A 46,560-nucleotide genomic window follows, 5' to 3' on the forward strand; every position below is an offset into this window, starting at 1 on the left:
GCGCAGCCGGCGCAGCGGTACGAGCGTGAAGGCGCCCCACCACAGTCCGGCCGAGGCGAGGCAGATGCGGACGGCGGCCGTCTCCGTCAGCCCGAAGGAGGCGTGCGCCGAGTACAGGACCAGGTTCGCGACGAGCATCAGGGACCCGGCGGCGTAGCCGAAGGCCCAGCCGCGGGAGGAGACCGCGTCGCGCTCCCCGGGCGGCGCGATCTGCGGCAGGTAGGAGTTGTAGAGCATCATCGCCACGGACTGCGCCGCGTTGGCCGCGACGAGGAGGGCTCCGCCGAGCAGGTAGCGGTCGCCGTCCAGGAAGAACATGCCGGTCGTGGCGGCGGCCCCGGTGTACGCCGCCACTCCGAGCAGCGGCTTCTTGCGGCCCGTGCGGTCCGCCGCGCTGCCCACCAGGGGCATCACCACGACCGCGAGGATCACCGACAGGGACACCGAGTAGGCGAAGAAGGAGCCCGCCCGGACCGGGATGCCCAGGGGGTGCACATAGCCGTCGGCGTCGGCCGCGTTCCGGGCGACCGAGGTGAGGTACGGGCCGAGGAACACGGTCAGGACGCTGGTCGAATAGACCGAGCACGCCCAGTCGTAGAAGTACCAGCCGCGTTGTTCGCGCCGCCGGCCCGCGGCTTCGCCGGCCGTCCCCGCCCGCACGGTGTCGGTGCCCACCCGTGCCCTCGCTTCCCCGCCGCAGTGCCGTGCGAAGGCCGGGGCCCGGGTGCCGGGTCGCTCAGACCCAGACGCCGCGGTCCTCCATGACCTTGCGCAACGTGTCGATGTGATCGGTCATGATGCCATCGACACCGAGGTCCAGCAGCCGGTGCATCCGCTCCGGCTCGTTGACCGTCCACACGTGCACCTGCAGCCCGCGCGCGTGGGCGGCGCGCACGAAGCGGCTGTCCACCACGGGGACGCCCGACTGGGCCTCGGGCACCTGGGCGGCCACCGCGGACCGGCGCACCGCGGCCGGCAGCCCCCAGGAGCGCAGTCGCAGGCTGAGCACTCCGCGCGTGCCGAACGAGGTGGCCAGGCGCGGCCCGGCCAGCCGCTGCGCCCGCAGCACCCGGGCCTCGGAGAACGAGCCCACGCACACCCGGTCCCAGGCCTGTGTGCGCTCGATCAGCTCCAGCAGGGGCCGCAGCGCCGGTTCCGCCTTGACGTCCACGTTCCAGCGTGCCTCGGGAAAGGTCTCCAGCAGCTCCTCGAAGAGCGGCACCGGCTCCCGCCCCGCGACGCGCGCGTGCCGGACGTCCTGCCACGGCAGGTCGGCGATGCGGCCCGCGCCGTCGGTGACCCGGTCCAGCGTCGCGTCGTGGAAGGCGACGAGCCTGCCGTCCGCCGTCGCGTGCACATCGGTCTCGATGTACCGGTAGCCCAGCTCGACGGCGCGCCGGAACTGGACCAGGGTGTTCTCCAGCCCGTCGGCCGCCCCGCCGCGGTGGGCGAAGGCGATCGGGCCCGGATGATCCAGGTACGGGTGGCGCAGGGGCGGCGTCGTGAGGGTCACGGACGCAGTATCGCCCCATCGGGTGTCACCGCGGCAACGACGGTGCTGCCGCCCGGTGCCGGCGGGGCGGCGAACACCTTCAGGAACAGTTGCGCCAGCGGGCCGATGGACACCGCGTAGAGCACGGTCCCGATACCGATGGTGCCGCCCAGGGCGAAGCCGGTGACCACCACGGTGACCTCGACCAGCGTCCGCATCAGCCGGATCGAGCGGCCGGTGCGCCGGTGCAGCCCCGTCATCAGCCCGTCGCGCGGGCCCGGGCCGAAGCTCGCCGCGATGTACAGCCCGGTCGCCGCGCCGTTGAGCACGATGCCCGCCACCAGCAGCGGGACGCGTACGGCGAGAGCGTGCACGTCCGGCAGGAGAGCGAGGGTGCCGTCCATGGCGAGGCCGACCACGAAGACGTTGGAGACCGTGCCGAGGCCGGGCCGCTGGCGCAGCGGGATCCACAGCAGCAGCACCACCGCCCCCACGGCGATCGACACCACGCCGATGGTCAGCCCGGTGAGCTCCGAGAGCCCCTGGTGCAGCACGTTCCAGGGCTCGAGGCCCAGGCCGGCCGCCACGAGCAGCGCCGAACTCGCGCCGTACAGCGCGAGGCCCGCGTACAACTGGATCAGCCGTCGTCCGAGACGGCCGGAGGTGGACACGAGATTCCCCCTGGGTGGTGGCGGTGGACTGATGCATGACACTCTGTTGCCTGGGAGGACATCCCATCCATGGCCAATCCGGGGAAGGTGGACTGATCGGCATGGCGCATTGGACCTCTGCGGTGGGCGCCGCACAGCTCGCCCGGCTGCTGACGTCACAGCAGGACCGCCCGGCGGGCCCCGGCAGCCGCCGCCCGCCCGCCTACCGCGCCCTGGCCGACGGCATCCGGCTGCTGGTCCTCGAGGGCCGGGTCCCCGTGGCCGCCCGCCTCCCCGCCGAGCGTGAACTGGCCGTCGCCCTCACCGTCAGCCGCACCACGGTCGCCGCCGCCTACGAGGCGCTGCGCGCGGAGGGCTTCCTCGAGTCCCGGCGCGGAGCCGGCAGCTGGACCGCCGTACCGGCCGGCAACCCGCTTCCCGCGCGGGGCCTGGAGCCCCTGCCGCCCGAGGCCCTCGGCTCCGTCATCGACCTGGGCTGTGCCTCACTCCCGGCCCCGGAGCCCTGGCTCACCCGTGCCGTCCAGGGTGCCCTGGAGGAACTGCCGCCCTACGCCCACACGCACGGCGACTACCCGGCCGGGCTGCCCGCCCTGCGCGCGATGATCGCCGAGCGCTACACCGCGCGCGGGATCCCCACCATGCCCGAGCAGATCATGGTGACGACCGGCGCGATGGGCGCCATGGACGCGATCTGCCATCTCTTCGCGGGCCGCGGCGAGCGCATCGCCGTCGAGTCGCCGTCGTACGCCAACATCCTCCAGCTCATGCGGGAGGCGGGTGCGCGGCTCGTGCCCGTCGCCATGGCCGAAGGACTGGCCGGATGGGACCTGGACCGCTGGCGGCAGGTCCTGCGAGAGGCCGCGCCCCGGCTCGCCTACGTCGTCGCCGACTTCCACAACCCGACCGGCGCGCTCGCCGACGAGGACCAGCGGCGCCGCCTGGTGGACGCGGCCCGCTCGGCGGGCACCGTCCTCGTCGCCGACGAGACGATGACCGAGCTGTGGCTCGACGAGGAGTACGACGCCGGGATGCCGCGCCCGGTCTGCGGCTTCGACCCGGCCGGCTCCACCGTCATCACGGTCGGCTCGGCCAGCAAGGCCTTCTGGGCGGGCATGCGCATCGGCTGGGTGCGCGCGGCGCCGGACGTCATCCGCAGCCTGGTCGCCGCGCGCGCGTACGCCGATCTGGGCACCCCCGTGCTGGAACAGCTGGCGGTGAACTGGCTGTTCAGCACCGGCGGCTGGGAACAGGCCGTCGCGCTGCGCCGTGCCCAGGCCCGCGAGAACCGCGACGCCCTGGTGGCCGCGCTGCGCCGGGAGCTTCCCGACTGGGAGTTCGAGGTCCCGAAGGGAGGCCTGACCCTGTGGGTCCGCGCCGGCGGCCTCTCCGGTTCGAGGCTGGCCGAGGCGGGGGAGCGGGTCGGAGTCCGGGTCCCCTCGGGCCCCCGCTTCGGCGTCGACGGCGCCTTCGAAGGCTACGTACGCCTGCCGTTCACGGTGGGCGGAGCCGTGGCGGACGAGGCGGCGACCCGCCTGGCGGCCGCTTCCCGCCTGGTGAAGACAGGCGCAACGGGCGAAGCGGAGTCCCCCCGGACCTTCGTGGCATAGGGAAGCGCGCACCCGGAACGCCCCGCACCCAGCCCCAGCTGGCAGCCCCTCACGAACTCTCGGCAGCCGCGATCGCCGGCTCCGCGGCCACCGCCTCGACGGCCTCCGCGTCGGCAGGGGCGGTACGAGGCGGCAACAGCCCCAGCACGGCCTGGCGATCCGCGTCGCTCGTCGCGTCGTCATAGGGGTCCGGTGTGGCCGGCACCTGAAGCCGGTGCACCGGCCCCGTCCCCAGCCGCGCGTACCCGCGCCCCGGCGGCACCTGAGCCGGCGGACTCGTGTGCGGCGGCATCCCCAGCACCGCCTCCACCTGCTGCGGCGCCGCGGGCCCAAGCACGACACGCGCGCGCGTGTGCTGCCGTACCGCCTCGCTCAGCGACTCCGCGCTGTCGAACTGCTCGGCCACCACCACGGTCACGTTCGCCGCGCGCCCGTGACGCAGCGGCACCTGCAGGAACGTCTGCGGATCCCTGCGGTGGTCCGCCTCCGCGAGGTGGGTGAAGACGGTCGGCCGGTCCAGCAGGATCCACAGCGGTCGCCGGGTGTCCTCGGGCGGCGGATCGCCCGCCTGCCGGGCGCGGTTGACGGCGGTGAGCCGCCGCTCGGTCTCCTGCGCGGCCCACTCCAGGCTGGCCAGCGCACCGGCCGGCGCACACTCCACGGCCAGCACGCCGTCGCGGCCGATCAGGCACGCGTACTCACCGGTGCCGCCGCCGTCGACCACGACCACGTCGCCGTACTGGAGGGCCTGCAGGGCGATCGAGCGCAGCAGGGTCGAGGTACCGCTGCCGGGGTGGCCCATGGCCAGCAGATGCGGCTCGGTGGAGCGGATGCCGGTGCGCCACACGACCGGCGGCACGTCGCGCTGCTCCTCTTCGAAGGAGAGCGGCAGCGTGCGCTGGACCTCGCTCGGGTCGGTGAACCCGAGGACCGTCTCGCCGGGTGCGGTGACGAACCGCTGGGCGGCGATACCGGCGGGCAGCGGCGCGAGGACGGTCACGGTGAGCCGGTTGCCCTCCTCGTCCCAGCCGAAGTGGTACTCGCGGCCCCGTCCGGCCTTCGCGGCGAGCAGGTGCTCGATCCGGGCACGAGCCGTGGTCTCGCCGTCCGGGAAGTAAGCGGGGTAGCGGATCACGAGGTGGGCGACGCGCCCGCCCTCGTCGAACTCGTGTACCTCGAAGGCCTTCGCCCACTCCCCGCCGTGCGCGTACAGCGGCGCCGGGTCCTCGGCGGTGGCGAAGTACGGCACGAGGGCCTCGTAGAGCGACTGGAGCCGCTCGGCCTGGGTCTCGTCGGGCCCTTCGGGCGCCGGTGGTGTACGGTCGCGGCCCTGCCAGGCCGCCGCCGCCATCACGGTGATGACGGCGAGCAGTGGTCCGTACGGCATGAGCGCCACGACAAGGACCACGGAGGCCGCCAGGAAGAGCAGTGGCCCGCGCCTGTCCTTGGGTGTCTCGGCCCACCTGCGCCGCCCGGCCGAGGCCAGCCGGCGCAGCCCGCGCGAGATCGTGATCAGCGGGTGGAGGACATCGGTGGCGCTGTCGGCCGCCGTCCGGGCCAGCTCCCGGCTCCGGGCGATCTGCGTCCGGGCGATCTGCGCGCTGTCTTTGCTCAGAATGCGGGGAAGAGGGCGCCGGGCCACTGCTGTCTCCTGTTGGTGCGTACGGGCGGGGTGTTCGGGCGTCAGAACTTGATGCCGCCTAGCAGGCTCGCCAGGCTCTCGCCGCCCGCCTTGATGCTGGGGGCGATGGCCGTGCTGGACAGGTAGAAGCCGAACAGGGCCGAGACGCAGGCGTGCGAGCCCTTGAGCCCGTCCTTGCGGAAGAAGAGGAAGACGACGATGCCGAGCAGGACGACGCCGGACATGGAGAGGATCATTTGAGACCTCCTGGTGTCGAGGGGGACAGTCACCGTGAGTACTTCCAGGATCACAGGATGTATCTATACTACAAAAGGTGCAACTGGGTGAATTCCGGTGCTTTTCCCTCGACTGGAGGAGCCGTCGACGGCCCCCTTGAACAGGGCGCTTGCGTTCGCCCGGGTCTGGGGTGATCTTTACCTCGGGCAGTTCGGGTCATGTGAGGCGCGAGCCAGTACCCTTGCGATTCACCTGAACGGTTGTAACGAGAGGCGGTCACGCCGATGAGTGACGTTCCCGACCCCGAGGTCGTGGAGCTGGCGACCAAGATCTTCGATCTGGCCCGGCAGGGGCGGACGGACGAGCTCGTCGCGTACGTCGACGCCGGCGTGCCGGCCAATCTCACGAACGACCGTGGCGACTCCCTGGTCATGCTCGCCGCGTACCACGGTCACGCCGACGCGGTGCGCGCCCTGCTCGCCCGGGGTGCCGAGGCCGACCGGATCAACGACCGGGGCCAGACCCCGCTCGCGGGAGCCGTGTTCAAGGGTGAGACGGAAGTGATCAGAGCCCTCCTGGAGGGCGGCGCCGACCCGGCCGCGGGGACCCCCTCGGCCGTCGACACGGCGCGCATGTTCGGCAAGGCGGAACTCCTGGAGCTGTTCGGCGCCCACTGACGCGCCGTTCTGACCAGGCACGACACGAACAACGGGGGAGGCGGTACAAGGCCGCCGGAAATACGGTCGCGGCAGCTCACAGGGCGGGTCATCATGACGACGTGGTTCACGGACGCGATGGCTGGGCAGGTGTTGCCGCACCGCGCGGACCGTGACGCGGTCCGCATGGGCCACCGACGAGAGGCAGAGAGAGATGGTCTACAGCAAGCAAGAGACGGCGGGCGCTCCGACGTTGTGTCACGCGGCCAGGTAATGCGTGTTTCCCGGTTGCGTCGACGCTTGATGTGAGGCTGTTTCCCATGTTCGATCCGGTCATAGCGCCCAGCGGTACGCTGCTCGGCCTGCTCCAGCGGGGCCGCGGCGACGGCACGCTGCACGCGCTCACCGCCCCGCGCGCCGAGGCGCTCGCGGCCCTGAACCACTGCGTGCTGCGCGACCCCCGCCACGACTGGCAGGTGGAGAACCGCTCCCTCTACTACGCCCGGCTCTATCTCGACCTGAACGGCGAACTGGACGCCGTCGAGGCGCACCTCTTCGGCGGCGAGGACGTCCTCGACACCGAGGAGTCGCGTACCGGCCTCGCCCTGGCCGTGCTCGGGCACCTCGCCTCCTACGGCAGGCGCGACGCGCTCGACCTGCTGCGCAGGTATGCCGCCCACGGCTCCAACTGGGCCTGGGCCCTGGACGAGCTGGCCCTGCGGGACGACGACGCGGGCCTGCGCGCCCTCGCCGCCCCGGTCCTGGCCCGCTTCGCCACCGATGCGGAGGGTGAGGCCGAGCTGGCCGCCGCCGTCCGCGACGCCTTCGAGCCCAGGCCCTGGCGGCTGTGGGCCGAGGATCCGCGCGCGTCGGTCGCCACGCGCGTGCGTGCCGCCCAGGAGACCGGCTGCTTCGACCGCTGGCAGCGCCAGATGCGGCCCACCGGGCCACGTCCCGGCTGGAGCGTGCGAGCCGTCTTCGAGTGGGCCCAGCAGGGCATCGAACGCGGCGCCGCCCTTCATGTGCCGGCCGCCCGCTGCCTGGTCGCCGTCGCCGGTCCGGACGACCGGCCGGAGATTTTGCGGGCCGCCCGGACCGGTACCGACGGAGCCCGTTGCACGGCCCTGCGCTACCTGGCCGACGGCAACGACCCCGACGCCCTCGGCCTGATCGAGGCCGCGGTCGCGGACGGGACGTCGGTCGTCGTGGAGGCGGCCGTCGACGCCTTCGAACGGATGCGCAGTATCGCCGCGGTCCAGCGCGCCCGGCGCTGGGCCCAGCGCCCCGACGTCCTCGGGGCCGCCGCCGGCCGCATGCTCGCCTGCCGCGGCGGGGCCCAGGACAGCGACCTCGTCCTCGGCGCCCTGCGCGAGGCCGTGCGCGGCGAGGGACCCGACGCTCCCACCCTGTGGACCCTGGTCGACGGCGCCGGACGCCTCGGCATCGCCTGCGCGGCCCCCGTGCTGCGCCACGTCTACCGTGAGACGGCCTCCTCCCATCTGCGCGGCCGGGCCGCTCGCGCCCTGGCCGCCACCGATCCCTCCTTCGCCACCGGCTTCGCCGTCGAATGCCTGTGGGACTGCGAGGAGACCACCCGGGAGATCGCCGCCCGGCACGCCGAGACCGGCGACATCCGCGTCGTCGAACGGCTCCGCCGCCTCGCCGCCGACCCGGCCGAGGAGGACGAGGTGCAGACGGCGGTCCGCAGCCGCTTCGGACCGGACGCGCAGACCATGTGACCCCGGCCGCTCACGGCCGGGCCAACGCCGGGCCACGGTCCCGGCGGGCGCCGACGACGGGCGGGGACACGCGGCGGGCTCTTGCCGGGGCCGCCGTCGCAGACACGCCGCCCGGGCGGGATCCCGCGCCCGCGTGTGAACACCGGGTGACCCGCGGGACAGCCGGGCATGGCGGCCGTCCGACCCGCGCGGGTGCGCGGTCCAACGCTCACGGGACGTTCCCCGGCCGGAAAGATCGACGTTGACGCGGCCACGTCCAGCACGGCGACAACACCCGTATGCGTGTCGTCATCGTGACCGAATCCTTTCCCCCCGACGTGAACGGCGTCGCCCACTGCGCGCTCCAGACCGCCCGCCACCTCGTGGACCGCGGTCACCATCCGCTCGTCGTCGCTCCGGCCACCGCACCCGGCACCAGGGCCGACACCCTGGCCGAGCCGTGCCCCGTCGTCCGTGTCCCCTCCCTCCCGCTGCCCGGCTACCCGCAGGTCCGGGTGGCCCTGCCCAGCCGGCGGCTCGCCGCCGCGCTCACCGGGCACCGTGCCGACCTGGTCCACCTGGCCGGCCCCTTCGTCCTCGGCGTCCGGGGCATGGCGGCCGCCGCCCGGCTCGGCATACCCGCCGTCGCCGTCTACCAGACCGACCTGGCCGGATACGCCCGTACCTACATGGGTGCGGGCGAGGCGGCCGCCTGGCGCCGGATCCGCTCCGTGCACACCGCCGCCGACCGCACCCTGGCCCCGTCCAGCGCCGCCCTGCGCGACCTCGAGGCACACGGCGTGCCCCGGGTCTTGCTGTGGCCGCGCGGCGTGGACACCGTCCGCTTCCGGCCGGACCACCGGAACGAGGCGCTGCGCCGTGAACTCGCCCCGAACGGCGAGGTGATCGTCGGCTACGTCGGCAGGCTCGCCCCCGAGAAGCAGGTCGACCTCCTGGCCGGTGTCTGCGGGCTGGAGGGCGTGCGGGTCGTGGTGGCCGGCGACGGACCCAGCCGCGCCCACCTCACCGAGGCCCTGCCGGGCGCGGTCTTCCTGGGCCGGCGCACCGGCGACGACCTCGCCCGGATCTTCGCCTCGCTGGACGTGTTCGCGCACACCGGCCCCTTCGAGACCTTCTGCCAGACCGTCCAGGAGGCCATGGCCGCCGGCGTGCCCGTGGTGGCCCCCGCCGCCGGCGGGCCGCTCGACCTGGTCGCCCACGGGCGCACCGGCCTGCTCGTCCCCCCGCGCGACGCGGTCGCCGTACGGGAGGCCGTGCGCACCCTGGCCGCCGACGCGGGGCTGCGGGCCGCGTACGGCGCCGCCGGGCGCGCCATGGTCGAGGGACGCACCTGGGCCGCCGTCGGCGACCGGTTGATCGCGCACTACGAGGACGTGCTCGCCGCCCGGAAGACGGCGGTGGCGGCATGACCGGCACACCCGTGCGCATCGTCCGGCTCGCCAACTTCGTCACCCCGGCCTCCGGTGGCCTGCGCACCGCCCTGCGGGAACTGGGCAAGGGTTTCCGGGCGGCGGGCCACGAGCCGGTGCTGGTGGTGCCGGGTGAACGGCACACCGACCGCGACACGGAGCAGGGCCGGGTCATCACCCTGCCCGGACCGGTGCTGCCCGGCACGGGCGGCTACCGCGTGCTGGCCGACAGACGGCGCCTGGCCGCACTCCTGGAGCGGCTGGCCCCGGACCGGCTGGAGGTCTCCGACCGCACCACCCTGCGCTGGACCGGCCGCTGGGCGCGCCGCGCGCGCGTACCCGCCGTGATGGTGTCCCACGAGACCGCCGACGGCGTGCTGCGCACCTGGGGCCTGCCGGAGCACCTCGCCCGGTGGACCGCCGACGCCCTCAACACCCGCACGGCGCACGTCTACGCGCGCGTGGTGTGCACCACGGAGTTCGCCGAGCGCGAGTTCGTACGCATCGGCGCGCGCAACGTCGTACACGCTCCGCTGGGTGTCGACCTGACGGAGCGGCACCCCGCCCTGCGGGACCCCGGGCTGCGGGCTCTCCACGCGCGCGGTGACGAGGCGCTGCTCGTCATGTGCTCGCGGCTGTCCGTGGAGAAGCGGCCCGGAACCGCCCTGGACGCCCTGGAGGCGCTGCTGCGACGCGGCCGGCCGGCGGTGCTGGTGGTGGCCGGGGACGGGCCGCTGCGGGCGCGGCTGGAGCACCGGGCGCGCGACCGCCGGCTGCCGGTGGCCTTCCTGGGCCATGTCGCGGACCGGGCGCACCTCGGCACGCTCCAGGCGTCCGCCGACGTGTGCCTCGCGCCCGGGCCCGCCGAGACCTTCGGGCTGGCCGCGCTGGAGGCCATGGCGTGCGGGACGCCCGTGGTGGCGAGCTCGTCCTCGGCGCTGCCCGAGGTGCTCGGGTCCGCGGGAGCGGCGGCGGCCGACCGGGGCGAGGCCTTCGCGGACGCCGTGGAACTGCTGCTGGCGCGCTCCGGGCCCGAGCGGAGGGAGGCGGCACGCGCGCGTGCGGAGTGCTTCGGCTGGGGTGCGGCGGTGGAGGCGTTCCTCGCCGCGCACGACGCGGAGGTGCTCGGGCGTGCGGACGCCCCGGCCCGTCCCGCCACCCGGGAGGGCGCGGCATGAGACGCGTCCGCTTCGTGGCGCTGGGCGATTCGCTGACGGAGGGCGTGGGCGACCCGCTGGGGGAGGCCTGGCGGGGCTGGGCCGCCCTGCTGGCCGGCGCCCTCACCGAGGACCCGGTCCGGACCGAGCTCACGAACCTGGCCGTCAGCGGGGCGCGGACGCACGACGTGCGCGAGTCGCAGACCCCGGCCGGGTTCGCGCTGCGCCCGGACCTGGTCTCCGTGGTCGTCGGCGTCAACGACACGCTGCGCCACACCTTCGACATCGACGCCGTGGCCCTGCGGCTCGACCAGGTGTATGCGGCCTTCACCGGCCAGGGCGCCACGCTGCTCACCGCCTGCCTGCGACCCCGGCGCGATGCTCGGACTCCCCGGCGCCCTGGCCCGCCCACTGGCCCGCCGGCAGCGGGCGGTCAACACCGTCGTGCACGCGCTGTCCGACCGGTACGGGGCGGTCCACCTGCACGCCTCGGAGGGTGCCTGGCTCACCGACCGTGCCCTGTGGAGCGCGGACCGGCTGCACCCGGGCGAGCGCGGCCACCGGCAGCTCGCCGTCCGCTTCCACGCCCTGCTCGTCGCGGCGGGCCTCGCCACCGGGACACCGCCGTCCACCGAACCGGAGTTCCCGGCCCCGACCCGTGCGGCGAGCCTGTGGTGGCTCGCCACCGCCGGGACCGGCTGGGTGGCCCGGTGCTGCACCGATCTGCTGCCGCAACTGCTGCGGCTGGTGGCGGACGAGGCGCGGCACCGCGCGCGGGGCACCGCGAACCGCCTCGACCTGCGCGCGTCCGCCGCGGCGTCACAGGCGCTGGCCGCCCTGCCCGCGGCCCGGCGGGGCGAGGGGGGCCGGACCGGCGCCGGGGATCAGCGGCGCCGTACCGCCACGAACCGCACCGGGGTCCCCGGGACCGCCTGCGCGGCCGCCGGGAGGTCGGCCGCGCGCACCACGGCGATCACCGGGTAGCCCCCGGTGGTCGGATGGTCGGCCAGGAACACCACCGGGCGGCCGTCCGGCGGGACCTGGACCGCGCCGAGCACCATGCCCTCGCTGGGGAGTTCGCCACCGCGGGCCCGCTCCAGGGCGGGCCCCTCAGTACGCAGGCCGATGCGGTTGCTCGCCGGGGAGACCCGGTAAGCGCGCGTGGTCAGCGCCCGCAGCGCGCCCGCCGTGAACCAGTCGTCGCGCGGGCCCATCGTCACCCTGAGCACCAGTTCGGCCGGCGGCCCCGGCTGCGGGACGGCGTCCACCCGCGCGGGAGGGCCCGCCGGGGCGCCCAGCGGCAGCACCGCGCCGTCCGCGAGGGGCGCCGGACCGAGGCCGGACAGCAGATCGCGGGAGCGGCTGCCGAGCACCGGCTCCACGGCGATGCCGCCGGACACGGCCACATAAGCGCGCAGGCCGGCCACCGCCGTGCCCACCTCCAGCAGCTCACCGGCGGGTACGACGACCGGGGCACCCCAGGCGGCCGGCCGCCCGGCCACCGTGACCGGGCACGGCGCGCCGCCGACGGCGACGGTCACCGTCGAACGCGGGCGCAGCGCACAGCCGTCGACCGTGGTCTCCAGGACCGCCGCGTCCGGCGGGTTGCCGGCCAGCCGGTTGACGAGAGCGGCCGCGGGCGTGTCCAGCGCCCCGGAGCGGGGCACGCCGAGGTGGGCGTACCCGGGGCGCCCGCGGTCCTGCACGGTGGTCAGCGCCCCGGCCCGCACCACGACGAGCGCACGGTCGGTCACGCGTCCTCCCCGGGTGCCGGGCACACGCGTGCGTACGCCGTCATGCGTCGTCCACCGGTGTGAAGCGCACCCGTGTGCCCGGTGAGAGCAACGCCGCCGGTACGCGCACGTGGTCCCACAGCACCGCCTCCGTGGTGCCGATCAACTGCCAGCCGCCCGGCGAGGAGCGCGGGTAGACACCCGTGTACGGCCCTGCGAGCGCCACGGCACCGGCCGGTACCGCCGTGCGCGGAGTGGCCCGGCGCGGCACGTCGTAGCGGGCGGGCAGCCCGGTGAGGTAGCCGAAGCCGGGCGCGAACCCGCAGAAGGCCACGGTGAATTCGGTGCCCGTGTGGATCCGCACCGCCTCGTCCACGGGCACCCGCCAGTGGGCGGCGACCTCCGCGAGGTCCGGGCCGTCGTAGCGCACGGGAAGTTCGACCGGTTCGCCCCCGTGCGCGGGAGTGTCCGGCGCTTCGGAGGAGGCCAGTTCGGATGCCAGGCGGGCCGGATCGGCGAGGCCGTCGAGCAGGACCGTACGGGCCGCCGGGACGATCTCGCGGACGGTCAGCGAACCCTCCGCGCGGCGCCGCAGCAGCGCGGCGTGCAGGGCCCGCGCCTGCGCACCGGAGGCGACCTCGACCAGCAGGGCGTCGTCACCGACGGGGAGTGCGGTCACGCGGCTCATGCGAAGGCCTCCACCCGGACGCCCGCCGCCACCAGCCGCTCGCGCACCCGCCGGGCCAGATCCACCGCGCCGGCCGTGTCGCCGTGCAGGCACAGCGAGCGGGCACGAACCTGGATCCGCGCGCCGGAGTGCGCGACCACCGAGCCGGAGCGCGCGAGACCCACCGAGCGCTCCACGACGGCCTCCGGATCGCTCACCACGGCGCCGTCCCGGTCGCGCGGCACCAGCGTGCCCGCGTCGGTGTAGGCGCGGTCGGCGAACGCCTCCGTGACGGCGAGCAGGCCCGCCTCGCCGGCCAGTTCCAGCAGCCGCGAGCCGGGCAGGCCCAGGACCGGCAGCGAGGCGTCCGCCAGCAGCACGCCGTCGACCACCGCCGCGGCCTGGTCCTCGTCGTGCACCACCCGGTTGTAGAGCGCGCCGTGCGGCTTGACGTACGCCACGCGCGCGCCCGCCGCCCGGGCGAACACCTCCAGGGCGCCGATCTGGTAGGCCACTTCGGCGGCCAGCTCGGCGGGCGGCACGTCCATCGCGCGCCGCCCGAATCCGGCGAGGTCCCGGTAGGAGACCTGCGCGCCGATCGTCACCCCGCGCGCGGCGGCCAGCTCGCACACCCGGCGCATGGTGGCCGCGTCGCCGGCGTGGAACCCGCAGGCCACGTTGGCGCTGGTCACGACGGACAGCAGCTGCTCGTCGTCGGTCAGCCGCCAGCGGCCGAAGCCCTCGCCCAGGTCGGCGTTCAGATCGATCGCGGTCATGGTCCCTCGTGTCTTTCCGGTCCTCGTGTCGGGCGCTGCCCGGGTCCTCGTGCCGGGTGTGCCGCTCGCCGGCGTCAGTCGACGCCGACCACGCGGTACTGCTCGTCCCGCGCGTCGGTCAGGAACATCTGGCCCGGTGCGTGGGTGATGGCGAACGGCGGCCGGGACGCCATCACCGCCGCCTGCGGGGTAACGCCGCAGGCCCAGAACACCGGGATGTCGTCGGGCGCGGCGTCCACCGGGTCGCCGAAGTCGGGCCGGCCGAGGTCCTCGATGCCCAGGGCCGCCGGGTCGCCGCAGTGCACCGGGCCGCCGTGCACGGCCGGCAGCAGGCCGCTCTCCCGTATCGCGGTCCGTAGGTGCCGCGGTGGCACCGGACGCATGGAGACCACCATCGGCCCGCGCAGCCGGCCCGCCGGGCGGCACTGCCGGCCGGTCACGTACATCGGCACGTTGCGGCCCTGTTCGACGTGCCGGATCGGGACGCCCGCCCCGGCCAGCGCCCACTCGAAGGTGAAGCTGCAGCCCAGCAGGAACGACACCAGGTCGTCCCGCCAGTACGCGCGCACGTCCGTCGGCTCCTCGGCCAGTTCGCCGTCCCGCCACACCCGGTAGCGCGGCAGGTCGGTGCGCAGATCCGCGCCCGGGGCGAGCACGGTCGAGGTGGATCCCGCGTCCGTGACGTCCAGCACCGGACAGGGTCTGGGGTTGCGCTGGCAGAACAGCATCATGTCGTAGGCCCAGTCGGCCGGCACCGCGATCAGGTTGGCCTGGGTGTGCCCGGCCGCCACACCCGCCGTGGGTCCGGAGAGTCCCGCCCGGAAGCGGGCCCGCGCGTCCTCGGGGCTCCACGCGTGCGCGTGCTCGTCGACGAGGGTCACGGGCCGGTCGGAAGTACGGTCCACCCGCGTCACGCCAGTTCCTTCCCACGCGTCTCCGGCAGTCCGAGCAGGGCGAGCGCCGCCAGGCCGTAGCCGACCGCGCCGAAGACCAGCGCGCCGCCCACACCCCAGCTGTCGGCCAGGAAGCCCACCAGGGTCGGGAAGACCGCGCCCACCGCGCGGCCGGTGTTGTACGTGAAGCCCTGACCGGTGCCGCGCACCGCCGTCGGGTACAGCTCGCTCAGATAGGAGCCGAAGCCGCTGAAGATCGCCGACATGCAGAAGCCGAGCGGGAAACCGAGCACCAGCAGCAGGGTGTCGGCGCCGTGCGGGATGTTGGCGTAGGCCAGCACACAGACCGCCGACAGCAGCGCGAACAGCCAGATGTTGCGGCGCCGGCCGAGCCGGTCGGTGAGGTATCCACCGGTCAGGTAGCCGAGGAAGGCCCCGGAGATCAGCAGGGTCAGATAGCCGCCGGTGCCCACCACGGACAGGCCGCGCTCGCTCTTCAGGTACGTCGGCACCCAGGTAGCCAGCGTGTAGTAGCCGCCCTGGACGCCCGTGGACAGCAGGCTCGCGAAGAGCGTCGTGCGCAGCAGCCCCGGATCGCCGTCCGTCGCCGGCCGGAAGATCGCCGCGAACGAGCCGCGCCGCGGGCTCTGTTCGCGGGCCGCCGTCGCCTCGGGCGCGTCGTGCACCCGGCGGCGCAGCCACACCACGAGCAGCGCGGGCAGTGCCCCGGTCCAGAACATGATCCGCCAGGCCAGGTCGTCACCGGCGAAGGAGAAGACCAGCGTGTAGACGACCGCCGCCAGTGCCCAGCCGACCGCCCAGGAGCTCTGGATCGCGCCGAGGGTACGGCCCCGGTGCCTGGCGCTCGCGTACTCGGCGACCAGGATGGCGCCCACCGCCCACTCGCCGCCGAAGCCGAGCCCCTGCAGGGCGCGGAAGACCAGAAGTGTCTCGTAGTTGGGGGCGAAGCCGCAGGCCACGGTGAAGACGGCGTACGTGATCACCGTGATCATCAGCGCCCGGACCCGGCCCACCCGGTCCGCGACCACCCCCGCCACGGCCCCGCCGATCGCGGAGACCACCAGCGTGACGGTGGTGAACAGGCCTGTCTGGCCGCTGTCCAGACCGAAGTACGCCGCGAGCGCCACCATGCTCAGCGGCAGCGTGAAGTAGTCGTAGGAATCCAGGGCATATCCGCCGAAAGCTCCGGCGAACGCCCGACGGCCGCGCGGACCGAGGGCCCGCAGCCAGCCGAACGCGCCGTCCTCGGCGGTGCGTTCATCTGTTGCCGGTCGCAGGTCCGGTGACGCGGACCGGGGCGGAGGAGTCGTGCTCATGGGCACCTCGCAAGGGGGGAGGGTGCGGTGAACCGAGCAGTGCCGTGCGGAAGTTGTGCCGTGCGGAGCACCGTAGAGGATCGTTCAACGATCCTTCAATACCCCTGTTGTCTCGTTCCCCCGACTGCGATTGAATTCCGGGCATGGCCGAGCAGTTGACGGGACTAGCCGACGACCGCGCCCTCCTGGGGCGCACCAGCACCGCCGAACGGGTCTCCGACATCCTCCGGAGCCGTGTCGCCGAGGGCTATTTCCCGCCGGGCACCCGCCTGTCCGAGGACGCCATCGGCGGCGCGCTCGGGGTCTCCCGCAACACCCTGCGCGAGGCGTTCCGGCTGCTCACCCATGAGCGTCTGCTCGTCCACGAACTCAATCGCGGTGTCTTCGTCCGGGTCCTGACCGTGGAGGACGTCGAGGACATCTACCGCATCCGCGCCCTGGTCGAGTGCGCCGTCGTACGCGGCCTCGGCGAGCCCCCGTACGCACTCGACGGCCTGGCCGCCGCCGTCACCGAGGGCCAGCTCGCCACCCACGACAATGACTGGAAAGCACTGGGTACGGCCAACATCCACTTCCACCGCGAACTGGTGGCGCTGGCCGGCAGTGAACGCACCGACGAGCTGATGCGCAGCGTCTTCGCCGAGCTGCGACTCGCCTTCCACGTCGTCGACCACCCGCGCCGGCTGCACGAGCCGTACCTCGCCCGCAACCGCCAGATCCTGCAGGCGCTGCAGGCGGGGGACCGGCGCGAGGCCGAGCGGCTGCTGAGCACCTACCTCGCCGACTCGCTGGAGCGCGTCGTGGAGGTGTACCGGCGCCGGGTCGGCGAGGACGCCTCCTCCTGACGCCGGGCGCCCGTCGAGATCACTCACGGCGTCCGTGGATGCGGCTCCGGGCGCCTGTCGAGGATCTGTGACGGCCGTCGCTTCTGCGTCGTTTGGGTCGTTGTCAGACCGAGGACCTAGTCTGTGCACCGTGACTTCGCCTGCATCGACGGACAGCGTTCCGCCCCAGCTCAGCGCGGGGCCGCGCCCGGCACCGGGCCCGGCCGCCGACGAGGGGCTGGCGCGGCGGCTGCGCGCGCTCGCCTGCACGGCGCCGCTGCACGACCTCGACGCGCGCAAGGCCAACCTGGCCGGTGAGTACTCGGTGTACGGCATGGCCGAGGTGGCCCTGGCCGCCATCGACCTGGTCACGCTGAACATGGACTTCGACACGGGCGCCGACCACGAGCAGATCGTGGCCCGGCTCGTCCCGCGCATCGCCGCCCAGGCCCCTCAGCGGCCCACCGCCGAGCACGAGCGCGTGGCCCGCTGGGTCCTGGAGAACCTGATCAACGTCGGCAGCGTGGACCGCGGCTTCCGCGCGGTGTACGGCACGTTCGCGCCGGACGGCACCTACGTCCGCCGTGACTACGACTTCAAGCTGATCGAAGAGGTCCCCGCCCCCGGCGGCACGGTCTACCTGCGCACGACCGACGAAGCGGTCAACGTACTCGTCGGCGCCCTGGACACCGATGTCACCAGCGCGCAGATCGCCGCCGAGGTCAAGCTCGAGGTCCTGATCAACCGGGGCCGCCTCGCCGACGCCCAGCTCGCCGCCGAGCAGGCCCGCTACCGCACCGTGCAGTACTCGGAGACCCTGCGCCGCGCCCTGGAGGCCACCCGGCGCAACGTCCGAGCGGTCGACTGGCTGAACGCCGTGCCCGACATGATCGCCGAGGCCCTCGACCACGTGGCCGACCGCTACCGGCACGAGAACGCGATCCTCACCAACATCCGCAAGGCCCGCGACGAGACCGAGGACCCCGGGAACAAGCGCCGCGCGGCCGAGCTGGTGGACATCGTCAAGGACTGCATCCGCCGGCACACCCAGCTGCAGTCCCGGCTGCTGGAGGCGGGCCCGCTGTTCCGCGCCGAACAGGACAGACAGGCGTTCGCCCCGGCGGCGTCCACCTCCGGGACCGACCTGTACGGTCACCTCCTCGCGCCGTCGCTGCCGCTGCCGCTGGAGCGGGCGGTCCGCGTCACGGACGCCTTCTTCGCCAACGCCACCGGGCTGCGCACCCCGGTGTCGGTGCGCGTCGGAGACCTTGTGGACATACTGCTGACACCGCCGGTGGAGCGGGAGCACCTGGGCGCCGAGATGCCCGAGCCCGACCTGATCGCGACACCCGACGACAGCCGGTTCAGCGAGGAACAGCTCGCCGCCGCCATGGAGTTGCTGGACCTCCCTGCGGACGCCCCGCGCCGGCTGTCCGGACTGCTGGCCGAGGCACGCGGACAGGACCCCGAACTGCCCTACCTGGTCGCGCTGCTGGCCGTGCACGCGGCCAGCCCACCGGTCGGCACCGCCTACCGGCAGGGCGAGCAGAAGCTGCTGTTCGCCGTCGACGACGGGACGGAGCTGGACGATCCCGAGTTCGGCGGGGCCGACCTGATCGTCGGAACGGCGCTGCTGGACGCGGCGGGAATGGCCGCCGACCGGACGGAAGCAGCATGAGTGAGCGAGACCGCGACAAGGAGCCCAGACCGTGACCGAGCACGTCGAGTGGAGTGACACGGAGGCCCCGGCCCCGTCGGCGTCCGCCGCCGTCACCCCCGCCGACGCCGCCGACGCGGCGCGGCTCGTCGCCTTCGGGCTGCAGCCCAGACTGCAGCCCGCACGCGACCAGGAGTACACCGATCTGCTGCGCCGCTACCGCGAGGAACCGGCGTTCGCGCGGCTCGCGGACGCCGTCGCCGCCGGCCTCGGCCTGGTCGTGCTCGAGGTGTCCCCGCGCGCGGGGATGGCCGTGACGGCCGCCGAGGACTCGGTGTTCGCCGTCCGCATGGGCGACTACGCGCGTCGCACCGCCGCCGACGCCGGGGACCGGTTCCTGCACGGCCTGGCCCACCTGGCCGTCGCCGCGCTGGCGTTCCCGCGCCCGGAGGACCTGGCCGACGATTCCTACATCGGCCGGATCACCGTCAACGGCGTCGACGCCTTCGTCCGGCAGGCCTGCCGCCGTCTGGAGGAACGGGCCGAGGAACGCGGCGAGAACACCGACCCGGCCACCGACGCGCCCGGCCTGGAGGCCGCCTGGCGGATCTGGGCCCGGCGCAGCGCGACCGGCGCCACCAAGGACGCGCGCCGGCCGGCCGCCTCGACCACGGGCATCGTCGCCAAGGCCGCGGCCTTCCTGACCGACTCCGGTTTCCTGCAGCGCACCGGGGACGAGCACGGCGGCACCTACCGCACCACCGCGCGCTACCAGCTCCAGGTACGCGACCTGGCCGGCGGCGCCGCTATGGCCGAACTGCTGGAGCTGGGCGTCGTCCCGGTCACCGACGGCTCGGCCAGCCTGCTGGCCGCAGAGGACACCGAAGACCTGGACCTGGTGGCCGACGCCGGGCTGCCGTTCCACTCCTGATCCACCGCATTCCTGACCAGACTTACGAGAGTCCGCCATGTACGAGCTGTCCCGGGTCCGCCTCTACTCCATCGGGCCGGCCGGTGCGCGCTACGCCGACACCGTGCTCGACCTGCGAGGCGTGGGCGGGCCCGTGCCCGACCCCGCGCCCACGCAGGCGGAGTTCTTCGCGGAGGAGCCGTCCGGCCCGCCGCACCGGCCCGCGCCCGCGGGCGTGCTCTTCCTGGAGAACGGCGGCGGCAAGTCCGTCCTGCTCAAGCTGATCTTCTCGGTGATGCTGCCCGGCCACCGCAACACCCTCGGCGGCGCCAGCTCCGGCGTGCTGCGCAAGTTCCTGCTCGCCGACGACTGCGGGCACGTGGCGCTGGAGTGGCAGCACGTGCAGACCGGCGAGTGCGTCGTCGTCGGAAAGGTCAGCGAGTGGCGCGGACGCCAAGTCTCCAGCGATCCCCGGAAGTTCGCCGAGGCCTGGTACTCCTTCCGGCCCGGCCCCGGCCTCAGCCTGGACAACCTGCCCGTCGCCGAGTCCACCGCGGTACGGCCGCCCGTCGAGGGCAGCTCGGGCGCCCAGGGCCGGCGCCGCACCATGAAGGGCTTCCGCGACGCCCTCACCGAGTCCGGCAAGGCCTACCCCCATCTCGAGGTGCACTGGGAGGAGATCCACGACCGCTGGATCGAGCACCTCGGCGACCTCGGCCTCGACCCCGAACTCTTTCGCTACCAGCGGGAGATGAACGCCGACGAGGGCGAGGCGGCGGGCCTCTTCGCGGTCAAGAAGGACTCCGACTTCACCGACCTGCTGCTGCGCGCGGTCACCGACACCCGCGACACCGACGGCCTCGCCGACCTGGTCAGCGGCTTCGGCAACAAACTCGGCCGGCGGGCCGAGCTGATCGCGGAGCGCGACTTCACCGCGGGCTCCGTCGACCTGCTCGGGAGGATCGTCGAGGCCGCCGAGACGCGCTCACGCGCCCGTGACGTCCACGCCGGCGCCGAACGCCGTACCCGCACCCTGGCCCGGCGGCTGTCCGGGCGGGCCGTACGGGAGCGGGTGCGCGCCGCGGACCTGGCGCAGCGCGTCACGGCCGCCGCCTACGCCGTCACACACTCCGAAGGGGCGCGCGAGCGCAGCTCGCTCATCGCCGCCGAACTCGCCTACCGCCACGCGTCCCTGGCGCTCGCCGCCGCCGAGAAGGCAGCCGCCGCGCAGAAGCGCGAGCTGGCCGACGCACGCACCCTGCACTCCGCCTGGCAGGCCGCCGAGGCCGTGCTGCGGCACCGCGCCGCCGCCGACCGCGTCGCGCGCGTGTCCGCCGCCATCCAGGAGGCCGAGCGGGACGCGGCCCCCGCGCTCGCCGCCCGCGCCAAGGCCGCCGTGGACCTCGTACGGGCCCTGCACGCGGCCGCCGAGAGCGCCGAGAGCCTCGCGAACGAGGGGGAGGAGCGCTCAGCGGCCCTCCAGGAGGTCGGTGAGAGCGGCTACCGCGACTCCACCGCCGCCGCCACCGAGGCCCAGCGCGCCCGCAGCGAGGCCGGGCACCTGCGCCAGCGCCTCACCGAGGTCGAGCAGGAGACGGCCGAGGCGGTGCGCGCGGGCTGGCTCGACGACAGCGCGCCGGACGCCGACCCGGCCCGCGCCGCGCTCGCCGCGAGCGACGCCGAGAAGACCGCCGTCGCCGCCTGGGACGCGGCCCGTGAGGCCGCCCGCAAGGCCACCGAGCAAGCACGCGAGGCGGCCTCCGCCGAGGCGCGCGCCGAGCTGACGGCGGCCCGCGCGGCGGACGCCGCGACCGCGGCCGAACGCGCCCACGACGCCGAGCGGCGCCTCGCCGAAAGCCTGGCCGCCGAGGACCGGCTCGCCGAGCTGCTGAGCCTGCCGTCCGGGGCGGCCCGGACCGGGGTGCCGGCGCCCAGGAGCGAGGCCGACGACCCGTCGACGCGGGCGGGCGACCCGACGGCCGCCCGTCCGCGTGCCGAGGGCGCCCTGGGTCCCGGGGAACTCGACCGTTACGCCGACGAGTTGCGCGAACTCCTCGACGACGCGGTGTCGACCGCCGAACGGCACCTGTTCGACCTGCGCACGGCCGCCGCCGACGACGCCCGCATCCTCGGCGCCCTGGGCGACGGCGGGTTGCTGCCGCCCGGACCGGACGTGCTGGCCACCGTCGAGTTCCTCGGCGAGCACGGCATCCCCGCGCTGCCCGGATGGCGCTACCTCGCACAGGCCGTCGACCCCGCCGACCACGCGCGCGTTCTCGCCGCCCGCCCCGAACTGGTCGACGGTGTGATCATCACCGATCCCGACACGCACGCGCGTGCCCGCGAGGCGCTCGGCGACGCCGCCCTGCTGCCCCGCTCCGCCGTGGCGGTCGGCACGGCCGCGGCCCTGCTGGCCCCCACCCCGGCGCCCGGCGCCACCCCGGGCGACGTCTTCCTGGTGCCGCCGAACCCCGCCATGCACGACGAGCACGCGGCGGACGAGGAGCGTCAGGCCCTGCGCGCGCGGGCCGCCGAGCGCGACGAGGAGATCCGCGTGCTCGCAGCCCGACTCGGCCGGGACCGCGAGCTGGCGGCCCGTCTCACCTCCTGGCGCACCGGCTGCCCGGCCGGACGACTCATCGAACTGGGCGACGCCGCTCAGGAGGCACGGGCCTTCGCCGAGGAGAGCGAGGCCGAACTCGCCGAGGCACGCACCGCGCGCGCGGAGGCCGACGAGGCCGCCGCCGAGGCGACGCAGGTCCGCGACGAGCGGCAGGAGGCCGCGCAGCGGGCCCGGCGCGCCGCCGACGCCCTCGCCGGGCTCGCCTTCCGGCTGCGCGAGCGGGCCGGCTGGCAGGTCAGGCTCCGCGAACTCGCCGACGAGGCCGCCGAGTCGGAGGCCCGCGCCCAGGCCTGCCTGGAACGTGCCCGCGCCGCCGACGAGGACCGCCGCGCCGCCCAGCGAGCCGCCGACGACGCCCGTCGCACCGCGCGTGCGCTGCGCGCCGAGCGCTCCGAGATCGCGGGCGCACCCGACGACGTGCCGGCGGCGGACACCGACGCCCCGGAGGCCTCCCTGCCCGCCCTGCGCGAGGCCTACCGAGCCGCCTCCCAGGTGTACGAGAAGGTCGGTGTCGGCGCCGACCTGCGGGCCGAGCAGGCCCGCGCGGAGAGCGACGAGAGCGCAGCCCGCGCCGAACTGGACCGCCTCAGCAACAAGGTCCGCACCCGCGCCGAGCAACTGCTCCAGTCGCCGGACGGTTCCGACGGCCCCTCCCGGCAGGCGGCCGCCGCGCGCGCGGAGGAGCTGGTGCAGCTCCTGGAGACCCGCATGTCCACCGCGAGCGAGCAGCTCGGCCGGCTGCGCGGCGAGGCCGAGCGGCACGCCCCCGAGGACGGCGAGGCGCACACCGAGCTGTCCGGGGAACTCACCCCGCGCGACGCCGAGCACGCCCAGGCCCTGCTGCGCACCGCCACGGCCGAACTCGCCGCCCGCACCGAGGCGCTGGCCGAGTCCCGGGACGCGCACGCCGAGCTGCTGGAGGCCCACCGGGCCGCCGAGGACGCCGCCGGCGGCTTCGACGAGATCGCCGCGATGCTCCGCGACCTGCTGCGCGAGCACACCGCCGACGAGGAGCAGGAGGAGCCGGAGCCCTACCCCGGCAACCTGGAGGAGGCCCGGCACTCGGCCGCCGAGGCCCGCCGCTCCCTGCGCGGCTGTGCCGCCGACCTGTCCGCCGCCGAGGCGGCCGTGCGCGAGGCGAGCGACGTGCTCGTGCGGCACGCCAACTCCACGCGGTACGAGCAGGTGCGAACCCCCGCCCGGCAGCAGATCCGCGAGCTGCCCGCCTCCGCACTGCCCGAGCACGCCCAGAAGTGGGCGGCCGCCTTCGCGCCCCGCCTGCGTGTCCTCACCGACGAGCTGGCCCAGTTGGAGCGCAACCGGGACTCGATCGTCGACCGGCTCCGGGGGCTGGTCGAGTCGGCCCTCGCCACCCTGCGCTCCGCCCAGCGGCTCTCCCGTCTTCCGGAAGGACTCGGCGAGTGGTCCGGGCAGGAGTTCCTGCGCATCCGTTTCGAGGAGCCCGACCAGGCGACCCTCACCGAACGGCTCGGCGAGGTCATCGACGAGGCCACGCGCGCGGCCGTGAAGAAGAACTCCGACCTCCGGCGGGACGGCATGTCATTGCTGCTGCGCGGAGTCGCCGCCGCGCTGCAGCCGAAGGGCGTGGCCGTGGAGATCCTGAAGCCGGACGCCGTGCTGCGCGCCGAACGAGTCCCCGTCGGTCAGATGGGCGACGTGTTCTCCGGCGGACAGCTCCTCACCGCCGCCATCGCCCTGTACTGCACGATGGCCGCCCTGCGCTCCAACGACCGGGGCCGTGACAAGCACCGGCACGCGGGGACGCTGTTCCTCGACAACCCGATCGGCCGCGCGAACGCCACCTACCTGCTGGAACTCCAGCGGGCGGTGTCCGACGCGCTGGGCGTGCAACTGCTCTACACCACCGGCCTGTTCGACACGACCGCGCTGGCCGAGTTCCCGCTGGTCATCCGGCTCCGCAACGACGCCGACCTCAGGGCGGGCCTGAAGTACATCAGCGTCGAGGAGCACCTCCGGCCCGGTCTGCCGCAGCAGCCGCAGGCAGGAGAGGCGGGGCACAGCGAGATCACGGCGACCCGCATGTACAAGCGGCCGGCCTCCGCCACCTCCTGATCGGGGCGTGGGGGACCGTGCCGGGGGCCGCCAGGGCCGGCCCTCCGGTCCGGCCGGCCCCGTCAGGAGTGCGACAGCTGCCCGGTGCCGCCCCGCCGGCGTATCCGCGCCTGCTCGCGCAGGGTGGCCCGCTCCTGACGCCGGCGCGTCCGGCGCTCACGGCGCAGCGCCCGGGCCGTGCTGCTCGGCTCGGAGACGACGCCGTACCGCTGGTTCCACACCTGACGGGTCACCCAGACATCGGCCACGCCCCAGGTGGCGACGATCGTGCTGACCACACTGCTGATCACCATCGGGAAGGCCAGCCAGGACCCGGCCATCGTGCACAGGAACGCCACCATCGCCTGGATCAGCGTCACCGAGGCGATCAGCACCGCCCGCACCGCCGCCGTCCGCACCGGGTCGGGCATCCGGCGCCGACGCGCCGGCTCCTCCACCCACAACTGCCGCTCCGGCTGCCGGAATTCGCCGGTGGACTCCCCGGCGCGCTCACGCGCCGGAATGTCGCGATCAGGCGCTTCCGGGTGCCGCCGCACCGACGAGCGCTCCGCCATGCTTTCCGCGGTCGCTCCGCGCCGCTCCGCCGTGCCCGTCACCGTGTCACTCCCCACCGCCGGCAGGCCCCTTGCCCCGATGTCCGAAGACGCCGACTCCCAGTGGCTGCCCGGCTTGCGCACTTTTACGCCGCCGGGATGCGGCATGCGGCTCCTGCGTCCGATTCCGCCCCCGTTTCCCATGAGGAAAGACGAGTAACGAGCCGCGAAGATTCCCATCGGCGAAAAGTTCCAGCCAACCAATTGTCCGTACTGCTCCGGCCGGTTCAGCTGCGGGCCCCCGGACGCCGGGCGCAAAGTCCCGCAATGCCCGGACAACTCGCCATCTCTCGCCTCCGGTGCGGAAGTTCGCACGCCACACGCGTCTTCGAGTTATCTGTGCGGCGGTAGTAGGCTCGCGCCGTTTGTTGACGCACATGTGTACCCCCGACCGGCGGGGGTCGAGCTGGGGGAGGCCATGCGCTTTCGCGGGAAGTCGATCCGCCGGAAGATCGTGGCGCTGCTTCTCGTGCCGCTGGTGTCCCTGACCGCCATCTGGGGCTTCGCCACGGTGCTCACGGGTCGTGAGGTCGCCCGGCTCTTCAGCGTGTCCGACATCGTCCAGGACATCGGCTATCCGACTGAGGACGCCGCCCGCGGCCTGCAGCAGGAACGCCGCCAGACCCTCGTCTACCTCGCCGACCCGCGCGCGGCCGACGCTCTCTCTGCGCTCCACCGCACCCGCACCGCGACCGACCGCTCCCTCGCCGAGATCCGCGAGCACGCCCGGGACGGGGACGCCCTCGACGGCATGGACGGGGACGACAGCGAGCGTCTGACCACGGTCCTGGACGCCTTCGACGGCCTCGACTCCCTGCGCCGCGGCGTCGAGGCGCGCACGGTGAGCCGCGCCCAGGCCTTCGACCGCTACAACCGCCTCATCGACCCCTGTTACACCTTGCTGGCCGCCCTCGACGGTATCGACAGCGTCGAGATGACCGAGCAGGCCCGCGCCCTCGTCAACCTCACCCGCGCCCGCGAACTCCTCTCCCGCGAGGACGCGTTGCTCGGCTCCGCGCTGGTCGTGGGCAAGGTCTCCCGCGACGAGACCCGCGACATCTCCGACCTCGTCGCCCAGCGCGATCTGCTCTACGACATCAGCCTGCCGCTGCTCCCCGCCTCGGAACGCGACCGGTACGAGCGCTTCTGGGAGAACGCCACCACGGCCCCGCTGCTGGCGGCCGAGCAGTCCGTCACGGGCACCGGTCCCGGGACCCCGCGCGGCGTCACCGCCCGGAGCTGGGACGCCACCGCGGCGAGTGTCCTCGACGAACTCGGCACCCTCGACGACCAGGCCGGCGACCGCTTCCAGGACCGGATGCGGCCCGTCGCGGTCGGCGTGATCGTGCAGGCGGCCGTCGCGGGCGTCCTCGGTCTCGTCGCCCTCCTCGTGTCCGTGGTCCTGTCCGTGCGCATCGGCCGCAGCCTCGTGCGGGACCTGCGCAAGCTGCGCCTGGAGGCGCACGAGGCGTCCGGGGTGCGGCTGCCCAGCGTGATGCGCCGCCTCTCCGCCGGCGAACAGGTCGACGTGGAGACCGAGGTGCCACGGCTGGAGTACGACAGGAACGAGATAGGTGAGGTCGGCCAGGCACTCAACACCCTTCAGCGCGCCGCCGTCGAGGCCGCGGTGAAGCAGGCCGAACTGCGGTCCGGCGTCTCCGAGGTGTTCGTCAACCTCGCCCGCCGCAGCCAGGTCCTGCTGCACAAGCAGCTCACCCTGCTCGACACCATGGAGCGCAGGACCGAGGACACCGACGAACTCGCCGACCTCTTCCGGCTGGACCACCTCACCACCCGTATGCGCCGGCACGCCGAGGGACTGGTGATCCTCTCCGGCGCCGCGCCGTCGCGGCAGTGGCGCCGCCCCGTACAGCTCATGGACATCGTCCGGGCCGCGGTCGCCGAGGTGGAGGACTACGAGCGCATCGAGGTCCGGCGCCTGCCGCGGGTCGCCGTCACCGGCCCGGCCGTCGCCGACGTCACACACCTGGTGGCCGAACTCCTCGAGAACGCCACGGTCTTCTCCCCGCCGCACACCGCCGTCCAGGTCCTCGGCGAGCGGGTCGCCAACGGCTTCACCCTGGAGATCCACGACCGGGGTCTCGGCATGACCGCCGAGTCCCTGCTGGACGCCAACCTCCGGCTCGCCGAGACGCCCGAGTTCGAGCTCTCGGACACGGACCGGCTCGGCCTGTTCGTGGTCAGCCGCCTCGCCCAGCGCCAGAACGTCCGGGTCTCCCTGCAACCGTCTCCCTACGGCGGCACCACCGCCGTCGTCTTCATCCCCGACCTGCTGCTGTCCGACGACGTCCCGGACACCAACGGCATCGGCTTCCGCCTCGACCGCGACCGTCCGGCGAAGGGGACCCGACAGGCCGTGGGCCTCGGCCCCGCCCGCTCCCAGGCCCCCGTACAGCTCCCCGGCCTGCCGACCTCCCTGCTGGACGGGCCGGTCGAACTCGAGGCGCCGGTGGACCTGGACGCCATCGACGACTTCCCGGGTGCACTGACGGACGAGGAGAGCGAGCGCGGCGGCCTGTTCCGCTCCCGCCGCACCCGCGACCACGCCGACGAACGGCGGATCGCACTGTCGGACGAGCCGCATCAGCCGGTCCCTCCGCGCGCTTCCGACAACCCGGACCCCGGCCGGACCGGCGGCCCCGTACCGCTGCCGCGGCGCCAGACGCCCAAGTTGGTCAGCTCGCACGGCCGGCCCGTCGTCGAACAGCGCGTTCGGCGCGACGACCCCGACGACCAGCCCGCGCCCGGCTCGCGCCGCCCCGACGCCGTGGGGCCGGCCCCGCTGCCCGCCCGCCGGCGCGGCGCGGCGGCCGGGCGGACGCCCGCTCTCCCCGAGCGCGCGGACGAGCACACGGTCCCCCCGGGCGACGGCGCGGAACAGAGCCCCGAGGTCCCGGCGCTGCCGCGGCGCACCCGGCCTTCACCGGCCGCTTCCGGCCGCGGTCCCGGCGAGGGCACCCCGCTCGCGGACGGCCCGGCTCCGGAGACGCCGTCCGGCACCGGGCCGCTGCCCCGGCGCGTACGGCAGGCCAACCTGGCCCCGCAACTGAAGCAGGAACCCGCGCTGCGCCCCGAGCGCGCCGAGGAGCCGGCCGACCGCGACGCCGACGAGGTCCGCAACCGGATGGCCTCGCTGCAGCGCGGCTGGCAGCGCGGCCGTGAGGAGAACGCCTCGGGCGACGACGCACGCAACGGCACAGCACAAGGAACGACTAAGGGGGACGGTCGATGACCGCACCGAAGGCCACCGGCCACACGGAGCCCAACAAGGGCGAGCTGAACTGGCTCCTCGACGAGCTCGTCGACCGGGTCGCGAGCATCCGCAAGGCCGTCGTGCTCTCCGGCGACGGCCTGCCCACCGGGGTGTCCAAGGACCTGACCCGGGAGGACAGCGAACACTTGGCCGCGGTCGCCTCCGGCTTCCACAGCCTCGCCAAGGGCGTGGGCCGCCACTTCGAGGCGGGCAGTGTCCGGCAGACCGTGGTCGAGCTCGACGACGCCTTCCTGTTCGTCACCGCCGCCGGGGACGGCAGCTGCCTCGCCGTCCTCTCCGACGCGGACTCCGACGTCGGGCAGGTCGCCTACGAGATGACACTGCTGGTCAAGCGGGTCGGCGTGCACCTGATCACGGCTCCGCGCACCGATCTGCCCGCAGGCGGGTAGTGGGATGACATGAGCGGAGACGGTCAGGGAAGCAGCCACTGGTTCGACGACGAGGCCGGACCGGTCGTCCGCCCGTACGCCATGACGCGCGGCCGCACCACGAGCGCGGGTCAGCACCGCCTCGATCTGATCGCTGTGGTCGTCACCGAGCCAGACGCACAGGACCCGGAGACGGACCCGACGCTCGCCCCCGAGCACGTGGAGATCGTCGGGCTCTGCGCCGGGGCACCGCAGTCCGTCGCCGAGATCGCCGCGGAACTGAACCTGCCCATCGGCGTCGTGCGGGTCCTGATCGGGGACCTCGTACACGCGGAAATCGTCCATGTGACACGTCCGGTGCCACCGGCCGAGCTGCCCGACGAGAGTATTCTGCGCGACGTGATCAACGGCCTCCGGGCGCTGTGACCGGCGCGGAAGCGGAGTGACGACGTGACTGGCTGGCAGTTCTGGGTCGACCGAGGCGGCACCTTCACCGACATCGTCGCGCGCCGCCCGGACGGCCGGCTGCTCACGCACAAGCTGCTGTCCGACAACCCCGAACGGTACGCCGACGCGGCGGTCGCGGGCGTCCGGGAACTGCTGCACGGCTCCCGGGAGCCCGTCGACGCCGTGCGCATGGGCACCACCGTCGCCACCAACGCACTGCTGGAACGCAAGGGCGAGCGCACCCTGCTGGTGATCACCCGGGGCTTCCGCGACGCCCTGCGCATCGCCTACCAGAACCGCCCCGCCATCTTCGCCCGCCACATCCAGCTCCCAGGGCTGCTGTACGAACGGGTCATCGAGGCCGACGAACGCATCGCCGCCGACGGAACCGTCCTGCGCACCCCCGACCTCGACGCGCTCGCGGGACCGCTCCGGCAGGCGTACGACGACGGGATCCGCGCGGTGGCCGTCGTCTGTCTGCACAGCCATCTGCACCCAGCCCACGAACGCGCCATCGGCGACCTCGCCGCGCGCACCGGCTTCCCGCAGATCTCGCTGTCCAGCGAGACCAGCCCGCTGATGAAGCTCGTCCCGCGCGGTGACACCGCCGTCGTCGACGCCTACCTGTCCCCGGTGCTGCGCCGCTACGTACGGCACGTCGCCGACGAACTGCACGGTGTGCGGCTGATGTTCATGCAGTCCAACGGGGGGCTCACCGAGGCCGGACAGTTCCGCGGCAAGGACGCCGTCCTCTCCGGGCCGGCCGGCGGCATCGTCGGCATGGCTCGCATGTCGCAGCGGGCCGGCTTCGACCGTGTCATCGGCTTCGACATGGGCGGCACCTCCACCGACGTCTCGCACTTCGCCGGCGCGTACGAGCGCGTCTTCACCAGCCGGATCGCCGGCGTCCGGCTGCGCGCCCCGATGCTGGACATCCACACCGTCGCCGCCGGCGGCGGCTCCGTGCTCCACTTCGACGGCTCGCGCTACCGCGTCGGTCCCGACTCGGCCGGCGCCACCCCCGGACCCGCCTGCTACCGCGCCGGAGGCCCGCTCACCGTCACCGACGCCAACGTGATGCTCGGCCGCATCCAGCCCGCCCACTTTCCCGCGGTGTTCGGCCCGGACGGCGACCAGCCCCTCGACGCCGCCGTCGTCCGCGACCGCTTCACCGCCCTCGCGCACGAGATCCGCGAGCGGACCGGCGACGACCGCACGCCCGAGCAGGTGGCCGAGGGCTACCTGCGGATCGCCGTCGCCAACATCGCCAACGCCGTGAAACGGATCTCCGTCCAGAAGGGCCACGACGTCACCCGTTACGCCCTGACCACCTTCGGCGGAGCGGGCGGCCAGCACGCGTGCCGGGTCGCCGACTCCCTGGGCATCCGCACCGTCCTCGTGCCCCCCATGGCCGGTGTGCTCTCCGCGCTCGGCATCGGTCTCGCCGACACCACGGCCATGCGCGAGCAGTCCGTCGAGGCGCCCCTGGAAGCCGCCTCGATGCCGGGCGTCCGCGAGACGGCCGACGCCCTCGAGCGCGCCGCCCGCGCCGAACTGCGCGCCGAGGACGTCCCGGAGGACCGCATCGAGGTCACCCGCCGCGCCCAGCTCCGCTACGACGGCACCGACACCACCCTCACCGTCGAGCTGACCGAACCCGGCACCATGACGCACACCTTCGAAGAACGTCATCGCGCCACGTACTCCTTCACCCTGGACCGCCCGATCGTCGTCGAAGCGCTCTCCGTCGAAGCCACCGGCATCACCGCACCCCCCGACCTCTCCGCCCTCGCCCCTTACGAGGGCCACCGCGCCGCACCGCTGACCGTCCGGCTGCACACCGCCGGCGCCTGGCACGACGTACCACTCCACCGCCGGGAGGCCCTTCCTCCCGGCGAGACCGTCACCGGACCCGCGATCATCACCGAGCCCGGCGCGACGACCGTCGTCGACGACGGCTGGCGGGCCGCGGCCGGACACGACGGGCATCTGGTCATGGAACGCACGGCGGTTACGGAGAGTTCCGGACTCGACACGAAAGTGGACCCCGTCCTGCTCGAGGTCTTCAACAACCTCTTCATGTCGATCGCCGAACAGATGGGCGCCCGGCTGGAGTCCACGGCCCAGTCCGTCAACATCAAGGAGCGGCTGGACTTCTCCTGCGCCCTGTTCGACCCCCTCGGGAACCTGGTGGCCAACGCTCCCCACATCCCCGTTCACCTGGGCTCCATGGGCACCAGCGTCAAGGAGGTCATCCGCCGCCGCGGCACCTCGATGCGCCCCGGCGACACCTACGCCGTCAACGACCCCTACCACGGCGGCACCCATCTGCCCGACGTCACCGTGATCACCCCGGTCTTCGACACCGAGGACACCACGGTCACGCGGAGTGAGCCGGAGATCCTCTTCTACGTCGCCTCCCGCGGCCACCACGCCGAGATCGGAGGCATCGCCCCCGGCTCCATGCCCGCCCACAGCCGGACCATCGACGAGGAGGGCGTCCTCTTCGACAACTGGCTGCTCGCCCAGGGCGGCCGCTTCCGCGAGGAGGAGACCCGCCGTCTCCTCAGCGAGGCCCCCCACCCCTCCCGCAACGTCCGCACCAACCTCGCCGACCTGCGCGCGCAGATCGCCGCCAACCGCAAGGGCGTGGACGAGGTCCGCCACATGATCGAGGAGTTCGGCCTCGACGTCGTCCAGGCCTACATGCGGCACGTCCAGGACAACGCGGAGGAGGCGGTCCGCCGGGTCATCGAGGCCCTGGACGACGGGGAGTACGCCTATGAGACGGACTCCGGCGCCGTCATCCGAGTACGCGTGCGCGTCGACCGCGCCGAGCGGTGCGCGACCATCGACTTCACCGGCACGTCCGCCCAGCTCGCCACCAACTTCAACGCCCCCTCCTCGGTGGTCAACGCGGCCGTCCTGTACGTCTTCCGCACCCTGGTCGCCGACGAGATCCCGCTCAACGACGGCTGTCTGCGCCCGCTGGACATCGTCGTACCGCCCGGCTCGATGCTCGCCCCCGAGCCGCCCGCCGCCGTCGTCGCGGGCAACGTGGAGACCTCCCAGGCCGTCACCGGCGCCCTCTACGCCGCGCTCGGCGTGCAGGCCGAGGGCTCCGGCACCATGAACAACGTCACCTTCGGCAACGAACGCCACCAGTACTACGAGACCGTCGCCTCCGGATCCGGCGCCGGCGACGGCTTCCCCGGCGCCGACGTGGTGCAGACCCATATGACCAACTCGCGGCTCACCGACCCCGAGGTGCTGGAATGGCGGCTCCCCGTCCGGCTGGAGGAGTTCACCGTCCGGCGGGGCAGCGGCGGTTCCGGGCGCCGGCGCGGCGGCGACGGTGCCGTACGCCGGATCCGCTTCCTGGAACCCATGACCGTCTCCACCCTCTCCCAGCACCGCCGTGTGCCGCCGTACGGCATGGCCGGCGGAGAACCCGGCGCGCTCGGCGCCAACCGGCTGGAACGGGCCGACGGCACGGTCACCGACCTCGGCGGGAGCGGCTCGGCGGACGCGGGTCCGGGCGACGTTCTCGTCATCGAAACCCCTGGTGGCGGCGGCTACGGCCGACCGTCACCCGAACACGATCAAGCAGGAGAAGAGACGGATGATCTTCGGGCGTTCTGAACGCGGCAAGCCCCCGGTCGAGCCCGTCACGCTCAAGATCCTGGTGGCCGGTGGCTTCGGAGTGGGCAAGACGACACTCGTCGGCGCGGTCAGCGAGATCAGGCCGCTGCGCACCGAGGAACTGCTCACCGAGGCCGGGCGCCCGCTCGACGACACCAGCGGTGTGGAGGGGAAGCACACGACCACTGTGGCCATGGACTTCGGCCGGATCACCCTGCGCGAGGACCTCGTGCTCTACCTGTTCGGGACACCCGGGCAGGAACGCTTCTGGTTCATGTGGGACGAGCTGTCCGAGGGCGCACTCGGTGCCGTGGTCCTCGCGGACACGCGCCGCCTGGAGGACTGCTTCGCCGCCGTCGACTACTTCGAACGGCGCTCGATCCCCTTCGTCGTCGGCGTCAACTGCTTCGAGGGCGCGGCCCGTTACCCCGCGGAATCCGTACGGCAGGCCCTCGACCTGGACGAGGAGGTGCCGGTCGTGCTGTGCGACGCACGTGACCGGGAGTCGGTCAAGGAGGTGCTCATCGGCGTCGTCCAGCACGCGATGGAGTACTCGGCCGGCCGTCGCCGGACCCTCGCCACCTGATCGGCCTCGGTCCACGGCACGGCCCGTACCCCCGCCGACAGGGGTACGGGCCGCGGTCCCCGCGGACACCCGGCGCGCGTGTGAGGAATGCACGCACCACGCACGCGCGCGTGCCGGGCGCCCTCGCCCCTACACGCCGTCCTCCTCGAGCCAGCCGAAGCTCTTCTCCACCGCCCTGCGCCAGTTGCGGTACTCACGGTCGCGTACCGGTGCCTCCATCGCGGGGGTCCACTCGGCGTCCCGCTGCCAGTGCGACTTCAGCTCGTCGAGGTCGTTCCACACGCCGGTGGCCAGACCGGCCGCGTAGGCGGCTCCCAGGCAGGTGGTCTCGGACACCCGCGGCCGGATCACCGGAACCCCGAGCACATCTGCCTGGTGCTGCATGAGCAGGTTGTTCTTCGTCATGCCGCCGTCGACCTTCAGGGTCGTGATCCGCACCCCGGAGTCCTGGTACATGGCGTCCACGACCTCCCGCGTCTGCCAGCTCGTCGCCTCCAGCACCGCGCGCGCGAGGTGGGCCTTGGTGACGTAGCGGGTCAGTCCGGTGACGACGCCGCGCGCGTCGGAGCGCCAGTAGGGCGCGAACAGTCCGGAGAAGGCGGGCACGATATATGCGCCGCCGTTGTCCTCGACGCTCGCCGCCAGTGTCTCGATCTCGTCGGCGTCGCGGATGATGCCGAGCTGGTCGCGGAACCACTGGACCAGCGCGCCCGTTATCGCTATGGACCCCTCCAGGCAGTACACCGGCGCCTCCCCGCCGATCTTGTAGCCCATCGTCGTCAGCAGGCCGCTCTTGGACGCCACCGGCCGGTCGCCGGTGTTGAGGAGCAGGAAGCTGCCGGTGCCGTAGGTGTTCTTCGCGGTGCCGACGTCGTAGCAGGCCTGCCCGAACACCGCCGCCTGCTGGTCGCCGAGCGCCGAGGCCACGGGGACCCCGGCGAGCGGGCCGACGGCGGTGCCGTACACCTCGGCGGACGACCTGATCTCCGGCAGGACCGCCTCGGGCACGTTCATCGCGGAGAGGATGGCGGGGTCCCACTGGAGCGTGTTCAGGTTCATCAGCATGGTCCGGCCGGCGTTCGTGACGTCCGTGACGTGTCGGCCACCGTCCGGGCCGCCGGTGAGGTTCCAGATCAGCCACGAGTCGATGGTGCCGAAGGCGATCTCCCCGCGCTCGGCCCGCTCCCTGAGGCCGGGCACGTTGTCCAGCAGCCAGGCCGCCTTCGGCCCGGAGAAGTAGCTGGCCAGCGGGAGTCCGGTCGGCTCCCGGAAGCGGTCCTGCCCGTCGGTGCCGCCCAGTTCACGGCACAGGGCGGCGGTGCGGGTGTCCTGCCAGACGATCGCGTTGTGCACGGGCTTGCCCGTCGCCCGGTCCCACAGGACCGTGGTCTCGCGCTGGTTGGTGATGCCGAGCGCGCTGAGCCGGTCGGGGCGCAGCCCCGCCTTGGCCAGCGCCCCGGCCACCACGGCCTGCACCTTGGACCAGATCTCGGTGGCGTCGTGCTCCACCCAGCCCGGCTTGGGGAAGATCTGGCGGTGCTCGCGCTGGTCGACGGCGACGATCGCGCCACCGTGGTCGAAGATGATGCAGCGGCTGGACGTGGTGCCCTGGTCGATGGCGGCGACGTACTTCTCGGCTGTGTCCGTCATGGCTGTCCCTGGGTCGCTGGGTCGGGTCGCTGGATCGGGCCTTCGTGGCCGGGGTCCGCGCGGTCGGGGCGCGGTGGGTGCGCCCGGTCAGAAGGCGATGTTGTAGACGAGGCCCGCGAGCGCGCCGCCGATCAGCGGGCCGACGACCGGGATCCACGAGTAGCCCCAGTCGGACGTGCCCTTGTTCGGGATCGGCAGGAAGGTGTGCACGATGCGCGGGCCGAGGTCGCGGGCCGGGTTGATGGCATATCCGGTGGGGCCGCCGAGGGAGAGCCCGATACCGACGACCAGGAGCGAGACGATCAGCACCGTCGTGCCGGACTCGCCGAGTCCCTTGGTGAGTCCGAAGGCGAGGATGGGCAGCACGAGCGACATCGTCGCGATGATCTCGGTGACGAGGTTGGCGACCGGCTTCCTGATCTCCGGGATGGTAGAGAAGATGCCCAGCGTCGGCACCGGTTCGTCGGCGGTTCCCTTCGTCGAGCCCTCGTCGCGGACATTGGCCTGGAACTGCGCGAGATACACCAGGTAGGCGAGGACGGCACCGAGCATCGCGCCGACGATCTGGCCCAGCAGATAGACCCAGACCTTGTCCCACTTGCCGGTGTCCACGGCGATGCCGATGGTGACCGCGGGATTGAGGTGCCCGCCGGACAGGGGCGCGGCCGTGTAGGCGCCGGCGAGCACGCCGAATCCCCAGCCGAACGCGATGACCACCCACCCGGAGGCGCGCGCCTTGGAGTGTCTGAGGGTGACGGCGGCGCAGACACCGGCACCGAAAAGGATCAGGATCGCGGTTCCGATGACTTCGCCGACGAATATGTCTCCGTTGCTCATGGCGGCTCCCTTGACGCCGGCCTGGGGCGAACAGCCCCGGCCCTCCGTGCAGGAACGGTTCCTTAGGCGACTTCAGCCGAAGGCAGGGAGGGCCCCGAGCCCCGCCCGGCGTCCGTGACGAGCGTGCCGTCGCAGCCGTATCGCCTGCAGGCAGGCCCGTGGGCAGGGAAAAGACCCGTGGCGCAGTGCCTGAATACGCCATGAATGTACGGCGATGTCGGCTGACACCGGGAAGTGTTCACCGGCACCAGGGAGGCCGTCAAGGTCGCCGACGGCAACGATGACAGGGGTAGCCCGGGCGCGGGCTCCGAGGGCTTCCTCCTCGCAGGTGGGAGCTGCAACGGCCGTATACGGCAGGGAAGTTCACCCGAGCGGCTCGGCCGTCGCACGGCCCGCGCGGGCCGGTGCCGCTCCGCGGCCCCGCCGGATCTCCTGCCCGGGCAGTCCCGCGCGCGCGAGCACCCAACTCGTCCCGGCCAGAGCCTTCGCGGCCTTCTTCACCGGTGCGAGATGGGCGGCGGCCTGCCGGTGGTCGAACACGCTCCCGGGCCGGCACACCACGGTCGAGAGGGACAGCGTGACCGGGCGGCCGCCCGCCGACCAGCGAGCGTCGAGTACCGCGGTGGCGAGTGGTTCGAGCGCCTCCTCCTCGGTCAGCACGAGGAAGTCGTCCCCGCCGATGTGGCCCACGCGCGCGTGCCCCGCCGCGGCCTCCTGCAGCGCCCGGCCCACCGAGCGGATCAGCTCATCGCCCGCCGCGAATCCGGCACCGTCGTTGACCTGCTTGAACTGGTCGATGTCCAGCCAGCTGAGCGCGAACGCCCGCCCCTCGGCGATCCGCCGGTCCACCTCACCCGTGATCGCGTCCGAACCGGGCATCCGGGTCAGCGGGTTCAGGCCCGCCGCCTCCTCCACCCGGGTCTCGGCCAGTGCCCGGACGAGGTCCGCGAGCCGTACCACGCCCACGCAGCGGCCCCGGTGGTCGACGACGGCCACATCGTCCGAGGTGCGGTCGCTGCCGCCGATCGCCACGACGTCCAGCACCTCCCAGGCGGTGGCGTCCACACCGACCGCGCGCGGAGCGTCGCCCAGCTTGTGCGCCGGCCGGTCCGCGTACAGGGCGTGCCCGTACCGGCCGGACATCGACAGCAGGAAACGCGACCGGTGCACCGAACGGACGGGCACCCCGGTCTGGTCCACGAGCAGCACCCCGGAGACCTCAGGTGAACCGGTCAGCAGTGCACGGACCTGCCCCGCCGAAGCGGTCACCGGCAGAACGGCGGCAGGCCGCACGAACTCCCGCACCGGCGGCCCCGACCGGGGCTGGGTCAGGACCGCGGGGGAGTGGGGCGGAACGTACACGTCCGCCGCCGGAATCCGGGCCGGCGGCGCGAACAGCTCGCCCTGGGCGAGCTGCGCGCCGGCCGACAGCGCGGCCGCGCACTGCAGTTCGGTCTCCACGCCCTCCACCGCCACCAGGGCGCCCAGTTGCTCGCACAGGGTCCGCATCGCCCGCACGGCGGCCGGCCGGGCCAGCAGGGACGCATCGAGCTTGACCAGGTCGGGGGAGAGATCGGTGAGCAGCCGCAGGGGTACGTCGCCGTCGCCGATGCCGTCGGCGCTGATCCGGAACCCCTGTTCGCGCAGCGCGCCCACCGCCTCCAGCAGTGCCCGCTGCGGCACATGGGTGCAGGGCGGGACGATGTCCAGGGTCACCTCCCAGGGCATCCGCCCCGCCGCGCGGACGGCGTCGTGCAGCCGGGCGAGCCCGCCCAGGTCGGCCAGGGTGGCAGCGAACACGTTGACGTGCAGCGGCAGCAACGTCTCCTTGCGTGTCGCCGCGCGGAGCGCCAGCACGGCCAGCCTGCCGTCGAGTTCGGGGTTCCGGCGGGCCTCGGCCAGGACGTCGCCGGTCTCCGGGCGGGCGAGTACCTCCAGTGCGGTGACCGCGCCGGTCCGCAGATTGACCACCGGCTGGAAGGCGAAGCGGAGAGTATCCGTCCAGGAGTGCACGGGAGCATGATGGCGCCGCCGGAATGCGCCCAGGGGCAGTTCATGAGACGTTCACGCAGCATTCCCGGGTGATCACGGAGCGTGGCAGGTGCCCGGTAGGGGCGCACCTGGGACGTGCGGACCGGGCTCCCTCGTTCCGCCTCGGCTCCCTGTTCGTCAGTGCCGGAAGAAGTCCCTCCTCTGATCGGATACAGTCCGCGCGTGTCCGAAAATCAGCATTCAACCGCCAACTCCGCGCCTGGATCCCACTGTTCCAGCTGCGGAGCGCCCTACGGAGAGGGTGTGACGGGCTGGCCGCGCACCTGCCCCTCCTGCGGCACCGTCGCCTACCGCAACCCGCTTCCGGTCGCGGTCGCGCTCCAGCCCGTCTACGACACCAGCGGCACGGCCCTGGTCGTCATCACCCGGACCGTCGCCCCCGCGCGCGGAGGCACGGCACTGCCCGGTGGCTACGTGGACGACCGGGAGGACTGGAAACAGGCCGTCGTGCGCGAGCTCAAGGAGGAGACGGGCATCGACGCCGCCGCCCGTGACGTCCGCCTCGTGGACGCCATGAGCTCACCCGACGGTCACCTGCTGCTGTTCGGACTCCTGCCCGAACGTCCCGCCGAAGGGCTCCCGCCGTCCAGCGCCACGGACGAGACCGAGGGCTGGCACCTGCTGCGCCGGCCCGACGAACTCGCCTTCCCGCTGCACACCCTGGCCGTACGTGGCTGGTTCGAGGGCCGCTACATCTGAGCCGCCCGCTCAGCAGAGTCCCCGTACCCGCACCGGGTGGGGCGGCTCCGCCGCGCCGTCCTCCCGCTCCCAGGTCACCACCACCCGCCGGCCCTGCCGGCGGGTCGTGTAGCGCTCGGTCTCCGGTTCGTCCCAGCCGTCCCCCGCGTCCTGGACGACCAGCCCGCCCCCGGTCCGCCCCCGGGCGGGCGCCCACACCTCCAGTTCCAGTGCGCCGTCCTCGCCGCGGACGGGAACGACCGCTCCCGCGCGCGCGAGCACCGGGATCCGCGACACCGGCGCGTCCAGGAAGACCTGCCCCGGACCGTCGTACGCCTCCTCCGTCACCGTGTCGTACCAGCGGCCCCGCGGCAGCCGCACCGCACGCCGGCCGGTGCCGGGGTCGAGAACCGGCGCCACCAGCAGCTGGTCCCCGAGGAGGAACGCGTCCTCACAGTCGCGCAGCGCGCGGTCCTCGGGCGCCCCCCACCACACCGGCCGCACATAAGGCGCGCCGGTGCGCCGCGCCAGGTGCGCCAGCGTCACGAAGTACGGCAGCAGACGCCGGCGTTCGAGCAGCGCCGCGCGAGCGTGCGCCAGCACCTCGGCACCGAACTCCCACGGCTCCCTGCGCCCCGCCCGCAGACCGGCGTGCGTCCGGAACAGCGGCAGGTAGGCGCCGAGTTGGAACCAGCGCAGGTACAGCTCCGGCGACGGACTGCCGTCGAAGCCGCCCACATCCGGCCCCGAGTAGGGCACCCCGCAAAGACCCAGCCCCAGAACCAGCGACAGCGAGGCCCGCAGCCCCGGCCAGCCCGTCGCCACGTCCCCGGACCAGGTGCCGCCGTAGCGCTGCATGCCCGCCCAGCCGGACCGGGAGAACAGGAACGGCCGCTCCTGCGGCGACAGCTCGCGCAGCCCCTCGTAGCCCGCCCTGGCCATGCAGAGGGCGTAGACGTTGTGCGCCTCGCGATGGTCGCCACCGCTTCCTTCGAGGGCGTGCCGCGCCGAACGCGGCAGCGTCGTCTCACCGAAGGCGCTGAACGACGTCGGCTCGTTCATGTCGTGCCAGAACCCCGCGAAACCCTGCCCCAGCCGCTCCTCGTACAGCCCGCCCCACCACTTGCGCACGCGCGCGTGCGTGAAGTCCGGGAAGACCGACTCACCGGCCCACACCTCGCCCCGGACCGTCCGCCCCGCGCCGTCCCGCACGAACGCGTCCAGGGCCGAACCGCTGTCGTACACGGCACCGCCCGGCACGGCCTTCACCGCCGGGTCGACGATCGACACCAGCCGGACACCGTCCCGGCGCAGCTCCTCAGCGAGCACCGGCAGCTTGGGGAAACGCTCCTGGTCGACGGTGAACACCTGATGGCCGTCGTAGTGGTCGATGTCCAGGTGCACGGCGTCCAGCGGCAGATCGCGCTCCTGGTATCCCGCGACGATCCGGCGCACCTCCTGCTCACCGCCGAAGCCCCACCGCGCGTGCTGGTGGCCGAGCGCCCACGCGGGCGGCAGCGCGGGCGCCCCGGTCAGCGAGGCCCAGGTGAGCAGCACGCGCGCGGGCGTGCCCACCATCACCCAGCAACGCAGCGGCCCGCCGTCCATGCGCAGCTCACAGCGTCCCGCCCGGTCGTGTCCGGACCCGGCGCCCTCCTCGCCCTCCCGCAGGCTCACCGTGCCGTCCCACGTGGTGTCGTGGAACATCAGATGGGTCCCGGCGTCCGCGACGACCAACTGCACCGGCATGGTCACGTACAGCGGATCGTCCCCCGGACCGAACGCACGGCCCGGATCGGTGTTCCACAGCCGGTAGGCGCCGTCGCGCAGCCGCGGGCCGCCCGCACGCCCGCCCAGACCGAAGAACCGGGCGTCCGCGGCCACCTCGGACCGCTGCATCCACCGCGCCACGCCCCCGCCGACCGGCTCCCACCACCGCGGCGGCGTCTCCCGCCGCAGCACCACACCGCCCGGAGTGCACACCTGCAGCGCCCCGTGCCGTGAGACGACGACCGTCACCCGCTCGGCCACCACCCGCCAGCCGCCGTCCTTGTCCGGCTCCAGCACGGCCCGCGGATCGGGCTCCGGACACACCCCGGCGAGCGCGTACGACGGCTCCGGACCCGCCCCGTCCCAGCCCCAGAACACGGCCCCGCTGACGGTCACGGTGATCCGCAGCTCGGACCGGCCGAACCGGATCAGACCGCCACCCGGCCCCGGCTCCGCCCCCCGCACGCGCCCCGGGACCCGCGCGCGCTCGGCCCCCCGAGGGGGCAGCCCGGCGGCGTCGATCCGCCGTCTGCGCCACGCCGCACGCACGGTACGCAACCCCTGAGCCGCCCGCCCCGAACCACCGACACTCACCGAACGCACCAGGTCACGACCGTCCATGCTGTTCACCCTGCCACTGACCGCCCCGCGCGCGCGTGTCGTTCAACTGCCGTTCACCCGTGCCCGGGCCACATCTTCACGACACGGACTATGTGGGGCCCGCCCTGGTGCAGAAGTCGATCACATGGCATCGTCCCTGTCAGCCGCGTCACGCGCACACCCCAGCCCGTGCGCGGACCGACGCACACGACGCGCACAGCCCGGGAGCCGCCCCATGTCGACAGCGAACCCCCAGCCGCTCTGGCAGCCCGATCCCGAGCGGATCGCCCAGGCCCGCATCACCGAGTTCCAGGCATGGGCCGCCGAGCACCACGGTGCCCCGGCCGACGGCGGATACCCCGCACTGCACCAGTGGTCCGTCGAGCAGCTGGACACGTTCTGGAAGGCCGTCACCGACTGGTTCGACGTCAGGTTCTCGGCCCCCTGCACGCGCGTGCTCGGCGACCGCTCGATGCCCGGCGCCCAGTGGTTCCCCGGAGCCACCCTCAACTACGCCGAGCACGCCCTGCGCGCCGCGGCCGCCCGCCCCGACGAGCCGGCGCTCCTGTACGTCGACGAGACCCACGAACCGCGCCCGGTGACCTGGGCCGAGCTGCGCCGCCAGGTGGGTTCCCTCGCCGCAGAGCTCCGCGCCCTCGGCGTCCGCCCCGGCGACCGGGTCAGCGGGTACCTCCCGAACATCCCCGAAGCCGTCGTCGCCCTCCTGGCCACGGCCGCCGTCGGCGCCGTGTGGACCTCCTGCGCCCCCGACTTCGGCGCCCGCAGTGTCCTCGACCGCTTCCAGCAGGTCGAACCCGTCGTACTGTTCACCGTCGACGGCTACCGCTACGGCGGCAAGGAGCACGACCGCCGCGAGGCCGTCGCCGAGCTGCGCCGGGAGCTGCCCACACTGCGCGCCGTCGTCCACATCCCGCTCCTCGCCACCGAAGCGCCCGAGGGCGCCCTGGAGTGGTCGGCACTGACGGCCGCCGACACCGAGCCCGTCTTCGAGCAGGTCCCGTTCGGCCATCCGCTGTGGGTCCTGTACTCCTCCGGGACCACCGGCCTGCCCAAGGCCATCGTCCAGTCCCAGGGCGGCATCCTGGTGGAGCACCTCAAACAGCTCGGGCTGCACTGCGACCTCGGCCCCGAGGACCGTTTCTTCTGGTACACCTCGACCGGCTGGATGATGTGGAACTTCCTCGTCTCCGGCCTGCTCACGGGCACGACGATCGTCCTGTACGACGGCAGCCCCGGCTACCCGGACACCGGCGCCCAGTGGCGCGTCGCCGAACGCACCGGAGCCACCCTCTACGGCACCTCCGCCGCCTACGTCATGGCCTGCCGCAAGGCGGGCGTGCACCCCTCCCGCGACTTCGACCTCTCCCGCGTCAAGTGCGTCGCCACCACCGGCTCGCCACTGCCGCCCGACGGGTTCCGCTGGCTGCACGACGAGGTCAGCGACGACCTGTGGATCGCCTCCGTCAGCGGTGGCACGGACGTCTGCTCCTGCTTCGCGGGAGCCGTACCGACCCTGCCGGTGTACACCGGCGAACTCCAGGCGCCCGGCCTCGGCACCGACCTGCAGTCCTGGGACCCGAGCGGCAAACCCCTCGTCGACGAGGTGGGCGAACTGGTCGTCACCAACCCCATGCCGTCCATGCCGATCCACTTCTGGAACGACCCCGACGGCAGCCGCTACCACGGCAGCTACTTCGACACCTACCCGGGCGTCTGGCGGCACGGCGACTGGATCACCCTCACCTCGCGCGGATCAGTGATCATCCACGGCCGTTCCGACTCCACCCTCAACCGGCAGGGCGTACGCATGGGCTCGGCCGACATCTACGAAGTGGTCGAACGGCTGCCGGAAATCAAGGAGTCCCTCGTCATCGGCATCGAGCAGCCCGACGGGGGCTACTGGATGCCGCTCTTCGTGCACCTGGCACCGGACGCCGTCCTCGACGAGACGCTCCTGAACCGCATCAAGCAGGCCATCCGCGAACAGCTCTCGCCGCGCCACGTGCCCGACGAGGTCATCGCTGTCCCAGGCATCCCGCACACCCTCACCGGCAAGCGCATCGAGGTCCCGGTCAAGCGCCTTCTCCAGGGCACCCCCCTGGAGAAAGCCGTCAACCCCGGCTCCATCGACAACCTCACCCTGCTGGGCTTCTACGAGGAACTGGCCCGCAAGCGCGCCTGACCCGAACCCCTCCCGCGTCCGGCTCCGGCCTCCCCCGCCACGGCGGCCGAGGCCGGAGCCGGACGCGCGGCAGCCCCGGCCGAACGCCCCCGCCGGGGACCGTTGTCAGTGCCCGCGGTTACTGTGAGTGAGCATTGATCGACCGCGCACTTGGGGGAAACATGGCGCACACCGACCAGCAGACGATGCGACGCGTCCTGCGCCGCGAGATCGTCGGCACCATCGGCCTGCTCACCGACGAACACGACTTCAGTGTCATGCGGCGCTACCGCAGCTTCGGCTTCGACGACCACACCACGTACCTGCAACAGGTGGAGTCCCTGCTGAAGAGCCGGGCGGCCCAGGGCGGACACACCACGCTGGCCCTGTTCGACCCCGAGGACTACGCCGCGTTCTGCGCGGAAACCGGCCTCGACCCGGAAGCATCCGCCAGCCGTGCCCGCTTCACCGCGCGACTGGCGGCCACCGGCCCCACCGTCCCCTACGACGGCCGTCCTCTCACCGCACTCCTGCCCGACCTCGTCGACGAAGCCGTACGGCGAGCCACCTGGGAGTACGCCACCATTCTCCTGGCCCGCCTCGGCCCCTGCACCACCTGCGGCGAGGACATCGGCCGCGCCGCCTTCACCCGCGCGTCCGACCTCGTCGTCCGCATCCTCGACACCGCCCCACCCGGCGACCGCCACCTCGTCTGCAGCGTCTCGGCGCCGGCGGAGACCCTGGTCGCCGTCCTCCACGCCGACCAGGACACCGCGGGCAGCACCGAACTCGACGAGGCGGAAGCCCTCGAATTCACCAGCGTCCTCGCCCTCGGCCTCGCCACCAGGAGCCCCGGCGGCCTGGTCATGCGCGTCAGCTCTCCCGGTACGGCCGACCGCGTGCACGGCTGGCGACTGCGCGGAGGCAACCTCTCGCCCCTCAGCGCCGCCGAGGTCTTCGACGCCTACTGCACGGACGCCGAATCCGGCGACCTCATCAGCCCCGAACCCGACGTCGACTACTGCGCACCGCCCGACCTCGGACCGGCGGACACGCCACCGGACCACCGCCACTGAAACGCACCAGGGGCGCCCCACCCGACGGCGGGACGCCCCTGGACCGGCCATCCGGTGCGAGCCGGGATCGGCTACTCCCCGGACAGCACCGCCTGCGCGGCATTCCGTGCCTCCGCCGCGCTGTCCGCCGCCCGCGCGGCGGCGGCGGCCCGCTCGCACTGCGCCAGCGTGTACTTCGCCAGCGTCGCCCGGACGTAGGGGAGCGACGCCGCGCCCATGGACAGGGAGGTGACACCCAGACCGGTCAGCACACAGGCCAGCAGCGGATCGGACGCGGCCTCGCCGCACACCCCGCAGCTCTTGCCCTCGGCCTTGGCCGCCTCGGCGGACAGTGCCACCAGGTCGAGCAGCGCCGGCTGCCACGGGTCCTGGAGCCGTGACACCGCACCGACCTGGCGGTCCGCGGCGAAGGTGTACTGCGCGAGGTCATTGGTCCCCAGCGAAAGGAACTCGACCTCCTGCAGGATCGAACGCGCCCGCAGCGCCGCGGACGGGATCTCCACCATGGCGCCGAACTTCGCCCGGAGCCCCGCCTCGCGGCAGGCGTCCGCGAACGCCTTGGCGTCCGCGCGGTCGGCGACCATGGGCGCCATGACCTCGAGGTAGACCGGCAGCCCCTCCGCCGCCCTGGCCAGCGCGGTCAGCTGGGTGCGCAGGACGTCGGGGTGGTCGAGCAGTGTCCGCAGACCCCGCACGCCCAGCGCCGGGTTCGGCTCGTCCGCCGGGGTCAGGAACTCAAGCGGCTTGTCCGCGCCCGCGTCCAGCACCCGCACCACCACACGACCCTCGGGGAACGCCTCCAGCACCTGCCGGTAGGCCTCCACCTGCTTGTCCTCGGAGGGCGCGTTCTTGCTGTCGTCCAGGAACAGGAACTCCGTGCGGAACAGACCGACACCCTCGGCCCCGGCCTCCACGGCGGCCGGCACGTCCGCGGGACCGCCGACGTTGGCCAACAGCGGCATCTTGTGCCCGTCGGCCGTGGCACCCGGACCGGTGGAAGCGGCCAGCGCGGCCTTGCGCTCGGCGGCCGCCGACTCCAGCTCGGCCCTCTTCTCGGCGCTCGGGTTCACGAAGACGTCACCGGTGCTGCCGTCGACCGCGACCACCTTCCCCTCGGCCAGTTCCCCGGCGCCCGGCAGGGCCACGACGGCCGGAACGCCCAGGGCGCGGGCCAGGATGGCGCTGTGACTGGTCGGCCCGCCCTCCTCGGTCACGAAACCGAGGACGAGCGTGGGGTCCAGCAGCGCCGTGTCCGCGGGCGCCAGATCGCGGGCCACCAGCACATAGGGCTTGTCACTGTCCGGGACACCCGGCATCGGCACGCCCAGCAGCCGGGCGACGATCCGGTTCCGCACGTCGTCCAGGTCGGCCACGCGCCCGGCGAGGTACTCCCCGGCACCGGCCAGCAGCTCGCGGTACGCGGCGAACGCGTCGTACACGGCACGCTCGGCCGTGCTGCCTACGGCGATCCGCCGCTCCACGTCCGCCATCAGCTCGGGATCCTGAGCCATCATGGCCTGCGCCTCGAGAACCGCCTGGGCCTCGCCGCCGGCCAGATTGCCGCGCGCCATCAGATCGGCCGCCACGGCATCCACCGCCTGGCGGGCCCGTCCCTGCTCGCGTCCCGCCTCGTCCGCGGGTATCTGCTTGGCAGGCGGCTCGAGCACCGCCGTTCCCATGTGCCGAACCTCGCCGATCGCCACACCGTGGCTCACGCCGACGCCTCGCAGCGTTGTCTCCATCTCACCGTCTCCGATACTGCGGCGGGACCGCCGCCGCGGTGGTCGTCCTGTACGCCGCCGGAGGGCGGCCCTGCCGTCAGTTCCAGGAGAAGAGGCTGTCGCCGGCCTTCACGTCACCGCTGTCCCGCAGATCGGAAAGGGACTCGGCGGTCGCCTCGAGGGCCACTACGGGGCACACGGGAGACTTGCCGGCCGCCTCGACCGCGGCCGGGTCCCAGCGCACGATGCTCTGTCCGCGCGTCACGGTGTCGCCCTTGCTGACGAGCAGCTCGAAGCCCTCGCCGTTGAGCTGAACGGTGTCGATGCCGAGGTGGGTGAGCACTCCGTGCCCGGTTTCGTCGACCACGACGAAGGCGTGCGGGTGCAGGGAAACGATGACGCCGTCCACCGGCGCCACGGCCTCGGAGGGCTCACGCACGGGGTCGATCGCGGTACCCGGGCCGACCATGGCCCCGGAGAAAACCGGATCCGGCACGTCGGCCAGTCCGATGGCCCGACCGGCGAGAGGGGACATCACTGTGGTCATGGGAAGCCTCCCAGGAGTGGAGCTGCAGGTGGGGCCGTCACTGCCTGTCCCGTAAACGGCGCGCTGAGCAGCAGCGTATGCCAAAGGAAGTGACGGTTCCGTATGGAACCTACCAGCTAGTGGTCTAGACCACCAACCCCGTCGATTTGCATGGTCTTCGCGGCCCCGTGTACTGTCGTACTCCTGCTTGGGGCGGTGCGGCGCGAAAGTGTCGCGGCCCGGCAGCAACCAAACTGGTCAGATCCTCTCTCGGGATCCCTTCCGCATGTCCGCGGACGGTGGTCAGAGAGTCGGAAAAACACTGATAGAGTTTGGAACAACGAAGGGAAGCGCCCGGAGGAAAGCCCGAGAGGGTGAGTACAAAGGAAGCGACCGTTCCTTGAGAACTCAACAGCGTGCCAAAAATCAACGCC

The 46,560-nt window shown here is 73.4% G+C and carries 34 protein-coding genes and 1 pseudogene (1 of these 35 only partly in view); 18 read left to right on the forward strand and 17 right to left on the reverse strand.

Going from position 1 to position 46,560, the window contains the following annotated elements:
• From ACZ6B1_RS22145 to yczE, 3 genes are all read right to left on the reverse strand, one after another.
• Positions 1 to 675 carry the 5' portion of an MFS transporter gene (locus ACZ6B1_RS22145; RefSeq protein ID WP_468780816.1) on the reverse strand. It extends 672 nt beyond the left edge of the window, so the window shows 675 of its 1,347 coding nt (coding positions 1–675); it begins with the start codon at positions 673 to 675; its stop codon lies off the left edge, out of view.
• Positions 676 to 736: 61 nt separating this feature from the next.
• Positions 737 to 1,513, reverse strand: a complete 777-nt coding sequence (locus ACZ6B1_RS22150; protein ID WP_468780818.1) for a glycerophosphodiester phosphodiesterase — start codon at positions 1,511 to 1,513, stop codon at positions 737 to 739.
• Positions 1,510 to 2,163 carry a membrane protein YczE gene (yczE, locus tag ACZ6B1_RS22155; protein WP_468780820.1) on the reverse strand — a complete coding sequence of 218 codons (654 nt, stop codon included), beginning with the start codon at positions 2,161 to 2,163 and terminating at the stop codon, positions 1,510 to 1,512. The genes ACZ6B1_RS22150 and yczE overlap by 4 nt, the downstream gene beginning before the upstream one ends.
• Before the next feature lie 101 nt (positions 2,164 to 2,264).
• Here yczE and ACZ6B1_RS22160 point away from each other — a divergent pair, with 101 nt between their 5' ends.
• Positions 2,265 to 3,770, forward strand: a complete 1,506-nt coding sequence (locus tag ACZ6B1_RS22160; RefSeq protein WP_468780822.1) for an SCO1417 family PLP biosynthesis transcription factor — start codon at positions 2,265 to 2,267, stop codon at positions 3,768 to 3,770.
• A gap of 49 nt (positions 3,771 to 3,819) precedes the next feature.
• On the opposite strand, the gene ACZ6B1_RS22165 is transcribed toward ACZ6B1_RS22160, so the two are convergent.
• Both ACZ6B1_RS22165 and ACZ6B1_RS22170 read right to left on the reverse strand, forming a co-directional pair.
• The gene (locus tag ACZ6B1_RS22165; RefSeq protein ID WP_468780823.1) at positions 3,820 to 5,412 is read right to left on the reverse strand and encodes a hypothetical protein; all 1,593 of its coding nucleotides are present in this window, start codon (positions 5,410 to 5,412) and stop codon (positions 3,820 to 3,822) included.
• A 41-nt stretch (positions 5,413 to 5,453) separates the two neighbouring features.
• Complete coding sequence (locus tag ACZ6B1_RS22170; protein WP_199209749.1) at positions 5,454 to 5,648, reverse strand: hypothetical protein; 195 nt, start codon at positions 5,646 to 5,648, stop codon at positions 5,454 to 5,456.
• A 264-nt stretch (positions 5,649 to 5,912) separates the two neighbouring features.
• Here ACZ6B1_RS22170 and ACZ6B1_RS22175 point away from each other — a divergent pair, with 264 nt between their 5' ends.
• The 5 genes and pseudogenes from ACZ6B1_RS22175 (at position 5,913) to ACZ6B1_RS22195 (ending at position 11,573) form a co-directional block, all read left to right on the forward strand.
• The gene (locus ACZ6B1_RS22175; RefSeq protein WP_351663777.1) at positions 5,913 to 6,305 is read left to right on the forward strand and encodes an ankyrin repeat domain-containing protein; all 393 of its coding nucleotides are present in this window, start codon (positions 5,913 to 5,915) and stop codon (positions 6,303 to 6,305) included.
• A gap of 299 nt (positions 6,306 to 6,604) precedes the next feature.
• Positions 6,605 to 8,023, forward strand: a complete 1,419-nt coding sequence (locus ACZ6B1_RS22180; RefSeq protein ID WP_468780825.1) for a HEAT repeat domain-containing protein — start codon at positions 6,605 to 6,607, stop codon at positions 8,021 to 8,023.
• A gap of 278 nt (positions 8,024 to 8,301) precedes the next feature.
• Positions 8,302 to 9,432, forward strand: coding sequence for a glycosyltransferase family 4 protein (locus ACZ6B1_RS22185; protein ID WP_468780827.1), 1,131 nt, complete (start codon positions 8,302 to 8,304; stop codon positions 9,430 to 9,432).
• Positions 9,429 to 10,610 (forward strand): glycosyltransferase, encoded by a 1,182-nt coding sequence (locus ACZ6B1_RS22190; RefSeq protein WP_468780829.1) that lies wholly within the window; start codon positions 9,429 to 9,431, stop codon positions 10,608 to 10,610. The genes ACZ6B1_RS22185 and ACZ6B1_RS22190 overlap by 4 nt, the downstream gene beginning before the upstream one ends.
• Positions 10,607 to 11,573, forward strand: a pseudogene (locus ACZ6B1_RS22195) (SGNH/GDSL hydrolase family protein). Before ACZ6B1_RS22190 ends, ACZ6B1_RS22195 begins: the two are co-directional and overlap by 4 nt.
• Here the strand turns inward: ACZ6B1_RS22195 and ACZ6B1_RS22200 are convergent.
• The 5 genes from ACZ6B1_RS22200 to ACZ6B1_RS22220 all read right to left on the reverse strand — a co-directional run bounded on the left by ACZ6B1_RS22200 (position 11,474) and on the right by ACZ6B1_RS22220 (position 15,995).
• Positions 11,474 to 12,343 (reverse strand): 5-oxoprolinase subunit C family protein, encoded by an 870-nt coding sequence (locus ACZ6B1_RS22200; protein ID WP_468780831.1) that lies wholly within the window; start codon positions 12,341 to 12,343, stop codon positions 11,474 to 11,476. The pseudogene ACZ6B1_RS22195 and the gene ACZ6B1_RS22200 overlap by 100 nt on opposite strands.
• 40 nt (positions 12,344 to 12,383) lie before the next feature.
• Positions 12,384 to 13,001, reverse strand: a complete 618-nt coding sequence (locus ACZ6B1_RS22205; RefSeq protein ID WP_468780896.1) for a 5-oxoprolinase subunit B family protein — start codon at positions 12,999 to 13,001, stop codon at positions 12,384 to 12,386.
• A 5-nt stretch (positions 13,002 to 13,006) separates the two neighbouring features.
• Positions 13,007 to 13,765 carry a LamB/YcsF family protein gene (locus ACZ6B1_RS22210; protein WP_468780833.1) on the reverse strand — a complete coding sequence of 253 codons (759 nt, stop codon included), beginning with the start codon at positions 13,763 to 13,765 and terminating at the stop codon, positions 13,007 to 13,009.
• A gap of 74 nt (positions 13,766 to 13,839) precedes the next feature.
• Positions 13,840 to 14,670: a putative hydro-lyase gene (locus ACZ6B1_RS22215; protein ID WP_468780897.1), complete on the reverse strand. Its 831-nt coding sequence runs from the start codon at positions 14,668 to 14,670 to the stop codon at positions 13,840 to 13,842.
• A 5-nt stretch (positions 14,671 to 14,675) separates the two neighbouring features.
• Positions 14,676 to 15,995 (reverse strand): MFS transporter, encoded by a 1,320-nt coding sequence (locus tag ACZ6B1_RS22220; RefSeq protein WP_468780835.1) that lies wholly within the window; start codon positions 15,993 to 15,995, stop codon positions 14,676 to 14,678.
• Positions 15,996 to 16,138: 143 nt separating this feature from the next.
• On the opposite strand from ACZ6B1_RS22220, the gene ACZ6B1_RS22225 reads away from it, so the two are divergent.
• From ACZ6B1_RS22225 to ACZ6B1_RS22240, 4 genes are all read left to right on the forward strand, one after another.
• Complete coding sequence (locus ACZ6B1_RS22225; protein ID WP_468780837.1) at positions 16,139 to 16,840, forward strand: GntR family transcriptional regulator; 702 nt, start codon at positions 16,139 to 16,141, stop codon at positions 16,838 to 16,840.
• A gap of 130 nt (positions 16,841 to 16,970) precedes the next feature.
• A complete protein-coding gene (locus tag ACZ6B1_RS22230) occupies positions 16,971 to 18,497 on the forward strand; it encodes a hypothetical protein (RefSeq protein WP_468780839.1) in 1,527 nt (508 codons plus the stop codon).
• Positions 18,498 to 18,528: 31 nt separating this feature from the next.
• Entirely contained in the window at positions 18,529 to 19,407 is an 879-nt protein-coding gene (locus tag ACZ6B1_RS22235; protein WP_468780841.1) for a hypothetical protein, read from the forward strand.
• Positions 19,408 to 19,444: 37 nt separating this feature from the next.
• Entirely contained in the window at positions 19,445 to 24,103 is a 4,659-nt protein-coding gene (locus tag ACZ6B1_RS22240; RefSeq protein ID WP_468780843.1) for a hypothetical protein, read from the forward strand.
• 62 nt (positions 24,104 to 24,165) lie between these two features.
• Here ACZ6B1_RS22240 and ACZ6B1_RS22245 read toward each other — a convergent pair whose 3' ends face one another.
• A complete protein-coding gene (locus ACZ6B1_RS22245) occupies positions 24,166 to 24,657 on the reverse strand; it encodes a hypothetical protein (RefSeq protein WP_468780899.1) in 492 nt (163 codons plus the stop codon).
• Between the two features lie 457 nt (positions 24,658 to 25,114).
• Here ACZ6B1_RS22245 and ACZ6B1_RS22250 point away from each other — a divergent pair, with 457 nt between their 5' ends.
• From ACZ6B1_RS22250 to ACZ6B1_RS22270, 5 genes are read left to right on the forward strand one after another with little or no spacing between them, the layout of a single operon-like run.
• On the forward strand, positions 25,115 to 27,949 hold the full coding sequence (locus ACZ6B1_RS22250; RefSeq protein WP_468780845.1) for a nitrate- and nitrite sensing domain-containing protein: 2,835 nt from the start codon (positions 25,115 to 25,117) through the stop codon (positions 27,947 to 27,949).
• Entirely contained in the window at positions 27,946 to 28,380 is a 435-nt protein-coding gene (locus ACZ6B1_RS22255; RefSeq protein ID WP_365123026.1) for a roadblock/LC7 domain-containing protein, read from the forward strand. Before ACZ6B1_RS22250 ends, ACZ6B1_RS22255 begins: the two co-directional genes overlap by 4 nt.
• A gap of 9 nt (positions 28,381 to 28,389) precedes the next feature.
• Positions 28,390 to 28,785 (forward strand): DUF742 domain-containing protein, encoded by a 396-nt coding sequence (locus ACZ6B1_RS22260; RefSeq protein ID WP_468780847.1) that lies wholly within the window; start codon positions 28,390 to 28,392, stop codon positions 28,783 to 28,785.
• Positions 28,786 to 28,809: 24 nt separating this feature from the next.
• Positions 28,810 to 32,448, forward strand: coding sequence for a hydantoinase B/oxoprolinase family protein (locus tag ACZ6B1_RS22265; protein WP_468780849.1), 3,639 nt, complete (start codon positions 28,810 to 28,812; stop codon positions 32,446 to 32,448).
• A complete protein-coding gene (locus tag ACZ6B1_RS22270) occupies positions 32,429 to 33,034 on the forward strand; it encodes a GTP-binding protein (RefSeq protein ID WP_468780851.1) in 606 nt (201 codons plus the stop codon). Before ACZ6B1_RS22265 ends, ACZ6B1_RS22270 begins: the two co-directional genes overlap by 20 nt.
• Positions 33,035 to 33,163: 129 nt before the next feature.
• Here ACZ6B1_RS22270 and glpK read toward each other — a convergent pair whose 3' ends face one another.
• The 3 genes from glpK to ACZ6B1_RS22285 all read right to left on the reverse strand — a co-directional run bounded on the left by glpK (position 33,164) and on the right by ACZ6B1_RS22285 (position 37,534).
• Positions 33,164 to 34,684, reverse strand: coding sequence for a glycerol kinase GlpK (gene glpK / locus ACZ6B1_RS22275; protein ID WP_468780853.1), 1,521 nt, complete (start codon positions 34,682 to 34,684; stop codon positions 33,164 to 33,166).
• A gap of 87 nt (positions 34,685 to 34,771) precedes the next feature.
• Positions 34,772 to 35,521, reverse strand: a complete 750-nt coding sequence (locus ACZ6B1_RS22280) for an MIP/aquaporin family protein (RefSeq protein ID WP_468780855.1) — start codon at positions 35,519 to 35,521, stop codon at positions 34,772 to 34,774.
• Between the two features lie 363 nt (positions 35,522 to 35,884).
• A complete protein-coding gene (locus tag ACZ6B1_RS22285; protein WP_468780857.1) occupies positions 35,885 to 37,534 on the reverse strand; it encodes an EAL domain-containing protein in 1,650 nt (549 codons plus the stop codon).
• Positions 37,535 to 37,735: 201 nt separating this feature from the next.
• On the opposite strand from ACZ6B1_RS22285, the gene ACZ6B1_RS22290 reads away from it, so the two are divergent.
• On the forward strand, positions 37,736 to 38,272 hold the full coding sequence (locus ACZ6B1_RS22290) for an NUDIX domain-containing protein (RefSeq protein ID WP_468780859.1): 537 nt from the start codon (positions 37,736 to 37,738) through the stop codon (positions 38,270 to 38,272).
• Between the two features lie 9 nt (positions 38,273 to 38,281).
• On the opposite strand, the gene ACZ6B1_RS22295 is transcribed toward ACZ6B1_RS22290, so the two are convergent.
• Positions 38,282 to 40,642 carry a glycoside hydrolase family 31 protein gene (locus ACZ6B1_RS22295; RefSeq protein WP_468780861.1) on the reverse strand — a complete coding sequence of 787 codons (2,361 nt, stop codon included), beginning with the start codon at positions 40,640 to 40,642 and terminating at the stop codon, positions 38,282 to 38,284.
• Between the two features lie 214 nt (positions 40,643 to 40,856).
• Here ACZ6B1_RS22295 and ACZ6B1_RS22300 point away from each other — a divergent pair, with 214 nt between their 5' ends.
• Complete coding sequence (locus ACZ6B1_RS22300; protein WP_468780863.1) at positions 40,857 to 42,824, forward strand: acetoacetate--CoA ligase; 1,968 nt, start codon at positions 40,857 to 40,859, stop codon at positions 42,822 to 42,824.
• A gap of 161 nt (positions 42,825 to 42,985) precedes the next feature.
• Positions 42,986 to 43,879, forward strand: coding sequence for a hypothetical protein (locus ACZ6B1_RS22305; RefSeq protein ID WP_468780865.1), 894 nt, complete (start codon positions 42,986 to 42,988; stop codon positions 43,877 to 43,879).
• A 71-nt stretch (positions 43,880 to 43,950) separates the two neighbouring features.
• On the opposite strand, the gene ptsP is transcribed toward ACZ6B1_RS22305, so the two are convergent.
• Both ptsP and ACZ6B1_RS22315 read right to left on the reverse strand, forming a co-directional pair.
• Positions 43,951 to 45,621, reverse strand: a complete 1,671-nt coding sequence (gene ptsP / locus ACZ6B1_RS22310; protein WP_468780867.1) for a phosphoenolpyruvate--protein phosphotransferase — start codon at positions 45,619 to 45,621, stop codon at positions 43,951 to 43,953.
• 76 nt (positions 45,622 to 45,697) lie between these two features.
• Positions 45,698 to 46,147: a PTS sugar transporter subunit IIA gene (locus ACZ6B1_RS22315; RefSeq protein ID WP_468780869.1), complete on the reverse strand. Its 450-nt coding sequence runs from the start codon at positions 46,145 to 46,147 to the stop codon at positions 45,698 to 45,700.
• Positions 46,148 to 46,560: the final 413 nt, after the last annotated feature.

This window comes from Streptomyces sp. NPDC041129 (assembly GCF_055592265.1).

Coding starts and splice junctions, on each gene's coding strand:
- ACZ6B1_RS22250 (WP_468780845.1), top strand. CDS start 25,115: ATGCGCTTTCGCGGGAAGTCGATCCGCCGGAAGATCGTGGCGCTGCTT.
- ACZ6B1_RS22210 (WP_468780833.1), bottom strand. CDS start 13,765: ATGACCGCGATCGATCTGAACGCCGACCTGGGCGAGGGCTTCGGCCGC.
- ACZ6B1_RS22160 (WP_468780822.1), top strand. CDS start 2,265: ATGGCGCATTGGACCTCTGCGGTGGGCGCCGCACAGCTCGCCCGGCTG.
- ACZ6B1_RS22185 (WP_468780827.1), top strand. CDS start 8,302: ATGCGTGTCGTCATCGTGACCGAATCCTTTCCCCCCGACGTGAACGGC.
- ACZ6B1_RS22260 (WP_468780847.1), top strand. CDS start 28,390: ATGAGCGGAGACGGTCAGGGAAGCAGCCACTGGTTCGACGACGAGGCC.
- ACZ6B1_RS22305 (WP_468780865.1), top strand. CDS start 42,986: ATGGCGCACACCGACCAGCAGACGATGCGACGCGTCCTGCGCCGCGAG.
- ACZ6B1_RS22255 (WP_365123026.1), top strand. CDS start 27,946: ATGACCGCACCGAAGGCCACCGGCCACACGGAGCCCAACAAGGGCGAG.
- ACZ6B1_RS22295 (WP_468780861.1), bottom strand. CDS start 40,642: ATGGACGGTCGTGACCTGGTGCGTTCGGTGAGTGTCGGTGGTTCGGGG.
- ACZ6B1_RS22170 (WP_199209749.1), bottom strand. CDS start 5,648: ATGATCCTCTCCATGTCCGGCGTCGTCCTGCTCGGCATCGTCGTCTTC.
- glpK (WP_468780853.1), bottom strand. CDS start 34,684: ATGACGGACACAGCCGAGAAGTACGTCGCCGCCATCGACCAGGGCACC.
- ACZ6B1_RS22245 (WP_468780899.1), bottom strand. CDS start 24,657: ATGGCGGAGCGCTCGTCGGTGCGGCGGCACCCGGAAGCGCCTGATCGC.
- ACZ6B1_RS22270 (WP_468780851.1), top strand. CDS start 32,429: ATGATCTTCGGGCGTTCTGAACGCGGCAAGCCCCCGGTCGAGCCCGTC.
- ACZ6B1_RS22175 (WP_351663777.1), top strand. CDS start 5,913: ATGAGTGACGTTCCCGACCCCGAGGTCGTGGAGCTGGCGACCAAGATC.
- ACZ6B1_RS22190 (WP_468780829.1), top strand. CDS start 9,429: ATGACCGGCACACCCGTGCGCATCGTCCGGCTCGCCAACTTCGTCACC.
- ACZ6B1_RS22280 (WP_468780855.1), bottom strand. CDS start 35,521: ATGAGCAACGGAGACATATTCGTCGGCGAAGTCATCGGAACCGCGATC.
- ACZ6B1_RS22180 (WP_468780825.1), top strand. CDS start 6,605: ATGTTCGATCCGGTCATAGCGCCCAGCGGTACGCTGCTCGGCCTGCTC.
- ACZ6B1_RS22225 (WP_468780837.1), top strand. CDS start 16,139: ATGGCCGAGCAGTTGACGGGACTAGCCGACGACCGCGCCCTCCTGGGG.
- ACZ6B1_RS22240 (WP_468780843.1), top strand. CDS start 19,445: ATGTACGAGCTGTCCCGGGTCCGCCTCTACTCCATCGGGCCGGCCGGT.
- ACZ6B1_RS22300 (WP_468780863.1), top strand. CDS start 40,857: ATGTCGACAGCGAACCCCCAGCCGCTCTGGCAGCCCGATCCCGAGCGG.
- ptsP (WP_468780867.1), bottom strand. CDS start 45,621: ATGGAGACAACGCTGCGAGGCGTCGGCGTGAGCCACGGTGTGGCGATC.
- ACZ6B1_RS22315 (WP_468780869.1), bottom strand. CDS start 46,147: ATGACCACAGTGATGTCCCCTCTCGCCGGTCGGGCCATCGGACTGGCC.
- ACZ6B1_RS22220 (WP_468780835.1), bottom strand. CDS start 15,995: ATGAGCACGACTCCTCCGCCCCGGTCCGCGTCACCGGACCTGCGACCG.